The sequence below is a fragment of the Methylomagnum sp. genome (genome assembly GCF_054333355.1).
This window is the reverse complement of sequence record NZ_JBTEKS010000003.1, coordinates 1-51,661: the sequence shown is the minus strand read 5'-3', so window position 1 is coordinate 51,661 and position 51,661 is coordinate 1. Positions and strand designations below refer to the sequence as shown.

Here is a 51,661-nt window from a genome sequence, read left to right as displayed (position 1 = left end):
GCCGGCACCCGCCAGGTGACCCAGATCGACGCGCCGCTGATCCCGTCCTTCATGTAGGCCGGACGGCGCCGGGCCACCGGCGCCCCCGTCCCCGTGCCGGACCGGTCAACCCCCCGCCCCACAGGCGGGGGGTTTTTTATTGTGCAAAATATGCGAAAGTGGGCTACTAGTTTTGGAAATAACGAATAGGGAAACTGTTATGCCAAGCCTTCCTCCCCCGTTGCAGATAATGTCAGAAACCAAGGATGTGTCAGAATCCAAATTGGGAATTCACGCCGGAAAAAAACGCATATGGATATTTGTAGCAATGTTTCTATTGAGCTTGATATGCGGGATGACCTACGTATGGATTCGGCCCCCTATTTATAAGGCAACAGCATCGGTGCTAACCGTGGCTCCGCGTGACATTGACCAACAGCAAGAGGTCGGCAATCAATATTTCGAGATGGGGCGTAATGGGATTCCAATCCGCCAGCAATTACAACGTAATTTAAATGAAGGGGGCGGAACGCAACACGTTTCAATTCAAAAACAAATCTTGCTTGGAATCCCGTTGCTAGAGGAGGCCCGTCAGCGCCTTAAGCAAGACTTTGTTAATGTGGTACACCGGGAACCCGCGCTTGAGGAGTTACAATCCATGTTGTCGGTGGAGCCAATACCTGAAACAAATTTAGTGGAATTACAAGCACGGGGCCAGGATGCTCAAATACTGGCGCAAGCGGTGAATACATGGCTGGATGTTTACCAAGAAGCGAGAGAAAGTGCTGTTATAGAAAGCAAGAACAATACGACCATCGCGCTGGAAGGTGAAAATAGCCAGTTAGATAGAAAGCTTGAAGATAAACGTCGGGCGCTAGATCAGTTTCGACGGGCGCACGATATTCTTTCAAAAAATGATACCGACAACCAAGCCATGACCCGACTTAGTGGCTTAAATAATACGTTAAACAAGGCTAACGATGACGAGATAAAAGCCAAAGCTAAACTGGATGCAATAAAGGAGGCGTTGGCTAAAGGAGAGCCGGTGCTTCCGCCAGAGGAGCAGCAGGGATTGGCGAATCTGGAGCAAAGGGCGCAACAATTGCGGGAGTTGGTGAAAGACCTTGGGCAGCGGTATACGCCCCAATATATTGCGCTGCAACCAAAATTAAAATTAATACCAGAACAATTAGAGCAAATTGAAGCGGCCATACGAAAAAAGCTAGAAGAAGGAAAACGGGAGGCATTAAGCGAGGCCGAGCAGGAATATGCTTCGGCGCGCCAAACTATTCAGGAGATTCGTCGCCAAATTAGTGAGCACAAGCGTGAAGCGGCTGATTTTACGGCCAAGTTTGCGGAATATGAGGCAATGTCCGCTGATTTGGAACAATTGGAATTGTTATACCGGAAAAACCAGTCACGCCTCGCGGAGATTGGCGCTAAGCAAATAGAAAAGTATCCACAATTGGAAATAGTGGATCGCGCCTACCCGCCCACTAAGCCGGTTTCGCCAGATTATTGGAGAGATACTGGGATTGCTTTCATTGCAAGTCTCGGGGCGGCATTAACCATTACCTTGCTGTATGACTATTTAATGCGGCGGGAAGGCGAGTTGGCACCAATAAAATTGCCTGACGTGCGCGTCTTTTCTGTGACAGAAGATTTGTTATTAGGCCATCAGCGAGAAGCCGCTCAAGCCCTGCCCCAGCAGATGCTCGAACCTGCCTTCAGGCAAAAGGGAGAGCTAGCCTTAGACAGCCCATTGCCCCGCGAATTAAGCGAGCATGAAATTAGAGGGGTACTAGAATCCGCCGAGCCAATGGCTCAACAACTAATAGGGTTGATATTGTCTGGCTTTACGCTGGAGGAAGCTATGGGGCTGGACGCTAATAGCTTTGACTTGACTGATAACACCGTGAATTTGGGAGGAAACTCAAGGGGCTTGCCCTTGGCGCCTCGGCTGAGGGGCTGGCTGATACAAAATGAACCTTTGCCCCTTTGGGCTGGGGAAGCGTCTCAGGATGTTGAGGAATTATCCGGAGTCATCGCTTACGCCATGGCTGATTCTGGAATATTCCAACCTGAAACTGCTGATGCCGAAGCATTGCGGCATACTTATTTGATGTACCTAATTAGACAGGGAGTGCGACTCGCCGATTTAGAGCGAATTGTCGGTAGAATGTCGGCCAAAGTGCTGGCGCGTTACGCCAGATATTCCCCCCCAGGAGCGGGTTTAAGAGCCGAGTCAATAGCCTTGATTTATCCCACTTTAAACGGCGAATATCAGGTTTAAATCGGCTTTAACTGAGTTTTACGAGTACACCGGAATCAGATTGCTTGCTTACGATCTTCATACACACTCAACCATTTCTGATGGCCGATACACGCCGACGCAGCTTGTAGAACACGCGGTTGCGGTGGGGATAACGACGTTGGCCCTAACGGACCACGACTCAACGGCAGGGCTGGCCGAAGCGAGTGAGGCGGCGGCGCAAAATGGAATTTCGCTTGTCCCGGGCGTTGAAATTTCGACAACATGGCGGGATAAGTCGATTCATGTTGTTGGCTTGAACGTGAGTCCTGACCGTGGAGAGTTGCGAAAGGGGCTGGGGAGCCTTCAGGCATACCGCACGGATCGGGCGAGAGAAATAGGGCGACGCTTGGAGAAATTTGGAATCTCGGGCACGTTTGACGCGGTGCAGGCGAGGGCCGGGGAAGGAATGATGACCCGAACCCATTTTGCGCAATGCCTTTATGATCTAGGCATCGCCGCCAATGTGCGTGACGCCTTTGACCGTTACCTGGCGCGAGGCAAGCCCGGATATGTGGCGACGCGCTGGACCGAGATGGAGGCCGCTGTCGCCTGGATTCGGGAGGCGGGAGGGGTCGCCGTGATCGCCCATCCGCAACGCTACAAATTAACGGGCAGTTGGCTGAGGCGCTTGCTTGGGGAGTTCCGTGAAATGGGCGGCGAAGGAATGGAGGTGATTTGTGGAACCGCTCCGCCCGGCGAGGTGCAGTCCAGCACCGAATACGCTAAGCGCTTTAACCTATTGGCTTCCTGCGGATCGGATTTTCACAGCCCTGATTATGTTTGGCCCAAGTTGGGTCGACTGCCACCGCTGCCGCCGGGGCTGACGCCTGTGTGGCGTGTGTGGGAGGGGTAAATTCCTGGCGGTGGGGATAAGCCTTTGGTGGCGGGCAAGACGAAAGCGCTTGCCCGCCGAGAAAATTATGCCGGGTCCACCGTTTCTGGAAAACCCTTTCCCCAGTTCAATATCCCATTCGGGTCGAATTGCCGCTTGATGGCGTGCATCATCCCCAAGGCCCCGGCATCCAGTTCACGCCCGACATAGTCCCGCTTTTCAATGCCGACGCCGTGTTCGCCTGAGAGCGTGCCCCGCAGGCGAAGAACCAGCGTAAACATTTCATCCAAACAGGCGTGCGCCTTATCCGTTTCGCCCGGTTTGCCCGGATCGTAGAGAAGGTTGACGTGGATGTTGCCATTTCCGGCGTGGCCGAAATTGACGATGGGAAGTCCATAACGCTTCGACAACTCGTCCAGCCCAGAAATCAGCACGGGCAATTCAGTCACCGGCACCACCACGTCTTCATTGATTTTCTTCGGCGCAATCTTGCGCAGCGTGGGCGAAAGCGCCTTGCGCGTCTGCCACAGGGCTTCCACTTCCTGGGCGGTCTCCGCGACACGAAATTCAAGCAACCCCTCGTTTTGCGTGGCGGCGCGGATGCTCTCAATCTGGGTCGGCATGGCCTCGGCGAAGCCGTCCACTTCGATCATCAACAACGCCCCCGCTTGGTCCGGCAGGCTGGCCGTCGAATAACGGCGCACCATGTTGATGGCGTTGCCGTCGATAAATTCCAGCGCGCAGGGTATCGCTGGCTGGGCCATGATGCGTCCGATGGCGCGAGCGGCGGCGGTCACGTCGGCATACACGGCGCGCAGGGTCCGCACGGTTTGTGGCAGCGGGGTGAGCTTTAGGGTGGCTTCGGTGATGAGGGCGAGGGTGCCTTCGGAGCCGATCAATAAGCGGGTGAGGTCGTAGCCCACCACACCCTTGGTGGTGAAAACGCCCGTGCGAAGCTCCTCGCCCACGCCGGTGATGGCCCGGAGGCCCAGGGTGTTCTCGCGGGGCGTCCCGTACTTAACGGCGCGGGGTCCGGCGGAGTTGTAGGCGAGATTGCCACCCACGCTGCAAAACGCGGCGCTGGTGGGATCGGGAGGCCAGAAGAAGCCATGGGATTTGATGGCGTTTTGCAAGCCTTGGTTGGTCAGTCCCGGCTCCACCACGGCATAACGGTTGTCAGGGGAAAATTCCAAGACCCGGTCCATGCGCTCGAACGAGGCCACCACGCCATGCCGGAGGGGCACGGTCGCGCCGGTCGTGCCGGTGCCCCGCCCCCGTGGAGTGAGTGGCACCAAGAACTCGTTGCATAGCCGAACCAGGGCTAGCGCCTGCTCGTGGGCGGTGGGGAACACCACCGCATCGGGCAGGACTTGCCGCTTGCTGTTGTCATAGCCGTAGACCCAACAGTCGGCGGGGTCGGTGAGCAGGGCGTCGGCGGGAAAGATTTCCTTGAGCCGGGTGAGGAACGGGCCGGACAGTGGCATGGGTTTACTCGCCGAAAAGCTGGTGGTCGATGAGGTCGCAGAAGCAGTGGATGATGAGCAAATGCATTTCTTGGATGCGGGCGGTGTTTTCCCCCGGCACGCGGATTTCGAGATCGGTCTCCCGCAGCAATGGCGCCAGCGGCCCGCCATCCCGCCCGCTGAGGGCGATGATGCTCATGTCCCGGTCGTGGCCGGCGGTGGCGGCGTTCAGGATGTTGCCTGAATTGCCGCTGGTGGTGTACAGCACCAGCATGTCGTTGGGGTGGCCGAGGGCGCGAATCTGCTTGGCGAAAACCTCGTCAAAGCGATAATCGTTGGCGATGGAGGTCAACGCCGAGGTGTCGGTGGTCAAGGCGATGGCGGGCAAGCCTGGGCGGTCGCGCTCAAACCTGTTCAGCAGTTCGGAAGAAAAATGTTGGGCCTGTGCGGCGGAGCCGCCATTGCCGCAGCACAGAATCTTGCCGTCGTTGAGCAGGCATTGCGCCAAGCGCACGGCGGCGGCTTCAATAAGATCACCGAGGCGAACCAGGGTTTCCTGATTGGTTTCGGCGCTGGCGGTGAATTGGCGGATGATGCGGTCTTGTAGGCTCATGAGTGATCGGTTTCGTTTGCACGGGGCGGGGGCTTTGAAGCGGCAGATCCCGGTTAATCGGTGAAGGCTTGGCGTGGCGGGTGGACCTTAGCCCGCCCGGAAAGCGTCTTTGATCCATTCCACCGCCATGCCGCTGGCGGTGGGCGATAAAGCGGCCACATCGAACCGGGCGGGTCGGTCAAAGAGGCTCCGCTCCTTTAAAAAGCAAGTGGCGGTGGTTTTCAATTTGGCTTGCTTGCGCCAATCCACGCTTTCCAGGGCACCGCCAAAGCGGGGGTTGCTGCGGAAGCGGACTTCCACTAAGGCCAAGGTTGGGCCGTCTTCCATAATCAAGTCGATTTCCCCAAAGCGGCAGCGATAATTGCGTTCGATCAGCCGTAGACCCTGCTGTTGCAAGAACTCTAAGGCCCGGTCCTCCGCGATGCGGCCCCGGGTCGGCGCCGTGGGTTGGGACGGTGGGCGGCTCATGGGCGGGAAGCGGCGGGCGTGCCCGCCTGCGGAATGGGCGCGGTTCCCCGCAATTGCAAATGGCCGCTGTCGAACTGGGCGCATTCAAGCTGGCGTTGAATCCGATTGCCGGATTGCAGGGACAACAAACCCGTGGCCCCGGAGAAACGATAATGCGGATCGAGTTTGCCGCGGTCCAGTTCCGGCTGGAGGCGGTAAGCATCCAGACCCAAGGCGATGAGCCTGACGTAATCGCCCTGGGTTTGCTTGATCTGGGATTCCAGGGCGCGGGCCGACAGCGGACTCCCGTCGGCGACGTTTAGCAACCAGGGAATATCGCAGAAGATCAGGCCGTTCAAATCCTGGTCCGCCGGTTCGTCAGCCTTGCCGCTGTAGACGCGGGAAGTTGCGTACACCGGGATGGGGCGGGGCTGGTTGGCGGCAATCTGGGGCAGGATTAGGCGGGCGTCCCGCGTGTCGGCGATTAAGAAAATAAAGTCGTTATCCGCCGTCGAAGTTAAGGAAGCGGCGGGCTGTGACGGCAGCGTGCCGAGCAGGCTCTCGACGGCGGCGGTGAAGTCCTGGCCGTGGGGAGAGTAGGTTTTAACCGTCGCGATTTTGCCGTCCAGGCCCCGCCAATAATTAGTGAAGTGCTGGATCATGCGCTGTCCGAACGGCGTGGACGGCGCGAGGACCAGGGCGGTCTGACGGTTGTCGAACCAGGCGCTTCCGGCCGCTTGTTCCACCTCGTGTTCAGGCGTCAGGCCAAATTGATAAATCTGTGGGTTGTCCACCCCGTTTGTTTGATTCAGCGCCAGCACCGGAATTGGCAGGTCGCCACTTTTTGCTAGGACACCGACGTTTTCTTTGGTCAAAGGGCCAATGACGGAGGTCGCGCCCTGTTCCGCCAGCTTTTTGTAAAGTTGGCCCACGTCACCGGATTGGGAATCCACGAAGTGCAGGGGCGTTTTGGCCGGATTGGTGTCCGCATAGTAGGCGGCGATTAGCCCGGAGCGGATGGCTTGCGAGGCGGGGGCATAAGGGCCGGACAAGGGTAACAGGACGCCAACGAAGGGGCCGGTGGGGGGCTGTGTGTTTGTTTCCGGTGTTGCGGCGACTGGCGATTTATCCGCTTGAGGTTTGCCCAGGGGTGTCACCACCACCGTGCCGCCCGCTTCCTGAAAGGCATTGTCTAAAAAAGCACCATTCGCCGGATGGCGGGGGTAGCGGTTGCGCCATTGATTGAGGGCGGAAGATAAGCCGCCCGGCGAGGCGGTCTTGAGAATCTGAGTCAGGGACATCCAGCCACCCAGCGTGTCAGGCGGGGGCGGTTGCTTGCTGGACAGGACGCTGCTTGGCAGCCGGGCGAGGGCGTCATAAATGGCGTCGTTGTTCTTCTTGACGGCTTCCGGCTGGCTGAGCAACGGCCCGAGTTCGATCCGTTCTTTGGCGCTCGCCAGCATGTCGCCCAACTGGTTGTAGGCCGAGGCGCGCAGTGTGTGATAATTCACGGGCTGCGCGCCCTGAAGGGGCGCCGGGCCAATCGAGCTGAGCTTCGCCATCGCTTCCCTTGCCCGTCCGGCGTTCAGGTCCAACCGGCCCGCCAAGAGCAAGTATTGGTTGCGGTCCTGTCCTTCGAGTTCCTTAGGGTTAATGGCGTCGGCGATTTGCTGGGCGGAATGCCCATCCCCGGCGCGGAGTGCCGCGTCCGCCGCCTGTAGCCAATAATAATCCGGGTAGGGCGAGGTGCGGGCCAGATATTCATACCGCCGCATGGCCCCTTCGTAATCGCCCGCTCTGAATAGGCCCTCGGCTTGCGGGTCACTGGGCGGCGCGCCGCCCCAGCGGGGCATTAACCCAGCGCATCCAGCCAAGGTCGAAGCGAGCACTAAGGACAGCACGGGGCGGAGGGATTGGCGCATTCGGGAAATTCCCTTGAAGAGCGGATGAGGAGAGCAAGTGTCTGAAATCAAACCGGGCATACTATACCTAGTGGCAACGCCTATCGGCAATCTGGCGGACATGAGCTTCCGGGCCGTGGACGTGTTGAAGAAGGTCGATGTCATCGCCTGCGAAGATACCCGCCATAGCCGTCCGTTGCTGGATTACTATGGTGTTTCACGGCCCTTGATGGCCTTCCATGAACACAACGAGGATGAGGCGGCGCGGCGGGTCGTGACGCGGCTGGCACAGGGCGAATCGGTCGCCCTGGTCACGGACGCCGGGACGCCGCTTATCAACGATCCGGGTTTTCCATTGGTCCGCATGGCGCTGGAACACGACATCCAGGTGGTGCCGGTGCCTGGCCCGTGCGCCCTGATTGCCGCGTTGTGCGCGTCGGGACTGGCGTCCGCCCGATTTGCCTTCGAAGGGTTTCCGCCCAGGAAGCCCGCCGCCCGTCGAGCCTTGTTCGAGGGGTTGCGGGACGAATCGCGAACCCTGATTTTTTATGAATCCTCCCATCGCGTGCTGGAAACCCTCAAAGACATTGAGGCGGTATTTCCCGCGTTACGCCGCCTGGTGATTGCCCGTGAATTGACCAAGCGATTTGAAACCATTGTGTCCGCCACCGTGGGGCGGGCCGCCGCCTTGTTGGAGCGGGAGCCGGATATGCGGAAAGGGGAGTTCGTGCTGCTGCTTGAGGGGGCGCCCCCGCCAGTCGAATCTGATGAGTTGGAGCCAGAGCAGGAGAGGGTGCTGCGGTGGTTGCTTGAGGAGTGTTCGGTGAAAACCGCTGTCGCCTTGGCGACCAAGATCACAGGAGCGCGTCGCGAGAAACTCTATCGGACGGCGCTCCGGTTATCTAAAGGCGAAGGCGTCGAGGCGCTGGACTGACGGCGGGATTGTTATTGGGCCACCGTTGGCGCGGGCTGGGGCGGCGTGGCGCTCGAATCGGGACGCCCGGAGCGCACAGAATTACGCAACGGCTGAACCGGCTCAGTGCGGACGGACTTCCGCTTGTCGCGCTCGGCGGCATCGTTCACCAGGCTTTCCCATGATCTGAATTGTTTGAAGTCGGGATCGCCGGCGGCGATTTTGGCTTTAACTTCCTGCTCCGCCATCGCGATAATCTCATCGGCGGTTTTTCCATCCACCGCCGCCAAGAAAGCCTCGGGGCCTTCCTTCGCCTTGATGGTTCCCAAGGCCCAAAAGGCCGTTTCAAATTCGTGCTGTTGCCGCTCCGTCATGTAGCGCTTGATTTTTTTTGCGGATTTGAAAGCCGCGACTTGCGACGAGCCATTAATGGAGTCGGTTCGTTGGGTAAAGGCGGACATGAAGTAAATGACAGCGAGCAAGGCCATAACGGCGATAAGTATTTTCATGGAGTCTCTCCGCTAATTTGAATTAATGCATTATAACGTGGTTGATCCTTGAACCAGCGAAAACGGGTGACTCGACAGGTTGCCATGCTGGCGCGGGTTAAGCTGTCATTGGGCGGGGCGGGCGTGTATGCCTGAATTTAATGAAGGCGACCGCCGTTATGAGTGCCAATGATGCGGCGAGGAATCCGTGGGATGCGCCAAGTCCCAAAACCTTGTAGCGCCCTCATCACGCAGTTAGTCTTTCGGCCACATGGCAAAGTGGCGTCTCGTCTGCTTCCAGACAGTTTCAGCCCAGTTGAGTTCCTGGTCGTATGTTGATCGGTGAGGCGATCTATAGAAAAGGCCATTTTCCAGTGCGCTGAACGGCGCTGTCGTCCTGAAGCGAAGGCTTCTCCCGTGGTTGCCAATTTGCGGGTCGGCATAGAGCGCCGTCAGGTTCATGATGGCTCGCTTCCCGTTCCCCCTGCTTACTTCCTCAAGCGGCCCCGCGCCATCATCTCAAGCATTCCAAAGCGTGGCGCTTTAATTTTTCCCACAGCATTTTTATTAGGGTATCGCGCCTTGCTGCTTGGTTCTTGATCAGTCGATGCCCGCGATTTAATGAGGCGAGAGCCTGGGATTTTTTGGATAGGGCAGTTGGAGACAATTTGACACAGGGCGCTTTGAGGCTGGTTTGAGTGGATTATTATCGGGCGGTAAATTGGCTGGTATTTATGTGTATTTAATTGATTCTGCCATATTTTCCGCCTATCAAGTTGATTGTTGATGCGTCTCCCCGCCAAGTGTCGGCAATTCATAGTCCTGCATACAAACCATGCGGTTTTTATTCGCACACGATGGCGTCCCTGAAAAATAAGGAAATGGTGAAATTGCGGGGCGTGCCGCCTGAGAGCCGTATTCATCATTTGGCTGCCCGCCGTTCCTTAAACATGCCGGACCAGCTCTTCTGAGCGCTTATTGGTGTTGCACGTAGGCGTGCAACCGCATCAACATCAATAATAATTCGCGCCGCTATGGGTTTGTTCGCTACAATTGTTCGCTGAACTGGGTGGTTATATTGCCCCTATGAGCCATTTGGTCGCAACAATTCACAAATATCGTGGATTAGGATTGATTAAAACAAAACTAGACACGCTAAGGAGTTGATATATGCAGCATGAATTAACTATCACAGCACCAAATCAATCTGGATTTTTTGCCAAGATCATGATGGCTGTGCGCCGCCGTGGATGCCAGATGGTTGGGCAGCGGCGAGATGTGCAGGGAGACACGCAAATTGTGACTTTAATCATTTCGGGAGCAGACGCCCTGACAATGGCTTTGGCGGAAGATATTGAATCTATTGGAAGTGCGGTAAAAGCCACGGTTACGGCTCACCCCGAAGTTGTTCATGTTGGACGGCAAGCGCTGGAAACTGGGTTGACGACGCCTGCCGCTCCCAGGTCGGCCTTTTTAAGCAAGCTAGTTAAAGACCATCCAAATCTGGAAGATCTGGTGAAACAGGCGGAGGCCGAGCGGGACGAGGAAGCCACAGGAAATATCCTGGTCGCCATTGGTGATCGGGTGGGGCGGCGCGAGTACGCCAGGCATTACGCTCTGGGTAGCCCGTTAAAGCTGCAATCCGCCCTGCCCAGGATGGTGGTGCCGGCGATGAAGCAGTTTGTGAACGCAACCGCTGAGGACGAAATGGTGGTGATCCCGGCGTGTTCGTTCTGCAATCGTGATCCGGCACAAGGAAAAAGCTGTGGGTTTTTACAGGGCTTTATCAGTGGCTTGCTGCGCTCCGCCCCCACCACCTCGACGGTAACGGTGGTGCAATCCGGGTGTGCATTGAAGGGCCACGCTTCCTGTCGTTTTGAGATGCGTTGATTTCTTGTGGGCCATTTAGCGTTTCGCGAAGTGTGCCCGGGGGGTTAGCGGCTGCCGACCTACCTACTCGGCATCATTAATCAGCTTATTGATAGACTAAAAATCAGAGGACTTTTTTATGAATCAAATGACGGCGCATTGGAATTGGACGTTGGTCGGGCTTTCTTACTTCATCGCCGTGTTCGGCTCTTATACCGCGTTGCAACTGGCCATCCGAATTCCGTCGGCCATGGGGGTTAGCCGCTGGCTTTGGCTAATGGGCGCGGCGCTGGCTTTGGGGGGCGGCGCCATATGGTCCATGCATTTCATTGGAATGTTGGCCTACGAACCATCGGTCCCAGTCGTGTACCTTCCTGGGTTGACATTCCTCTCCCTGCTGATTGGCGTGGTGGCTAGCGGTGCGGGTTTGGCTATTGTCGGGATCGGCGAATCCAGTTGGATTAAATTGATCGGCGCGGGCATTGTCGGCGGGTTGAGTGTGGCGGCAATGCACCACACTGGCATGTCGTCCATGCGTATGGCGGGGGCGGGCATCGGCTATATTCCTTGGATTGTTGGCGCTTCCTTGGTTATCGCCGTTGTCGCCACGACCGCGGCGCTGTGGTTGGCGTTCAACTTGCGCGGCGGTTGGCAGCGGTTCGGCAGCGCTTTTGTGATGGGGGCGGCCGTATGCGGCATGCACTACACCGGCATGGCGGCGGTTACCATGCACCCCACCCAAACGCCAAGTGATCCCGTTATTGGGACGGGACTGCAAGGCTTTGACTTCGGTATGATGATTTTTGGAATAGCCTTCGTGCTGCTGGCCATCTTGCTTATTGTGGAGCAAGTGCAAGCGAGGCGCCTGCGTGAGATATAGACTTAAGGTGTTTGCCGCCGGAATGGCCGAGGGACGAAACTCTAGCTCTCGCGGCGGCGGTTCATCTTTTTGATTGGCGCTATCACGAACGTGTGTTCTCGCCCTGGATTTGCGCCGCAGGGCGCTCCAAAGGCTCGGCGATGCCGGGCCTATGCCTCTGGGTTCGTGCCCCCGCCTAAATAACCTAACAAAGTGGGAGTTTGAATGGTTGAGAAAGCAATAAAAGTGCTGGTGGTCGACGATAGCCAAACCATTCGCAAAAGTGCCGAGATATATCTTAAAAAGCATCAATATCAAGTGATGACAGCGGAAGACGGTTTCGACGCGCTGGGTAAAGTGGTTGATTTCCGTCCAGACCTGATTGTCATGGATATCATGATGCCCCGATTGGATGGTTATCAAACCTGCGCCATAATCCGCCGGAATTCCGAATTTAGAAACATGCCGATTGTCATGTTATCCGGCAAGGATGGCGTTTTCGACCGCGCCCGAGGCAGGCTGGTGGGTGCCAGCGATTACATTACGAAGCCTTTTGAAGAGCAGGCGCTTATCCAATCCGTCCAGTCCTTTACGTCATAGCAACAAGGTGAAAAAGGCCAATGTCCATTAAACACATCCTCGTCATCGAAGATTCCGCGACGCAAAGAACCTATTTGCAACAAATGTTGGTCAAGCACAATTTCGAAGTATCGTTGGCCGCCAACGGAGAAGAGGGCATTGAGAAAGCGAGAGCGGTCAAGCCCGATTTGATTCTGATCGACGTGGTCATGCCCGGCATGAACGGTTTCCAGGCGACCCGCATGTTGTCGAGGGATCCCCTGACCAAGCATGTGCCCATTATCATCTGCACCAGCAAAGATCAGGAAACCGACCGGATGTGGGGGCTTCGGCAAGGTGCCAAGGATTATCTGGTCAAGCCCGTTGACGATGGCGTCTTGTTGAGCAAAATCGCGGCCTTGGATTAAAACGATGGCAAAAATCGTAAATCTGGCCGAGTATCAGAAAACCATCGCGGCCCGAATTCAACAATCGGTCTCGGCCCCGGCGGTCGGGGCCAAGCTTGGGCTTGAGTTCGGTGGCGCCAAGTACCTCGTGGACGTGGGGGAGTTTTCCGAAGTGATACCGGACCTGGAGGTGACTCCGGTGCCGTTCACCCAGCCTTGGTTTTTGGGGGTCGCCGATATTCGTGGATTGATCCATGGCGTCGTCGACATGGGGAAATTCGCGAAAACGGGCAATGTCCGCGGTGAATTGGGCAGGCATTATGTGGTCAGCGGGCCGCAGTTCGAATTACGAAGCGCGTTGCTGGTTCAGCGCGTGCTGGGTTTGCGCCGGGTTGACGAATGGCGCCAAGTTCGGATGGTTCCGACGGGACCGGCCTGGATAAAGGGCCATTTCATCGACGAACAAGAAGAAACCTGGCAGGAAATCAGTTTAAAAGAACTTCTGGGACATCCAGACTTTTTGCAGATTGCGCAGTAAGGGGAAGAATAATGATTGATTCAGGCAGCGCGTTATCGGATACCACCAACATCATCGCTTTCCTGTTTTTTGGTTTGGGCATGGTGACCATGATTGTGGCGGTCGTCGTTTTCATCGCGGCGGGTCGCAAGCAGTCGGTACAGCTTGACGAGCAGAACCGGCAGAACCGGCAGAACCAGGAAGCCATCATGCGTTTGATGGACGAACTCGCCGTTATCGCCGAGGGCGACCTCACCAAACGCGCCGAAGTGACGGAAGATATTACCGGGGCCATCGCCGACTCGCTCAACTTCACCGTTGAGGAAATCCACACCCTGGTGCTGCGGATACACGAGGCCGCCGAACAGCTTAACGAGGCATCGCAACAAGGGCGGCAGGCCGCTGACGAGTTGCGACAAGCTTCCGAGCGCCAGTCCGAGGACGTGCGTTCCGCCACCGCCTCCATGAATGAGATGACCGAGTCCGTGGCCGAGGTGGCGAACAGCGCGGAGGCCATTTTCAAGGTGGCCGAGCAATCGCTGAACGCAGCGGAACAAGGCGCCGACGCGGTGCAAAAAACCATGTCGGGCATGAATGTGATCCGTGACAGTATCCAGGACACGTCTAAGCGCATTAAGCGATTAGGCGAAAGTTCTCAGGAAATTGGTGAAATCGTTGACCTAATCTCTGGCATCGCCGAACAGACCAACGTGTTGGCGCTTAACGCCGCTATCCAGGCGGCCTCGGCGGGCGAGGCGGGGCGCGGGTTTGCCATCGTTGCGGAAGAGGTGCAACGACTCGCTGAGCGTTCCGCGGAAGCCACCAAGCAAATCGGCGCTTTGGTGAGCGCGATTCAAAACGACGCCAAGGGCGCGGTCGCCGCTATGGAAAAGAGTACCGAGGAAGTGGTGGAGGGTGCCCGACTGTCCGACGGCGCGGGCGAAAAACTGGTGGAAATTCAGAAGGTTTCGAGGAAGCTCGCGGAATTGATCGCCAACATTACCGGCGCCGCCAAGCAGCAAGAGCAGTCCGCCACTCAAACCACTCGGCGCATGGATGACATTCTGCAAATCACCAACCTAACCAGCGAAGGAACCAGGGAAACCACGATTTCAATGCAACGATTGGCCGACCTGGCAAACGCGCTGCAATTGGCCGTGTCAGGATTCAAAGTCTAATCGGTGCGCCTAAACCATGGATAGCAACCCCGTCAGTTCTCAATATCTGAAACTTCTGGAGCCGGTGCTGGCTGGCATCGTCGCCGAGTTCCGGCAGTTCGCCACGCGCAACAATGGCAAGGGTCCAGAACCGGAAAGTTATCAAGCCTTCGAGCTGTCGTTCCGGCAGATTGAGGGGGCGCTGGAAATGGTCGGAGACAAGGCCGGTGCCCGCTTCGCGGAAGCCTTGCGACAACTGTGCGAAGCCTTGGGACGAAGCGAAATAAAAGCCACGGAGCGCATCCTCGCGGTGGCGCGAAAGGCCTCGCAAACCCTGGAGGCTTGGTTCCAAGGACTGGCTGCGGGAGAGGCGGGCCAAATCCGCACGCTAAGGGACGACTTTATCCAACTCCGCCAGTGCCTTGGCGTGCAGCCCGACCTACGAGAGTTGTTTTTCCCGGACCTGTGCGTGCGGCCACTCATGCCCACCCGCAAGACCGTGCTGTGGGGAGGCTTGATTCTGGAGTTTTATCAACACCAGTTCATGCGTTACCAAAAAGCGCTCGGGGAACTGGCGAGGAACCCCGAAGAAGCGATAAAGGCATTGCAGCGGAGCCTGACCACGGTCGAGCGGGTGCAAACCGATTCGGATGAGTGGGTTTACTGGTGGATAGGCAAGGCCGTGGCCGACGCCGTCATTGAGGGGGGCGTCGAGCCATCGCCAATGCTGACCGCGGTGTTCGAACGCTTGGGGGGGCGTCTGCAACAGGCAGCGTCGGGCGCGCCGACCCCGGACGATGAGTTGTTGCGCGACAGCCTGTTCCTGCTCGCGCAAAGTCAGCCCGCGACGAAAGACATCGGCGAGATTCAGCGCCTTTATGCGTTGGATACTGGTTTCGCGTCGTCCCAGGGCCTTGAACTACCAGCGGAGGACTTGACCAATATTCTTCGCGATGCGGCGACGGCCATCGAATCCGCCAAAACGGCATGGCTGGATTTTGGGCGCAAGGATCCGGGCTGGTATCCCCGTTTCAATGCAGGACTGAGCAAATTGAAGTTGGTGGCAATCGGCGACGCGGGCGTCAAGAGCCTCGTGCAATGGTTGATTGATTGTGCCCTCGACCTGTATTTGAAAGAAACCGCCTGTGATGATGACCTGGACCTAGAGATGGCTTCAGCCTTGTTGGTCCTGGAAAATGCCTTGGCTCATGGGTATCCGGCCGCCACCTTGGGCGAAGGCCAATTTGAAATCGTGCGCCGCCGCCTCGAACTTGTTTTGAATCCCGCCGCCCCGGAGTCTCATGCTTTGGCGGATGCTGAACACGCGCTACGGGTGGAGCTGGATGCCCGGGAACAGGAAATGTTTAGGCTGGTTTCCCACGAAGTCCTGTTGAACCTGCGTGAGGCTGAGCGGGAACTGGACTGGTTCTTTCGGAATCCCGAGCAACGAGCCGCGCTGCCAGGGCTGGATCGCATACTGAATCAGGCCCAGGGAGCCATCGCCCTCCTTGGCTTCGAGAAGCCTGCGCAATTGGCGCGGTCCATCAGGTTATTGGTCAGGGAGTTCGCCAGTTCTGAGCATCCGCCGACCCTGGGTGACGCCGATTTGCTGGCGGAAAACCTGAGCGCCCTGTCATATTTTTTCCAGGAATTACAAGGCGGCGTAACAGCGGGCCAGGAATGGTTTGACACACTGCTTGGGCGGCTTCAGTCCATGCGACCGGACATCGCCGAGCGCGCTGCCCAGCCCGAAATTCTGGCCTTGGAAGATTTTCGGCAGGAGAAGCCCGCCGCTACCGCAGGCGGGGTTGCCGTCCCGGTCGAAACCACCGCGCCGCAGGCCCCGGCTTCCGAGGTGCCCGCCCAACTCGATCAAGCCGTCGAAGCAGAGGGCTTGTCCGCGACTCCAACGGAGCCGGTCGTCCAAAGAAAAGCCGCCGATCCCGAATTGCTGGAGGTTTATCTCAGCGAGGCGCAGGAAATCCTGTCATTACTGCCGACGCAGTTGGACGCTTGCCGGGCCGAACCGGATAACCGCGAGTTGTTGACGGTCTTGCGCCGCGCCTTCCACACCCTAAAAGGCAGTGGCCGCATGGTGGGGCTGATGGAATTGGGCGAGGCAGCCTGGGCGGTGGAGCGCGTCTTAAACCATTGGCTGGAGAACAATCGCGCGTTAACCCCGGCGCTGTTGGATGTCTTGGAGGAAGCGCTGAGTTCCACCCGGTATTGGGTGAGCCAATTGGCCGAAGCGGGCCAAGTGACGGTGGATTACGAAGCGCTGGGAGCCAAAGCGCGAGCCTTGGAGTCCGGTCACGAAGCATCCCCACCCCAGCCGTCGGGGCCGGGCGCGGATGTTCCGCCAAAAACAGCGGAGCAAGGCGCCGCTGCTATAAGGCGGGAGGCTCCCTTGAAGCCGGAAAAGGCGGGCTCGTTTGCCGCTCCCACCGCGCCATCAGAAAATCCTTTATTGAGCGTGTTCATTGAGGAGGCGCAGGAATTGCTTCCGCAAATCGGCGAGGCGATCCGCGCATGGCGGGAGCATCCCCAGGAGCTTGCCCATGCGCGGTCGATGTTGCGGGTTCTGCATACCCTTAAGGGTAGTTCGCGCCTGGCGGGTGCCCTGCGTTTGGGCGAGTGCGCCCATCAAATGGAAACCGAGATCGGCGAACATAACACGCATGGTCATGCGCCGCCGTTGGAGTGGTTCGATAATTTGGAAGGGCACATGGATGTCGTTCTGGAGGAATTCGACCAATTAGCCCTGGGTTCTGATGGCGGAGCCGAAGCGGAGGGGGTCGAAACCGAAGCCCAGACCGCTTTGGGGGCGACCGAGGGTTCCGAGCGCGATGGCAATATTCTCGCGCAGGCCATCTCTTCGGTGCGCGTCCGCGCCGATCAGTTGGAGTATTTCGCCCTGCAAACCGGCGAAGTCAGCATCGCCCGTATCCGCATGGAGACGGAGCTTCAGCAACTGCGCCGGTCGCTGAAGCAATTGAGCGAAACCACCGCCATCATGCGCGATCAGTTGCGCGAGCTGGCGATTCGGGCGGAACAGCAGATGCAATCCCGCCGCTTCGAAACCACGACCGAAGAGGAGCGGTTCGATCCCTTGGAATTCGACCGCTACACCCGTCTGCAAGAGCTGACCCGCATGTTGGCCGAAAGCGCGCACGACGTGGTGCTGGTCCAGCAGGAGCTGAACAAAAACTTGGTGCGGGCGGAGCGGGTCGTGGGTTCCCAGACACGAGTGACCCGCGATCTGCAGGAGCGCTTGACCCAAATCCGCCTGGTTTCCTTCTCGCGGGTCGCGGATCGCTTCCACCGGCTGGTCCGCCAAGAATCGCGGGGTCTCGGCAAGCGGGCGGAGGCGCGGATTCATGGGGGGCACATCGAACTCGACGTGGGCTTCCTGGATCGGATCGTTCCGCCCCTCGAGCATCTGTTGCGGAACGCCGTGGCCCATGGCTTGGAATCCCCGCAGCAGCGGGTGGCTTCGGGCAAATCCGAAGTGGGTGTGGTTGATCTCCAGTTGACGCAGGAGCCGACCGGATTGGTTATCCAGATTCGGGACGATGGCGCGGGGATTGACTTCGCCAAGGTTCGAGCCAGAGCAGCGGCACTTGGTTTGATTGGAAATGAGGAAGTGCCTAAGGAGCGGTTGGCCCAATTCCTGTTCACGCCGGGCTTCACCACCAGCGAGCGGGTCAGCGATGTGGCCGGTCGGGGTGTCGGACTCGACGTGGTGCGTAACGAGGTACAGATTCTAGGCGGACGTATCGAGCTGGAAACCCGGCCCGGCCAGGGCACTACGTTCACCCTGTATGTGCCCGCGAAGCAGGCCATGAGCCGCGTGGTGCCAGTGCGGGCCGGTGGTCAGCTTTATGCCCTACCCACCACCATGGTGCAGCACGTCGGCAAGTTCGATGCCGCCGTCTTGGAAGAGGCGGCCAAGACCGGAGAAATCAAGTGGGGTGGCAAGGACTATCGGTTTTTTGAATTGCAGCGCCTTGTGGGCGACATGGACTCTCGTCCATCCCCCGCCATCAAATTCTGGCTGGTGTTCCTGGGTGGCGCGCAGGGGCGCATCGCCGTGGTGGTCGATGAGTTGCTCAACACCCAGGAAGTGGTCGTCAAAGACCCCGGCCCGCAAGTGGGCCGACTCAAGGGGATGAAGGGGGCGACCGTGTTGTCCGGCGGGCAATTGGTCCTAATCATCGACCCCGTGGAATTGGCGTTCAAAGAGGAGGTCCGTGTTAGCGCGGGTCAAGCCGCTCAGTCCTATGCGTCGGTGCCGTTGCTGATGGTGGTGGATGACTCCATTACCGTCCGCACCGTGACCGAGCGGTTCTTGGCCCGCCAAGGGTTCCAGGTCGTGACCGCCAAGGATGGCATCGACGCCTTGGAGCAAATGCAGCGGATCACGCCCGACTTGCTGCTGGTGGACATCGAAATGCCCCGCATGGACGGCTTCGATTTGTCGGAGAACGTCCGCAACAACCGGCACTTGGCCCACATCCCCATCATCATGATTTCCTCCCGTACCGCCGACAAGCATCGTCAGCAGGCTTTCGAAATTGGCGTCAACGCCTTCCTTGGCAAACCTTATCAGGACGCGGAATTGTTGGGTGAAATCAATGGATTGTTGGATTCTGGAAGAGACCGGGCGGTGGCCCATTGAGCCAACCCGCCACACTATCGGATGTGTTCCATATGATTTATCCAAGGCTCCTCAAGTCGCTGCGATGGGGCGTCTGTTGCTTGGCGCTGACCGCTTGTTCCCACGACTATTTATTGATGCGGACCGAGGAGCAACTTCACAGCTACGAGGCCGCCATCCGGTGGAGCCTGTTCAAGCGGGCGGCGGAGTATTTGGCCGATCCTTCCAAGTCAGCGCCCGATTGGAAAAAGCTGGATCGAATCAAGGTCACCGGCTATCAGGCGAAATTCAGGGATTTATTCCCGTCGGGGAAAGTGCTGACCCAGACAGTGGAAATCCGCTATCTGACCTCGAGCGGCGTCGTCGAAGACTCCCTCGTTGACGAGCAGCGCTGGCGTTTCGACGACCTGCGGGACCGCTGGCTCCTGGAAACCGGGCTGCCCAAGTTCAAGTGAAGGGGGTCGGGTTAAGCCCTAGCGCCGTAACCCATGGCATGGCGAGCCAGCAAGCGCTTGGCGGGCGGGAGGCGGTCCAGCGCGACCATGGCAAGATTCCGGGCCAAGGCCAACGGGGGGGAGTCATTGGAAAACAGCCGGACCATGCTGTCGGTGAACCGGATGACCGTGGCCAGGTCCGCCTGCCGTGACTTGGCGTAGTTGGCCAGAAAACGCGGGTCGCCGATGTCCCCTCCAAACGCCGACTGAGCCATCAGCCGATCCGCCAGCGCCGCCGCGTCCCGTATCCCCAGGTTGAAGCCTTGGCCCGCCACCGGGTGGATTTGATGCATGGCGTTGCCGATCAATGCGACCCGCTCGGCCACCATTCTTTCGGCCCGGATGAGCTTAAGCGGAAAGCCCTGCCGCCGGGACGCCAATTCGATCCTCCCCAGCCAATAGCCGAAAGCGGCCTGCAGCCGGGCGGTGAACTCGGCTTCGGACAGATTCAGCAATTCAGCCACATCCTCGTGCCTCAACGTCCAGACCACCGAGTATTCCTTGCGTCCCAAGGGCAGGAAAGCCAACGGGCCGGATGAGGTGAAGCGTTCGTAGGCGGTGAAGTCGGCGTCCTTTTCCGTGCGGACCTCGGTGACGATGGCGGTCTGGCCGTAATCCCGCACGGCCTGCTCGATGTCCAACAGCTTCCGCACGGTGGAAGTGCCGCCATCCGCCGCGACCACCAAGCGGGCGGTCAGGTTCACGGATTCGTCGTTCCGCTTGAGAGTGACACAAATGCCGTCCCGTCCGCTCTTGATTCCGATGACGCGGGCGGGGCAGAGCCGGGTGATAGGGGGTTCCCCCAGGGTCCGCTCAATGGCGTCCTCCAGCACCCGGGCGAGGGCCACATAACCCAGTGCGTCCACGCCTTTGTTGGCCGCGTGCAAGCGGGTCTTGCCGAAATGCCCCCGGTCGGAAACGTGGATATGCCGGATCGGCGCGGCTTCCGGCATCACCGCCCGCCAGACGCCGAGTTCATCCAAGATTTGCGCGGTGCCCCGCGACAGGGCCAGGGCACGTTCGCCCGCCGGGGAGGCTTGGCGTTCCGCTTCGGTTTGGGCCTCCACCACGCCAATGCGCAGGGGCGCATCCCGCAGGGCGAGGGCCAAGCTGCCGCCCACCAGCCCGCCGCCGACGATCAATAGGTCGTAGTCGTAATTCATGCCGAATCCCCCATGAAGGCTTCAATTTCCGCCACGGTCTTGGGCAGGCCAGCGGTGAGAATTTCGCAGCCGTCCTTGGTGACTAGCGCATCGTCCTCGATGCGCACCCCGATGCCGCGCCATTTGGGGTCCACGTCCGTGCAATCGGGGGCGATATACAGCCCCGGTTCCACGGTCAGCACCATGCCCGGCTCCAATTCACGCCATTTGCCGTTAAGTTTGTACTGGCCGACGTCATGCACATCCATGCCCAGCCAATGGCCGGTGCGGTGCATGTAGAACTTCTTGTAAGCCTCGTCCTTGATGAGCTTCGAGACCTTGCCTTCCAGCAGTCCCAGCTTGACCAAGCCCTTGACCAGCGTTTTCACCGCCGCTGCGTGGGGCTCGATCCAGCGGCGACCGGGGCGGACCTCCTCAATGGCGGCGTATTGCGCGTCCAACACCAATTCATAGATGAGCCGCTGGGCCTCGCTGAATGTGCCATTCACCGGGAAGGTCCGGGTGATGTCGGCGGCGTAGTTCTCGTACTCGGCCCCGGCGTCAATCAACAGCAAATCGCCGTCATGGAGTCGCTCGTTGTTCTCCGTGTAATGCAGCACGCAGGCGTTTTTCCCGCCCGCCACGATGCTCGGGTAGGCGGGCGAACGCATCCCGTGCCGGGTGAATTCGTGGAGTAGCTCCGCCTCAATCTCGTATTCATATTTGCCTGGCTGGCAGACGCGCATGGCCCGCTGGTGGGCCGCCACCGAAGCCTCGGTGGCCCGCCGCATCACGCCGATTTCGGCGGGCGATTTGAAGAGCCGTTGCTCATGGAGAACATGCTCCAGAGCCACGAACTCGTAAGGCGCCCGGACACCCGTGCGGGCACGGCCCCGAACCACGTTGACCGCCGCCATCACCCGTTGATCCAGCTCGGCATCGTGGCCGATGGGGAAATAAACCCGGTCCCGATTTTCCAGGAGGCCGGGAAGCTGCTGGTCCAGTTCCGCGATGGGCAAGGCTTCGTCGGCACCGAACGCTTCGCGGGCGCCTTCGAGTCCGGCGTGCTTGCCGGTCCAGATGGCTTTTTCCGGGTCGAACTCCCGGCAGAACAAGACGAATTCACCCTGTTTCCGGCCCGGCATGAACACCGCCAGGGATTCCGGCTCGTGGAAGCCGGTCAGGTAGAAGAAATCGCTGTGCTGGCGGTAGGGATATTCCGTGTCGCGGTTGCGGGTTCGGGCGGGGGCGGCGGCGATGAGGGCGACGCTGTTCTTTGTCATGCGCTGCATTAAGTGCTTGCGGCGCGTCTTGAAGTCGCTGGGCGAAAGCATGGCGTTTGGGTTTAGTGTAATTGTCTGGGCGTGCCCGACTGCAATTCGCTATGGATGACCTGCACGCCGACGCGGACGTATTCGGCGAGTTCGGTATAGGCGGCTTCATCGGCTTCGTCCGAGGCGTCGGAATCCAGCCGGGCGATTTCCATGAAGTCCTTGAGAATCTCGGTGCATTCGCCCGGCCAATCGGAGCCGTTGGTTTTGGCGGCGTAGCCAAGACCCGCGAGAAAGCCTTGGCACCACTCGCTGAGGGCGGTAGCCTTTTCTTCCAAGGGGGATTCGTCGTCCGGGAGCAGGAGTTCGAAGGAGAAATCGAAGTCATCCAACTGACGGCGGGTGCCTTCGAATAGCTGGGTCAGGAGCGCCTTATCCCGGCCTTGCGGCGGGGATTCCTCGGCGTTGATCAGGTTCTCCAGCCAGGTGCCAGGGTCAATGCCGATGTCCATGCACAGCATCCCGGACAGGAGTCCGTGAGCTTCTGCCGCGCCGCCGGATTCGGTGTAATCCAGCACGATGTCCTGGATGTCCCGGTAGGAAATTTGGTGCTTCATGGCGGCCTTGTGGACCCTTTGGTAATTCTTTATCCTACCATCCGCGAGTGCCGCATCGAAAGCCACCCCCCTATCTAAATTACCTCGACCCGCACAGCCAGGGCATGGCGGCGGGTATGCTTAATTCAGCACCTGATTTCATGGGACGTACCGCATGAGTGAGATAAACCCGCCAATCAAAGTCCAAATCCTCGGTAAGGAATACCCCATTTCCTGCCCGCCGGAAGAACAGCATGATCTCCTCATGGCCGCCCGCTATCTCGACGAGAAAATGCGCCAGATTCGTGGCACGGGCCGGGTGATTGGCTCCGAACGCATCGCGGTCATGGCGGCGCTGAATATCGCCCATGAATTGCTGCTGGCGAATCAACGCAACAAGTCAGCCTCTCAGGATGTCCCTTCCCGCTATAACGGCGACCCCATCTCTGGCGCGGAATAATTCCCTCGCCCGGCCACCTTCATCTATCTGTTGCAGTTATCCGCCAAGCCGGTAAAATTCTGACCGGGTATTCCCTGCGGCGTTCGAAGTCCGCTGGGTTACTTCTTGAGCCTAATCTAAAACCCCGGGGATTTTTGAGCACACGATGTGCGCAGGTCCGCCCCGAGCGGAAAGCCTAATTCGGTGTTCTTAGTCCCCACCTGAACCGTTCGGTTCAAGGGCGAAAGCGGACTACGGCGCAGGCGGGGAATACTTTTTCACCTACGGGCGGGTTCCGCATCTTGGAGCCGCCAAATTCCTCTCACCATATCCAGTTTCCCCGTTTGCTTAAAGCCACCCGGCGGCGTTGCGCCGTGCCCGGTTGGGGCGGATTTTGCTTGCGGGTCAAGTGTCCATCGAAGGCGTTCCATATTTTCCGACAGGGCGAAATCTGCATGAACTACTGGCTGATGAAATCCGAACCCGGCGAATTCGGCATCGACGACTTGGCGGCGCGTACCGCCCAGATCGAGCCATGGGATGGCGTGCGCAACTATCAGGCGCGGAACATGATGCGGGATCAAATGAAGCTGGGCGACCAGGTGTTTTTCTACCATTCCAACTGCGATGCCCCCGGCATCGTCGGCCTGGCTGAAATCGCCCGGGAAGCCTATCCCGATCCCACCGCCTTCGATCCCGATCACAAGCATTATGATCCCAAAAGCCGGGTGGACCAGCCCGCTTGGCTCATGGTGGACGTGCGGTTCGTCCGCAAGCTGCGGCGCGTTATCACGCTCACGGAACTGAAGGACCGCCCCGAACTCGACGGTTTGGCCCTGATACGGCGCGGCAACCGTTTGTCCGTCATGCCGGTGGACGAGCGGCAGTGGGAGTTCGTGCTTTCACTAGAATAGCGGGAGGGACGTCGGGGGGTGAGCCGGTGTCTCTGACACTTCAAGCGGCCAGAACAAGCCCGCTGCCGTCCTTCGGGTAAAATGCCCGCTTTTCCCTGACCCTTTTCCGTTCCCATGAAAACACCCCGCATCGGATTCGTCAGCCTGGGCTGTCCCAAAGCCTTGGTGGACAGCGAACGCATCCTCACCAAGCTGCGCGCCGAAGGCTACGACCTGTCGCCCACCTATCAGGACGCCGACCTTGTCGTGGTCAACACCTGTGGCTTCATCGACGCCGCCGTCGAGGAATCGTTGGACGCCATCGGCGAGGCGCTGGAGGAAAACGGCAAGGTCATCGTGACCGGCTGTCTCGGCGTGCGCGAGGCGGAAATCCGGGCGCGGCATCCGGCGGTGCTGAAAATCACGGGCGCTCATGCCTACGAGGAGGTGATCGAGGCGGTGCATGAGAACCTGCCGCCGCTCCACGATCCCTTCGTCGATCTGGTGCCGCCGGAAGGCATCAAGCTCACCCCGCGCCATTACGCCTACCTCAAGATTTCCGAGGGCTGCAACCATCGCTGCACCTTCTGCATCATCCCGTCCATGCGGGGCGATTTGGTGAGTCGGCCCATCGGCGAAGTGATGACCGAAGCGGAGCGCTTGGTCGAGGCGGGGGTGAAGGAGTTGCTGGTGGTATCCCAAGACACCAGCGCCTACGGCGTCGATTTGAAATACCGCACCGGGTTCTGGAATGGCCGTCCAGTGAAGACCAAGTTCTACGACTTGGCGAAAGCCTTGGGCGACCTGGGCGTGTGGGTGCGGCTGCATTACGTCTATCCCTATCCCCATGTGGACGAGGTCATTCCGCTGATGGCGGAGGGGAAAATCCTGCCGTACCTGGACATCCCCTTTCAGCATTCCAGCGAGCGCATCCTCAAGCTGATGAAACGGCCCGCCGCCACGGAGGACGTGCTGGCCCGAATCGCCCGCTGGCGGAGTACCTGCCCAGACCTGACCCTGCGCAGTACCTTCATTGTCGGGTTCCCCGGCGAAACCGAGGCGGATTTCGAGCATCTGCTGGGATTTTTGGAGGAGGCGCAACTGGACCGGGTGGGCTGTTTCGCTTACTCCCCGGTGGAAGGCGCGGCGGCCAACGGCTTGCCCGATGCGGTGCCGGAAGCCGTGAAGGAGGAGCGGCTGGCGCGGTTCATGGAGGTTCAGGCCCGCATCAGCGCCGAGCGCCTAGAGGCGAGGGTCGGCGGGCGGGAAATGGTGTTGGTGGACGAGGTGGTGGAAGAAGGCACCGTGGCTCGCAGCCGGGCCGACGCGCCGGAAATCGACGGGCAGGTCTTTATCGACGGGGCGACGCATCTGGAAGTCGGCCAGTTTGTCGAGGTGGTGGTCGAAGAGGCGGATGAACACGATATGTGGGCGTTTATCGACGCTTGAAGCCGGACGCCGCGTCGGGATGAACGGCGGCCCTCTGCCTGGGGCCGCCGACGGAGAATCGCTGGGCTTAGTGATGATGGCCGTGGGAGCCGTGGACATGGCCGTGGTCCAGCTCCTCGGCAGTGGCGTCACGCACCTCGGCGACTTCCACATCGAAATTCAGCGTCATGCCGGCCATGGGATGGTTGCCGTCGAGGATGACGTTATCGCCGTCCACGTCGATGACTGTCACCAACTGGATGCCTTCCGGGGATTCGGCGTGGAATTGCATTCCCGGCAGCACTTCAGGCACCCCCTGGAAGGCGCTTTTCGGCGCGGCTTGCACCATGTCGTCATCGCGTAGACCGTAGGCTTCCTCCGGCGGGATCGTTACCTGAAACTTGTCGCCAACCACGCGCCCGGCCAAGGCGTTCTCCAGGCCCGGAATGATATTGCCGAAGCCGTGAAGATAAGCCAAAGGTTCTTGGTCCCGTGAGCTATCGAGGGTTTCGCCTTCGTCATTGGTGAGGGTGTAGTGGATTTGTACTACCTTGTCGTCCGCGATTTGCATGGAGGGTGCCTTGGGTGGGAGTGAATAAATAAAGGGCGGGCATGATACCCAGTTTTTTGGGTGCCACACAGTTTTTTCCAATGACTCGACGTGCCGGATTCAAGCCGTTGGAGCGTGTCGGCGCTCAGGAGCTTTGGCGTCTCGCATAAGTTTAGGCCCGGAAATAAGCCTTGGTCTTGTAGTTTTTCTCGACGGCGGTTTTACCACGTTGTTCCCTGTAAATCAGGAATAGGAAATATCCCATCAACAAGGCCAGCAGCCAGCTTTTGATGCGCAGCAAAAAAGCCAATTGCGCGAGCCAGTAGGGATGGGTTTGTAGGAAATGGTTGATTTGATCGAACCCGCTCTCAAGCATGGCGGCACTCCCGTGGAACTGAACCGGCTGATTCCGGTCTTTAGCTTTAGAGCGTACACCCCGCGAAGTTATCCCGCTGCCCGCTGATTTTTCAATGGAAAATTCCAGGCTAGAAATGGCGCGGCGCGGGTGGCGCGCCGTGAAAGACGCATTGAGCGGGCTGGCGGCGTAGGTTAATATTCGCGTCATTCAAAAGCCCACCCGTGCGTAACTCCTCTGCCTATCATTAACTTCGTCAAAAAGCTGTTCAATATCTCGCACCCCGAACCCGAGCCGGTGATAGCCCCCCCCTCACAAACATTGCCCAGGGTTTTTCCGCGATCCGAACACATGATCTCGCGTTCGCTCATCAACGATAACGCGCTTAGGGTGCTGTATCGTTTGAAGAAAGCGGGGTATGAGGCTTATTTGGTGGGTGGCTGTGTGCGCGATTTGTTGCTGGGGCGGGAGCCGAAGGATTTTGACGTGGTGACGGACGCCCATCCCGAACAGGTCCGCGATGTATTCCGCAATTGCCGCTTGATTGGTCGGCGGTTTCGCCTAGCCCATGTGTATTTCGGCGATGAGATCGTCGAGGTCGCCACCTTCCGGGGCTTGGCGGGCGAGGAGGAGCAACACACCGAGCGGGTGCTGGAAAATGGCCGCATCCTGCGCGACAACGTGTACGGCACCATCGAAGAGGATGCGTTCCGGCGGGACTTCACGGTCAATGCCCTCTATTACAACATCAGCGATTTCTCCGTGGTCGATTATGTCGGCGGCATGGAGGACCACAAGGCCAGCACCCTGCGGCTGATCGGCGACCCCGACAAGCGCTACCGCGAAGACCCGGTGCGGATGCTCCGGGCGGTGCGGTTCGCGGTCAAGCTGGGGTTCACGATTCACCCCGATTGCGCCGAGCCGATTCCACGCCTGGCCCGCCAACTCGGCGAGATTCCCGCCGCCCGGCTGTACGACGAAGTGGCGAAGCTGTTCCTCTCCGGCTATGCCGTGCAGACCTTTGAGCAGCTTCGCCATTTCGGATTATTCGGCGTCCTGTTCCCCGATACCGAGCAAAGCCTCGCCCGCGAGCAGCAGGGATTCCCGCTCACCTTTCTGGCCAAAGCCTTGGAGCGCACCGATCAACGGGTGCAGGATGACAAGCCGGTGGCGCCATATTTCCTATTCGCCGCCTTGCTGTGGGAGCCGGTGCGGGCGCGTGCCCAGGCGCGGATTGAGGCGGGCGAGAACGAAATCCTGGCTTACCAAGAGGCGTCCGGTGAAGTAATTGGGCGGCAGATTCGCCGCATCGCCATTCCCCGCAGCGTGGGTTTGCCTGTGCGCGAATTGTGGTCGTTACAGCCGCGTTTCGAGCGGACTCAGGGCGGGCGGGCGTTTCGTTTGCTGGAGCATCCCCGGTTCCGGGCGGCTTATGACTTTTTGGTGCTGCGGGCGGAAACCGGCGAGGCCGATCTTTCCCTCGCGGAGTGGTGGACACGCTTCTTGGACGCTTCGGAGGCGGAACAAAAAGCCATGACGCGCAGCGGCAACAAGCGTCAGTCCGGGCGCTTACGGACGCGCAAACGCAAACCCCGCTCGGCCAAGGCACCCAAGGATGTCACGGCTTCCTGACCCGGCGGCGGTGGTCGCTTATATTGGCTTGGGTGGCAACCTCGATGATCCCGCTGGGCGTATCAGCGCCGCCCGGACTCAAATCAGCGCCACCCACGGCATCCGGGAGGCCGCTTTCTCCAGCCTTTATCGCAGTGCCCCCCTGGGGCCAGCGGGTCAGCCGGATTACGTCAACGCGGCCATGGCCGTTGAAACCACGCTGGCACCACTCGATCTATTACGGGAACTGCAAGCCATCGAAACCGCTTTTGGTCGGGTGCGCCTCGGCGAGCGCTGGGGTCCACGCACGCTGGATTTGGATGTTTTGCTGTATGGCACGGAAATCATCGCCTCCGAGCGGCTGACCGTTCCCCATCCAGGCTTGAGTGAGCGCGAATTCGTGCTGTATCCCCTGCTGGAAATCGCCCCGGATTTGGCTGTTCCCGGCCAGGGTTCTTTGGCGGAACTGGCGCGGCGCTGCCCGCGCCGGGGACTTTCGATCATTGGAGCCGCCTGACATGGACAAATCGCTAACCATCCCCGCCTTGCAAGGCATGAAGGCGCGTGGCGAGAAGATCGCCATGCTGACCGCCTATGACGCCAGCTTCGCGGCGACCATGGATGAGGCGGGCATCGACGTGATTCTGGTCGGTGATTCATTGGGCATGGTCGTGCAGGGCCATGCCAGCACCTTGCCCGTCACTTTGGATCACATGGCCTACCACGCGGCCTGCGTGGCGCGTGGGGCAAGGCGGGCGATGGTGGTGGCGGACTTGCCCTTCATGAGTTACCCGGATGCGGTTCGGGCCTTGGACAGCGCCGCCCGACTGGTCCGCGAGACCGGCGTCCAGATGGTCAAGCTGGAAGGCGGGCGTAAACGGGAAGACGTGATCCGCGCCTTGGTGGATCAGGACATTCCGGTGTGTGCCCATCTGGGATTGCTGCCCCAATCAGTGCATCGAATGGGGGGATATTTGGTGCAGGGGCGGGATGAGCACTCTGCCCAAACCATCCTGGAAGACGCAATCTTGTTGCAAGAGGCCGGAGCCAGCTTGCTGGTGTTGGAATGCGTCCCCGCTCCCCTGGCTGGCGAAATCACCGCCGCCCTGAAAATTCCCACCATCGGCATCGGTGCCGGGCCTGATTGCGACGGGCAGGTGTTGGTGTGTCACGACATGCTGGGAATCACGCCGGGCAAGCGCCCCAAGTTTTCCAAGAATTTTCTTGAAGGCACCGGGAATATCCGGGAAGCCTTCCGGCGCTATGCGCTGGAGGTGCGGGAAGGCCATTTTCCTGGGCCGGAGCATAGCTTTTGATGCGCACCGCCGAATCAATTCCCGAATTGCGCGAGATCGTGCGCGCTTGGCGGGCACAAGGGCTGTCGGTGGCTTTCGTGCCCACCATGGGCAATCTGCATGACGGCCACATCCGCCTAGTTGAAGAGGCGAAACGGCAGGGCGACCGGGTGGTTGTCAGTATCTTCGTCAATCCCACTCAGTTCGGCCCCTGCGAAGACTTCGCGGCCTACCCGCGTACCCCGGAGCAAGACGCCGAAAAGCTTTTGGCCGCTGGGACCGACCTGCTGTTTTTGCCCGGTGCCACCGAGCTTTACCCGCAAGAAGCCACCGGCATGGCCTTCGTCGAAGTGCCGGGGCTGTCGAGCGACTTGTGTGGCCGGTTTCGTCCGGGGCATTTTCGCGGCGTCGCCACCGTGGTGTGCAAGTTGTTGAATCAGGTTCAGCCCGACGCGGCTCTGTTTGGCGAGAAGGACTACCAACAGTTGACGGTTATCCGCCGCCTGGTGGCCGACCTCGATTTGCCGGTGCGCATTCATGGCGTGCCCACGGCGCGCGAGCCAAATGGTTTGGCGATGAGTTCGCGGAATGCCTATCTCTCCGATCAGGAGAAAACTCAAGCGGGACTGCTTTATGCTTCCTTGCGCGAGGCTGCCGAGGAGATTCACCGGGGCGAGCGGGATTTTGGACGCATCGAGAAGGAAAAGACCGAAGCCTTATCGGCCCATGGATTCCTGCCGGATTATTTCGCCATCCGCCGCCAGGACGGCCTCGATCCACCGGGAGCGGATGACTCGCGGCTGGTGATCCTGGTTGCCGCTAGGCTGGGGCAGGCGCGATTGATCGACAATCTTCAAGTGGTCGTTTAACTATTTGAGGCGGTTTTCGCTGGGCGTTGGGATTTGTTTTTCGCGGGGCAGGGTGGGACGTACGTGCCCACGTTTCCTTCTTGTCATGCGATGTATTCCAATTGGCGAAGTGCCCCCTTATACTACTCGGAGAGGTCGGCCAGGCAGCCCAGAGGCCGTGCTCTTTATCAATTCCTACGACTCAGAGGGAAGCGACGTGACAAAAAAAAATTTGACGAAAGGCCTATGCGTGGCGTTGCTATTAGCCAGCCCCATGGTCGGGGCAGACCCGCAATACCCTGCGGCGGACTTTCAGCCGGTGATCATTTCCCAGGATGCCGATTTAATCGCTAAGCATAGCCAAGCCGCAAGTGCGCGGGCAAGCGAAAGCCCTAAATCCACCCAAGCAGCGACGTCAGTCGTCTCGGCGAATCAATCAAATCCAAGTGCTGCGGAAACCAAACCCGAACAGCCTATAAACAACAAAGAGGAAGCTTCAATGGAGAACTATCCAATCGCCTTAGTCATTCTTGCCCTAGCCGGATTCATATTTTGGAGCACCAAGCGTTCCGGCTCGGCTTCCCAATCAGTCAAGGAAGAGGCTTCGGCATTGCTTTCGGGAACCGTGGGCGGTGAGACAGGCGTTGCGAAGTACCTGAGAAGCGTCAGTGAGTCTGCCATAAAAGTGACGGGAGTTTCGAAATACCTCACCATTTTGGAAGCAGAAGCCAAAGAAAAGGCGGTGGTCGCTAAAGAGGCTTCGAAAACTGGTGTTGAAAAATATCTGGATAGTGTAGGACATTGACATTAGTTTCTGTCCTGGCTTAAATTCAGCAATTCTTGCGCTTCTGAATTGGCGCATATGTGTTATTAGCCATAAAGCATTTGGAGCATGTATCATGGCAGAGCAGACCGGAGTTGCCAGATATCTGGAAAACTTGGTATCACTTGAGACAAAGTCGTCCACCGAGACGGGGGTTGCTAGGTACATAAAAAACCTAGAAATATCTGAAAAGAAGTCCCCGGAGACCGGGGTCGCTAGGTATCTGAAAAATAAGGGGCGCTGACACTTTTGTCTCGTTCCTTTTTTGCAGTCGAAGTATTGCATTTTAATGAATGCAGTAAGCGCCTTTAACCAAACCATAAATAATCTTGGAGTATTCATCATGGCAAGACCATTGATCCAATTGGCATTAGATTCTCTGGACAACAATGTCACTTTTAAGCTCGCCGAGCTTGCGGCCCCCTACATCGACATCATCGAAATCGGAACCCCCAACATCAAGCACAACGGCGTGGGCTTGGTTAAAGAGCTGAGAAAAAGATTCCCCAACAAGCTGCTGTTGGTCGACCTCAAGACCATGGATGCTGGCGAATACGAAGCCACCCCGTTCTACGCCGCTGGTGCCGACATCTGCACCGTTCTGGGCGTATCCGGTCTCCCGACCATCGCTGGCGTTATCAAAGCCGCCAACGCGCATGGCGCCGAAGTGCAGGTTGACCTCATCAATGTGCCCGACAAGGCTGCTTGCGCCAAGGCATCCGCCGAAGCGGGCGCTCAGATCATCGGCGTCCACACCGGTCTCGACGCTCAGGCCGCCGGTCAAACCCCCTTCGCTGACTTGAGCTTGGTTGCCAAACTGGGTCTGCCGGTCAGAATCTCTGTTGCTGGCGGCATCAAGCACTCCACCGCACAGCAGGTTGCACAATCTGGCGCGAACATCATCGTGGTTGGCGCGGCCATCTACGGTGCGGCTTCTCCGGCTGACGCGGCTCGTGAAATTCGCGAGCTGATCGAGGCCGCCTAAATGGGCCAGCATCGTCAACTTATCATAGAGAAGATCACGAGCATCCTCGCGGCTACCGATTCTGGCTATGATGAGAAATTGACTGCCATGCTCGACAAGGCTTCCCGCATTTTCATTGCGGGTGCCGGGCGTTCGGCTTTGGTCGCAAGATTCTTTGCGATGCGGCTGATGCATGGTGGCTACGAGGTGTTTGTTGTCGGCGAAATCGTCACCCCCAGTATTAGGGCTGGCGATTTGTTGATCGTTATCTCGGGTTCGGGAGAAACCGAGACGATGATCGCTTACACCAAGCGGGCCAAGGAACAGGGGGCGGAAATCGCCTTGATCTCTGCGAAGGGCAGCTCCACCATCGGCGATATGGCTAATATCATCTTACCGATTGGCGCACCTGATCTGTACGGAAAAGTGGTCGGCATGCCGATGGGCACCACTTTCGAATTGTCCACCTTGATTTTCTTGGAAGCCACCATTTCGCACATCATTCACGAAAAGGGCATCCCGGAAGAAGAAATGCGGACGAGGCACGCTAACTTGGAATGATGTCCAAGGTCGCGTAACAAGGAGTAGTTTGCAGCGGGCGGGAGGTTTCTCCCGCCCGTTTTGCGTTTATGGCATTGTTAATCACGCCTCTCCCGTTAACGCAAAGATACCCACCGCCTGGGTTTTCCCTTTCACTACCACCTGCCCCAAGGCCCGCGTCCGATAAGCCCCCCTCGCTTTTCCCAAGGTCGCCTCGCCGACGATGATCTTGGTGCCGTAAGCTTTTTCCTTCGTGAGTGACTCCAGTCGCGCCGCCAGATTCACCGGGTCGCCGATGACGGTGTAGTTCAGCCGGTCGCGGGAACCCATGTTGCCCGCCACCATGCGCCCGCTGTTCACGCCGATGCCGATATTCAGCGGCGGCAAGCCTTGTGCTTGAAAATCCCGGTTTAGCCGCTCGGACGCCGACACCATGTCCAGCGCCGCCAGCAGGGCGCGGTCGGCGTGGCCTGCGTCGGGCAACGGGGCACCGAACAAGGCCATCACCGCGTCGCCGATGTATTTGTCCACCACGCCGCCATGCTTCTCCACGACGGCGCTCATTGCGGTGAGATAGATATTGAGCAAATCCAGCAGTACCTTGGGCGACACGGATTCACTCAACGTGGTGAAGCCCCGAATGTCAGAAAACAGGATGGTGGCCTCGATTTCCTCCCCGCCCAGTTGAATGTCCCGCGCCAGTAGCTCCTGCGCGATGGCGGGCGACACCACCTTGCCCAATAAGTCCCGCATCCGGTCCCGCTCCGCGAGTCCCTGGGACATGTGGTTGAAGGCGCCAGCCAGTTGGCCCACTTCATCGCGGTAGGGCAGGGTGATGACATAACCGTATTCACCCCGCTCAATCCGGCGCACGCCCTCCGCGAGCGCCGACACCGGACGGGTGACGGAATGAGCAATCCAAACGCTACCCGTCACGGCGAACAATAACCCCGTGAGCCCCAAGGCCAGGAGTGCCTCGTTCAGCCGGTGAAAGGGCCGCAGTTTTTCTTCGATGGGCTGTTGCAGGACGGCGAACACCGCCGGGGTGCCATGGCCGAGCGGCGTGATGAGGGCAACATACTCGGCGTCCAGCCCGAGTACGAGGGCAAAGCTCTTGTCCGGTTGCCAGTTCGCGCCGGACAGCGCCCCCGGCAAGGCCGCTTGCAATCCACCCGGCAGGGTGGACGCTAGTTGCGACCAGGATTGGTCCGCCGCCCGCGTTAAGAGGGATACGTCGGCCTGGGTCAGCGCCTTGAATTCCCCGGCCAGCCGGTCGTCGATAACAAAGCCGGTGACGATCCAGGCTACGGGATTCGGCGCCAGCAGTGGCGTGACCACCCATTGGTAGGCTTGCCGATCAATGAATGCCAACGCGGCGGACTCGCCGCTCTCGGTGTTTTCGGCCAGGCGGATGACCGGCGCTAGCTCCGCCGCCGGATTGGTGGTTTGAGGGTGCAGCGTGTCGGCCAATAATTCACCCTCCATGGAGACAATCATGATGGCGTCGGCTTGGCCGCGTTGCCGGTAGCTGTCCAGGGCGGACAGGAGGCTGGCGCGGTCGCGGGTGGCGACGATTTTCTTGAAGGCATAATCAGTGGCCAGCAACCGGACGTTATCCGCCAGATGGCCGGTGCGGTTCTCCAATAAACGGTTGAAGACGCGGGCGCCTGTCTCCAGCGCCTCGCCGATTTGCTGGTGAGCGTTGCGCAGGTTGGCGGTTTCAACCGCGTAGAAAGTCGCCACCTGAACCAAGCCGAACAAGCCCAGGAAGAGGCACAGAATCCGGCTGCGGAAACGCTTGAAGCGGAGCATCAATAACGGGGGCCGCCGTCCGACCCGCCGGGAGCGCGGCGGACTTTCCAGACGTGTTTCAAGTCGAGGCTGAAACCGAGCTTGACGGTGTCGGTGACGCTGACCCGCTGGCCGGTCTGCTCGGTCTTGCCCCGCATTTCCGGGTGCCAGATTCGCACGTCGTACTCGCCCGGTGGCAGTTCAAGCTTGCCCCGGCCATCGGCGCCGGTTTTGGTGAAAAAAGGCGTCTCGACCACATAGATGTAGCCCAGCATCCAGTCATGGATATTGCAGCCCAGGGCCACCGCGCCCGGCTTGTCGAACACCACCGGCTTGGCGGGCGTGCCCACGTACAGCGGCAGTTCGAAGGTTTTCGCCGGGGAGAAGGAATAGACGTGGTGGCGGACGTCGTCGCTGTTGGGGAAGCTCACTGGCGTGCCCATCTGCACGGGCGTGACGTGATTAACGAACTCCTTGTCGATTTGGTCAACCACCAGGACAGGCACGGACTTCGGTGGCTTATAGCTTTTTGGCAGGGCATAGACGACCGTGTTTTCCACCGGCTTGCCAGTTTTGTCGGTGACGGTGGCCTCCAGCGGGGCGGCGGGGAGGACGTGAGGCAACAGGGTGAGCGCGGCCAGGAAGCCTGGAAATCGGATGAATCGAGGAATAGGCATGGTTGGTTCCATCCTCAAAAGCTGTAATCAAAGCTGATGCGCGGCGCATGGTTCGCATAGCTCAGCCCGCCCCCATAAGCCACTTGGAATTCATACCGCACCGCGAGGGAAGCGTGGCCGCTCAGGGCGTAGCTCGCTTCCAGGCTGAAATCGTGGGTGGTGGCGTGGTCGATCCGATAGGCGATGTAACCGGGAAAAGCGTCGTCCCGCACCGCCGCCGGGGCCGGAGGCAACGGCCTACCGCTACCAAGCCGGTAATCGGAATAAATGCCGCCGAAGCGGACGCCATAGCCAAGGGACAGGTTCACATCGTCCGTCAGCAGAAAATCGGAATGCACCGACACCCGGTGGCCTGACAGGGTGAACACATTGCCCGGCTTGCCCCACCAACCCGTGCGGGAGTCGCGACCGTCCCGGTAGTCGAAGCCATAGCCTATCCACAGCCCGAAGCGCGGATCAAACCGCCGCCCCAATTGCACGCCGCCCTGAAACAGCCCGCTGTCGCGCCACCGGCTGTCGTATTCGGTATAGCCCGCCGAGCCATGAACCCGCAGCCATGGGGCGTAGGCGCCCAGGCCGAATTTGTGTTTCAGGCCGAACGCGCCGCCGCCGTGGATAGAATTCAGTCCGCTGTATTGCCCGAATACCGCGCCCTTGGCGTTGGCGGTGAGGGTCAGCCCGTCGGCGTCGGCGAGTTGGAAATACCGGCCCAGCGCGACTTGCGGCGCGAACGCGAAATCGTCCAGCACCGCCGCGCCATAAGCGGCGTGGTTGATGTTGCTCTCATAGAGCAGCCGGGCGCTGGCGTCGGCGATCCACTCGTCGGCGTGGACCGGGGCGATAAGGCCGGGCAGCGCCGCCAGGAACGCGCCCGATATGGCGTGGCGATGGGACGGGGTTCGGAGCCTTTCCCCCGATACCGGAAGTTCTGACATGACGGGCATGGTGGCCTCTTGTTGTTGAACTGTCGGAACCCGGGAGGGTAGGACAGGCGTGGGCGGGCGTCAATTATTGGCGGTTAAGCGGCTTTCCGTTTGTGCTGAGAGGGGGCGTGCCTCGGAACCCAGGGGTAGCGCAAAACTCTGGGGTAAAGTTTGCATTCCAATGTTTTCGCGTCGCGGCGGGTTCTGGAATCCAAAGCTTGCTTTGGATTCCAGTTCCACACCCGCGCTCAGGTAAAAGCGAAACCACGAGCGTTTAGCTATTTCCGGCAGTCGGACAGGGATTCGCTTTCGATCTCTTCCACCCGGCCATTCTCATACTCCACCTCGGCGCATTTCCCCACCGCGAGGGGACCGTCATCCTCCTCGATTTTGGTCTTGTCGGTCACGGCGACTTCCTGGCCACCAATGATCCAGGTGCCCGTGTTTCCCTCCGGGCGCTGTTCGATGATGCCGTGGAAATCTTCATCCGCGAGGGCTTGCGCCGGGGTCAGCGATCCGGCGACGAACAATAATCCAAGGACTTTGAGTGGGTTCATGGCGTTCTCCTTGACGGTGTTAATGGATGCGCTTGTATCGACCCATCCGCCGGAGGCTTCTATCCGGGCATCCTAAATTTCAGCATGGACACCGCCTCAATGCCAACGAACCGCATCCTCCGCCAGATTTCCCGCCAAGCCTGCCCGCACCTCGTCTGCGAGCGCGGTGACGGGTCCGGTGGTGATGAACACCAGTCGACTCCGGGCATCGTCGGCGGCGCGGGTCGATAGATCGACCGGCGGATAGAGTCGGCCTGCCGCGCCATGCACCGCGACGGGGCTGAACACGTTCGGCAACTGGACGACGCCCTTCACCCGCACCAGGGATGGATGACGCGCCAGTAAATCCTCTAGGAACATCCGCAGCCTCACCCAAGGCACAGGCGTTTCAAAATGCACCGAGACGCTACGAAAGCCATGATCGGGCCGGTCGGTGTCGTCGGGCACGCGGCGATAGCGGGTGTCGATGCGGGTCAACAGCGCGGCTGGGTCGAGTTCGCCGCGCACCGCCCGGAGACGCGGCGTGGCTGGTGCCAGCGCGTCCAGCCGGGTTTCGAGGCGGGCGAGCGTGGCGGTATCCGCCAGATCGGCTTGAGTCAGCACCAGCGCGTCGGCCCAGGCCACTTGCGCCATGGCTTCGGGAAACCGCTCGATGTGTTCCGCCGCCGATGGCACAGCCAGCGTGGCGACCACGCCCAAAAGTTGGTAATTACGCGCCAGCCAGCGGTCCCGCAGCAGGGTATCCAGCACCGGCTCGGGACTGGCGACGCCGCTGGTTTCGAGGATCACCCGGTCGAACTTCGGGGCACCGGGTTTGCCCCAGCCCAGCCGGATGTTCCTCAGCACCGGTGCCAACGCCCCCCGCACCTGGCAGCACAGGCAGCCGCCGGAGAGGGTCATGAGCGGAATGCCTTCCTGCTCGATCAATTGCGGGTCCACCGGGGCTTCGCCGAATTCGTTGATAAGGACCGCCGAGCTAGGCCAGTCGCGCAGCAGCCGGTTGAGCAGGGTGGTCTTGCCGCTGCCGAGGAAGCCGGTGAGGATTAGGATGGGGAGGCGGGTGAGGTTCGAATTCATTTGCCGAAACTGGGTAGGCCATGCGGGCCATGGGCTGGGTTGGGGGACGAAACCCGGCGTCAGAGGATTAGCTGGCTGGGCTTCCGCAAAGCTCCAACCCAGCCCACGCGGGCTTTAGAGGCTCAATAACTCACCCGCAACCCCACCTCCGCCCCCCGCCCCGGCTCCGGCGCGAAGTTCCGCAGGTACGACGTCGAGTTGCGGATGTTCTCGTCCAGCAAGTTGTTGGCCTTGGCGAAGACCAGCACGTCGGCCTGTTCCCAAGCCTTGGCCTGATATTGCACGCCCAGATTGAGCAGCACATAGGCGGGCGTTTCCGATTCGTTGGCGCCGGGGTTGTCCTGCCGTTCGCCACGGGTCAGCCGCAGGTTGGAGGACCAGTGGTCGTCGAAGGCGTAGTCCAGTTGCAAGCCATACCGCAGCGGCGGCATCCGGGGCACATCGCCGCCGTTGACGAATTCGCCCCGCGTGTAGTCGCTGAACAGGGTGACATCCAGCACGCCGTACTTGTTCTCCATCAGCGGGAACAGCAGCTTGGCCTCGAAGCCCTTGAAGATGGCGTCGGCCTGGCTGGCCTGGAGGATCGGCAGCCCCTCGCCGTGATGATGCTCCTCCTCGCCCGCGTGATCCTCTTCGTGGTCCTCGCCTGCGTACAACTGGCCGGTGTTGCGCTGGTAGATGTAGTTGTTCACCCAGTTGTGGAACAGGTTGAGCTCGGCCCGTAGCCAGTCCCGCTTGAAGCGGTAGCCCAGGTCGAGGTTGTAGGATACTTCCTTGCCCAGCGTGGCATCGCCGATCTCGAAGCTGCGGGTGGCGTGATGCACGCCGTTGGTGAAAAGCTCCTGCACCGACGGTGCCCGTTGCGACTGGGTGAAGGCCAGGCTGAGTTGGTTGCTGTCGTCCACTTTCCACAGCGCCGAGGCCGAGCCGCTGACCGGCAGGAAATCGCGGGCGGGTCGGCCTTGCGGCGTGATGGATTGATGCTCGACCCGCGCCCCCAATTCATAAGTGACGGGGCCGAAATCCATGGACTCGACGGCGAACAAGCCGTAGGTGTCGATGGCGGATTGCGGCACCACGGCTTCTTCGCCGAATGCGCCGAAGTCGCTGTTGATGGATTGAAAGCCCACCACGCCGCGCACCGGCCCCAGCGGTTGATGCTTGAGTTCCAGCCGGGTTTCGTAGGATTCGTTCAGCCACGTCGTGCCGACCGCGCCCCCTTCCAGCTCGGAATGCTTGTAATCGGTGTAGCCGAACTTCAGTTTCAGTGACTCGGCGAATTCAAACGGATTATTCAGCCCGGCCCGGAAGTCGTATTTGGTTTGCTGGAGATCAACCCGGATGCGTTCGCCGCCCGCCCCGTCCGGGGGAATGCCGTAGTTGTTTTCCAGTCGATTGATCGAGGCACCGACGAAGCCGTCATCGCCCACCCAGGACAGGCCCACCGTGCCGCCCTTGGCGCGGGCATTGGTGTTCGGCACATAGTTCTTGGTGTTTTGAATCACCGGGGTTTCCGCCAGGGCCGGATCGGTGGCGCGGGCGGCGGCTTCGTCGATGGCCCAGCCGCCGATTTGCATATTGCCGCTCTCCCGGAAAAAGCCATCAATATGCAGGGCCAGATTGCCCTGTCCGCCCTCCAGCTTGAAGGCGCTGGACGTGAGGTCCAAGGCCGAGTCGTAGCGCTGCTCGAACGCGCCGCCCAAGGGCTTTTCGACCCGTTTTTCGGGAATGCGGTTGTCGATGACGTTCACCACGCCGCCGATGGCCCCGCTCCCGTAGAGCAGGGTGGCCGGGCCGCGCAACACCTCGATGCGCTCCGCCTGCACCGGCTCCACGCTGTTGGCGTGGTCGGGGCTGAAATTGGACACGTCGCCATTGCCGACGCCGTTCTGCATCACCCGCACCCGTGGCCCGGTCTGGCCCCGGATCACCGGCATTCCCACGCCCGGCCCGAAGGATTGGCTGTTGACGCCGGGTGACTGCTGCAAGGTCGCGCCGATGGTGGGACCGACTTGCTCGCGCAATTCCTCGCCCTTCAACACCGTGACGGGCCGGGCGAACGCGTCCGTGGCCCGATCCAGCGGGGCGCTGACCACGATTTCGTCGAGTTGTTGGGTGAGGGATTCATCGGCGTCGGCCAGGGTGGCCCACGCGAGCAAGGGAAGGGCGTGGAAAGAGCGATACATAGTCAGCCTCCATGTGAGTTCGCATAATGTTATAACATAACAATTCGCGACATTCCGTTAAATTTCGATTTTTCGCTGTCGCGCCGCCCCATCCCGGCGGGCATCATGGCGCTACGTCTTTCGAGGTAGGGGGGAAGTTTGACATCGCGCCGCTCTGGATGCGAGAGAAAGGTGGGAGCAAGACAATCTCACTGTGTCGAAGGCGACTATTTTTCCCTCTCGCCTTTGGGAGAGGGCTAGGGTGAGGGTATCCAAATCAAGGGATTTATCGCTCTCCCGGTCCTGATCACAGGGTTGCGACTTCGGCTTTTTGGTAGGAGAAATCCCATTTTTGACACCCTCACCCCAACCCCGTCCCAAAGGCGAGAGGGAGAAAATCCGTCCACGAATTTACGAATCCTCAGCGCATTCGGCGCAAAGGCCATGCACTTCAAACGCCTGCCGCTTGGCCGTGAATCCGGCGGACTGGATGGCCTGATTCACTGCTTCCATCACCGCCGGGACCGGAAGCTCCTCGACCGTATGGCAGCATTCGCAGATCAGCAGCAGCAGTTCGTGGCGCTGTTCCGGCTTGGGGCAGCCGATGAAGGCGTTCAGGCTTTCCACCCGATGGATGAAGCCTTGTTCCAACAGAAAATCCAGCGCCCGGTAGACGGTGGCGGGCTTGGCGGCGGGATCGGAGGCTTTGAGGGCCTCCAGCAAGTCGTAAGCCTTGACGGATTCGTGGTTGGACCAGATGAGTTCAAGCACCCGCCGCCGCTGTGGGGTGAAGCGCACGCCCCGCTCTTCGCAAAGGCGCTCGGCGCATTCCAACGCCTTGGCGATGCAGCATTGGTGGTCGTGGCTGGGATGCTCGTAGGGGGGCATGGCGGTGTTCCGGGTGGTGCGACGCCCGAAATTGTACGACGGTGGGCCGCTTGGCGTCGGCTCTTTCAGCGGTCGGGTTTAAGGACGTCGATATGCGGGCCGAGCATGGCGCGCCAGCTCTGCTCGATCTCCGGGCGCCAGTGGGCGTGGAATTCCTTCACGGTTTGAATCAGGCAGTCCAGCCACAGATCGTACATATAGGCCGGGATGTTCAGGCCGTCCGGGCCGTGGCTCTTGCTCAGCCGGACGAGTTCGTCGCGGCCCTCGCTCGTCCCCACCGAGGCCATGGTCAGGAGGCAGAGCGATTTTTTGAGTATCCGGGTTTGCCGGTGAATGTCGGTGTTACTGAAGCGCGCCCTGACTTCCGGTGAGGATGCCATGAGCCGTTCGTAGAAGCGAGTCAGAAACCGCGGCTTGGAAAGGCAATATTCAAAGCTGTCGTTGTAGATTTCCAGGGTTCTTTCGTCCAATTTGACTACCAGTTGTCCTGGCCGGAAGGGAAGGCCGCCCCTCCCAAATGCCGGTCCATGTACATTGTTTGGTGGCTAAATGGCTCGAAAGTCTAGCAGCCCCTTGTGATTCTGGTTGGTTAGGACTTACTCAGCCTTGCCATTCAATCACTTAAGGAGTTCGTAGTCCCGCCGTCAGGCGGTTTTTTGCCGCCTGAAGGCGGGACGACAAGCCAAAAGCTGCGTAAGTCCTATTGGTAAAGGGTCAACGCCACGCCATTGAACGGGGCGGCGTGTTAAAGCGGCGAGGCGGGAAAGGGAGGGGGTGTAGCCGACGCCGGGTTTCCGGCTAATCAGGATCGGCGATGGACTTGGGGAAGCTCACGACAAAGGCGGTGCCTTGGCCGGGTTCGGAACTGGCGGAGATGCGGCCTTGCAGCGCCGAGGTCACGATGTTGTGGACGATGGCCAGCCCTAGCCCCGAGCCGCCCTGGCCGCGCCCGGTGGTGAAGAAGGGATCGAATATCTTGGCGAGATGGCCGGGGCCAATGCCAGCGCCATAGTCCCGCACGGTGAGGGTGAACCGGGCGTCATCCGCCTCGCCCTGGTCGGCGACGATGATGCCCACCTTGCCGCCCTGGCCGTCGGGGTAGGCGTAGCGCTCGATGTTTTGCAGGAAATTCATGACGACCTGGGTCAGCAGGCCCGGATGGCCGAGCCATTGGGGATCGCCGGTCAGCCCGGCGCAATCCACGTTAATGGACAGCTTGGCCCGCCGGGCATTGATCCTGAACAGGTCCACGGCGTCCGTCACCAGTTCGGGCAGATTGGCTGGCTCCTTGGCTTCGTTGGCTTGGCTGACGGAGATTTTCTTGAACGTCTCCACCAGCTTATGCGCCCGGATCACGTTGTTCTTCAGCAGCGCCGCCGAATCCAGGATGTCCGCCAGCAGTTCTTCGCCCGCTTCGTCCGATCCGGCGAAAGCGCGGAGCTTGGGGTTGGACAGCCGGTTCTCGATCACGCTGAGCGCGGTGCAGGCAATCCCCAGGGGCGTGTTGATCTCGTGGGCCACCCCCGCCACCATCTGGGCCAGGGCGCGGTGCCTTTCGAGGGCCGCTTCCGAGCGCAGGGCTTGCTCGCGGTGGGCTTGCTCTTGCTCCCGCAGGCGCTTTTTCTCCAGTGACGCGCCCACCCTCGCCCGCAGCAGGACGGGGTTGAACGGCTTGGGCAGGTAGTCCTCCGCGCCCAACTCGATGCAGCGCACCACGCTGTCCAGTTCGGTCTGGGCGGAAATCATGATGACCGGGATGTCCCGCAGGCGCGGGTCCGCCTTGAGGCGGGCCAGGGTTTCGCAGCCATCCATCACCGGCATCATCACGTCCAGCAACACGAGGTCGAAGGCTTCCTGGGCGAGCAAAGTCAGCGCCGCCCGCCCATTTTCCGCCAGCGCCGTGATGTGGCCCTGCCGTTCCAGCCGCCGGGACAGCATGTCCCGGTTGGACTCGCTGTCGTCCACCACCAACAGTTTGCCGGGCCGAAGCCCCGCGTCGGGTAAGGCGGTTCGAGCCGTGGCGCTAGGCTCAAGCGGCGGCGGGGATTCCAACGGCGGCGGGGCGGGCCAAGGCGTGTCAGTGACCGGCGCGAAGGCCCGATCCACCCGGTCAACCATGCCTTTCGCGGCTTGGACGATGCGCCTGAGGTCGCGCAGCCAATCCTTCCGGCCCGCGCTGGCCGCTTCCTCCGCCAGCATTTCGCCGTAGCCGATGATTTGGTTCAGGGGCGTCCGCAAGTCATGGCGCAGGGACGAACTCACCGGGGAGCCGACCGGCTCGGGGGGCGGGCTGTCCACCATGTCATTCCCCCAGGAAGCTGCACATTTTTCGCAGCAGCCGGGTGAATTCGATGGGCTTGGTATCGTAATCATCGCAGCCCGCGTCCAGCGCCCGTTGCCGGTCCTCCCCCATGGCGTGGGCGGTCAGGGCGATGACGGGTATTTCCTTGGTGTCCGGGTGGTCCTTGATGCGCCGCGCCGCCGCCCAGCCATCCATGATGGGCAGGCTCATGTCCATCAGGATCACATCGGGGCGCAGCGCCAGGGCCATTTCGACGCCGTCCTCGCCATCCACCGCCATGGCGACTTCGAAGCCCTTCTTTTCCAAGCGGCGCGACAGCATGTCCCGGTTCAGTTCGTTGTCTTCGACCAGCAGTATCTTGGGCATGGTTGGTTCCGTGGGGTGGGTGAATGTGGCTATGGGCCGGTATCGACCGGCATGGCGGGAATCTCCGGCGGGGCATCCCCCGTCACTTGGGCGGGGAGCCGCATGGTGAACGTGGAGCCGACGCCCGGCTCGCTGCCCACCGACACGTCGCCGCCCATCATCTGGCAAAATTTTTTAGTGATGGTCAACCCCAGGCCCGTGCCGCCATATTTGCGGGTGGTGGAGTCATCCGCCTGGGTGAACGCCTCGAACACCTTGTCCGCCTGTTCCTGGGTCATGCCGATGCCGGTGTCGGCCACCTGGAAGGACACCCAGTCCCGGTCCTCCACGGTTTCCGCGCTCACCGTGAAAGCAATCCTGCCCCGCTCGGTGAATTTGGCGGCGTTCCCCAGCAGATTGTACAAACCTTGCCGCAGCTTGGTGAGGTCGGTGCGCATGGCGGGCGGGTGGGGCGGGTATTCCACGATAAGCGTGTTGCCGGTCCGGTCCACCAGGGGCTGGATGGTGTTCACCACCTCCCGGAGGGCGGACAGCAAATCGAAATCCTCCAGGTAAAGCTCCATCTTGCCCGCCTCGATCTTGGAGAGGTCGAGGATTTCGTTGATGAGCGACAGCAGATGCCGACCGGCGGAATGGATTTTCTCCAGGTCGCGAACCACCTCCGTTTGCCCCGCTTCCTGGGCGTCTTCCAGCAGCATCTCGCTGTAGCCGAGAATGGCGTTCATGGGGGTGCGGAGTTCGTGGGACATGTTGGCGAGGAAGGCGCTCTTGGCGCGGCTGGCCGCTTCGGCGGCGGCGCGGGCCTGATGGGCCGCGTCCATGGCCTTGGAGAGTTCGATTTCGGTGTGCTTCAGCTCGGTGATGTCGGTGCGGATGGCGACGGTGCCGGTGTGCCAGACCCGCCGCTCGCTGACCCTGATCCAGCGGTCGCCCCGGAAATGCTCGACGAAATGCCCCCGGGGCGAGCGGTGCCGCTCCAGCCGCTCCGCCAGCCACTCGTCGATGCGGCCCACGGCGTCCAGAATCAGGCCCGCCTCGGCGGCGCGGCGGATCACTTGCTCGAAGCTCATGCCGGGCACGATCCCCGAGCCGGTGTCCATGGGTTCGTGGTAGCGCACCGGGTCCATGAGCTCGCGGTAGCGCTGGTTGCATTCCACCAGGCGGTCGTCCATGTCGTACAGCGAGAAGCCGTCGGAAATGCTCTCGATGGCCTCGCGCATCCGTGAGCGGCTCACCGCCTCCTCGCGGGCCATCTGTTGCAGCCGGCTGTCCACCATGGCGATGAAGATCGCCAGCGACGTGACCAGGACCGAGGCGAACGAAACCCACAAGGCCAGCGAGGCGGGGTCCAGGGTGTTCTCGATCCCGACCGCGCCGGACACCGCCTCGCCGGGGAAGAAATAGGTGGCGGACATGGCCGTGTAGTGCGTGCCCGCCACCGCGAAGCCCATCACCACGGCGGACTCCAGCTTGGTCCATAGGGACGGGCCATCCCCCTTGCGGCGCCCGAATAGGAAATTGATCCGCAAGGCGATGTTGGCCAGCACGATGGCGACGATGATCGACACGCTGAACAGCCGGGGCACGAACATCATCATGATCTGCCGGCCCACGCCGGTCATGGCCTCCATCCCGATATAGTGCATCGCCCCGATGCCCAGCCCCATGAACGTCCCGCTCCCGAAGAGCTGGACTCCTTTGATCTTGGGGCGGCTGATGACGTAGAGCATGACCCCGCTGGCGAGGATGGCGGGCAGGATGGAGAAGGCGGTGACTAGCACGTCATAGCTGATCGGGATGGGCAGCTTGAAGGCCAGCATGGCGATGAAGTGCATGGCCCAGACGCCCAGGCCCATGGTCACGGACCCGGCGGCCAGCCAACTCCGCCGCGCCCTGGCCTTGTCGGAGGCGCTGATGCGTCCCGCCACGTTCAGGGCGGCGAAGGAGGCCAGGCAGGCCACGACGATGGAGAGAGCGACTAGCCCCTGGTGGTGATGGGCTTCCAGGGCGTATTGCGGGTCTCTTCCGTCGTAGAAGAAATGTTGCATGGGCGGGTTTGGTCGGCGGGATGGGGGCAGGGATAACATCCTTTCAAGGGATGTTGTCCCTCAGGGCGGCGCGTTATGCCCGCGCCGCCCGGGACGTCATCGCCAATCCGTAGGTCGGGCATGTATTCATGCCCGACGCCATGAACCGAATCAAGCAATGTCGGGCATGGGAATACATGCTCGACCTACTTCTAATCGTCTTCCTGGCTGTGATGCCAAGCGATGGCGAGCTGGTTCACGAAGCTGTGCATCAGGCTGACCACGATGTCCGGCGGCGCGAAGCGGCTCTTGAACAGGAACATGGCCTCGGCGCGGTGGGGCGTCCGGGCGACGTGGATGAGCTGATGGCCCTCGTCGTCACGCACGTAGCGGTCGCCGGCGGGGTCCAGGGGCACGCCCTCTTCCTGACGGAACTGTTCCAGCACCCGGAACGCCTGCTCCGCGTCCACCTCGTCCGAGAACAGCAATTGGTCATCGACGAACAGCCAGCGCGGGGTGTCGGCCTGCTCGGGACTCAGGATGCCCACCGGCGACAGGGCGTACAGAATCTTGCGCCGCGAGCCGCCCGCCGCCATGAGGTTGTTGGACAGATCCACCGTCGCCAAGGCCGTGCCGTAGGCGAGGTACTGGCGGACGCTGCTCTTCACCAGGGAATAGAGCTTGTCCTCCGTCGCCTCCACCTTGCTGAAATAGCCGTTGATGTCGTACTGGTCGATGACCTGCCGCTCCGGCGCCAAGCCCGGCTGGCCGGTGCGCACGAACAACTGGGTCAGCTTGTTGCCCATCTCGTTGCGGATGTAGTCGCACAGTTGCAGGCCGGCGTCGTCGGTCTCCATCACCACGTCCAGGAACGCCACCGCCAGATTGCAGCCCACCTCCACGTTGTCTTGCATGAGCCGGATCGCCTCGGCCTTGCTGTCCGCCGTGTAGATTTTCAGCGGCAGGCCGTAGACATCGAAGTTCTTCATGGCGAGCCGGGAAATGCTCAACACGTCCGGTTCGTCGTCCACCAAAAGCACGGGCCAATGTTTGAAAAACATGGGTTTTCTCCTCTCAGTACGCCAGGGGTTGCCGCAGTTCGTTGAATCTCGCCATGTCCAGCCGCATGTGCTTGGCGAGGTACGCGGCGGTTTCCTTCGGCCTGATCTTGTGGACGAAGTTGTAGCGGGCTTCGTGGTAATTCACCTCGCCGCCGTAGAACTTGCCCGCGAAGTTCATCTTCATGTGCTGTAGCTCGGACGCCCGGTAGGCCGACAAGGGCTTGGCCTGCTCGTCCCGCTTCCGTTGCTCCCGCTTGTCCGCCAGCAGCTTGAAATAGTCCGGGCTGGACGCCAAGGCTTCGGCTTTTTCCCGCAGCGCGGCGTGATAGTCCTCGTAGGTGTCGGGCAGCAGCTCATCCACATAGCCGATGGCCTTGGCCTTTTTCATCCCTAAGGGCAACGGCGTTTCGGTCAGTTCCAGCGCCTTCACAGGTCCCACCCGCTTGGGCAGGAGGTAGGTCCAGTATTCCGAGCCGTACAGGCCCATGGTCTTGTAATGGGGGTTGAAGACCACGCCCTCCCGCACCCACACCTTGTCCGCCGCCAGCGGCATGATGGCACCGCCGGCCCCGGCGCTGCCCCACACGGCGGAGACCGTCAGCTTGCTCTCGCTGTTGACGATCTCCAGCACCACGTCGTCGATGGCGTTGATGTTGCGCCAGGATTCGTTGGCCGGATTGTCCGACGCCTCGATGACGTTGAGGTGAATGCCATTCGACCAGAAGTCGGTCCCGCCCATCAGCACCAGCACCTTGGTGGGGCGTTGCAGGGCCAGCCGGTAGGATTCCAGCATCCGCTTGCACTGCTCCGTGTCCATCGCGCCGTTGTGGAAGTCGAAATGCAGGTAGCCGACCTGATTCTTTTCCTCGTACCAGATTTCCTTGAAGGTCTTGTCGGTGCCCGTGTACAGGGGATCAATCGGCGACTCGGGCACGTCCGCCAGCGCCTCGCCCAGCATCCGCGCCGCCCTCAGCTTGAAGTCCAGGGAGACGTGACGACCCACGAGGCGCTTGTAGAAGGGGACTTTTTCGAGATTCTTCTTTTTCAGGTGGGAAATCCACACCGCCCCGTCGATGGCCGCCCGGCAAATCGCCCCATCCCGCTGCGCGATGATGGCGCCGGGTTGCCAGCCTCGCAGGTTGGCCTCCTCGTGGGCGCCGTACAGGTAGTATTCCTCGCCGTTGATGGTGTCCAAGACACCCGGCGCGCTGTCCCCCGCCTGGATTTTCTTGAGGATGGTCTCCACGCTATCGACCTCCCAGTCGATTTTGCGGTCCGCCTGCTTCATCAGCGGGCGGAGTTGGCCGCGCACGGCGGGCTTCGAGTAATCCAAGGGTTCCGGCGCGAAGCCGCGGCTCTCGACCCGCGCCACGGTTTCCAGCACGGTCTTGGTGGCGGCGCGGGTCACTTCCCGGCGGTAGAGGCTGGCCTTGCTGCCGGGCCGCATCTTGAAGGTGGCGGTGGACCAGATGTCCCCGGCGTCCATCTCCTCCGCCGCTTGCAGGGCGGTCACGCCCCACTCCGCCTCGCCGTTGGTGATGGCCCAATCCAGGGACGACGGTCCCCGGTCGCCCTTGATGCCCGGATGCACGATGATGCAGAGGTGCCGACTCCACACGTCCTCGGGGATTTTTTCCTTCAGGAACGGGCAGATGATGAGGTCGGGCTGGAACAGGGCGACGGCCTTCCTGACATCATCGGGGCTGAGCGCCAGGGTGATGGAGATGTCGTGGCCCAAATAATCCAGTTCCACATGAACACGCTGGCAAAGGCCGTTGTATGACGACGAGATGAGCAATATCCGCATATTTACTCTCCGCTGGGTGCGTAGATACACCGTTGTTGATTATTGCAGAAATGGTCGGCCAGCTTTTTCAAGCCATTGATTTTTAGTGGGGTCGTTAGAATCCCAGGGTATGGGGATTCAAAAAACTTCTTATAAGCCAATGTGTTGACCGTGACCGCGATGATTGCCAAATATTGAGTGCCCGGAGAAATCGGCAGGGTATATGGCGAGAAGGCCCAGGGGTTTCTTGATGTCAGCGGGACGGGGTAAACCCAGGCTGCCCCCCATATTTTTGGAGTTTTTCGGGCACGCGGTTGGGATTATTAACAATTCGCCTCGTTGAAGCAATGGTTTTGCAACATTTTAGGACATTGGACGGCGGCAAAAGAGAGGGCAAGAATCGGCAGGCGGACTTAATCCGGCCTCAAAGGCAAGCTGCCGTGATGGCTAGTCACAACAATCATCATGCTGGCTGGGTGGGCTTCCCGTAAGGTGGACATAGGCCCATGTCCACCTTACATCCAGGTTGGTTCCCGCTGTCTCTATGCCGCCCGCCGCGCAAGGTTCGGCGCGGATGTAGGTCGGGCTTTAGCCCGGCAGGTCGGACTGAAGTCCGACCTACAAATTCCGGGAAGTTATTTTTTGCCGAGTGCTAAGCCACCGCGGACCACCCAATGGATGGAAACACGCAGCGGTTCCGTCCGGTGCGGATGACCTCGGTGCAGTGGGGATTGGCGCAGGCGGCTTCCAAGGCCGTGACGCATTTCAGGATGCCGGGCCGGGGCGTCTTGTGGACGAAGGCCGAGCGGGCGATGTGATAGCTCCGGTCCTCGCCCCAGAAATTCCGCTTCATCTCCTCCAGCTCCTCGTGCCGGTAGCTTTCCAGCGACTTGCTGTGCTCGTCGGCCTTGCGGTTGGCCCGCTTCTCCAGCAGCCAGGTGTAATACCGTTCGCTGTGGGCCAGCTTCTCGGCGACGCGGGCGATTTGTTCCCGGAACTGGCTGAATTGGCTGCCACCCAGGTGGTCCTGGACGATGATGTCGTCGATCAGCCCGATGGCCTTGGCTTCCCGCACGCCCAGCGGCAGGCAGCGCTCGGTCAGTTCCAGCGCCTTGGCCTGGCCGACCCGCTTGGGCAGGGTATAGGTCCAGTATTCCGAGCCGTACAGCCCGCCCATGCCCTTGTAGTGGGGATTGAAGACGATGCCGTCGCGGGCGAACACCCGGTCCGCCGCCAGCGCCAGCATCACGCCGCCCGCCCCGGCGCTGCCGTACAGGGCGGCGATGGTGATGTGGTCGGAGGCGGTGAGGATGGCCCGCACCAGATCGTCCATGGCGTTGATGTTGCGCCAGGATTCCTCGGCGGGGTCGGCGGCGGCCTCGATCAGATTGAGATGGATGCCGTTGGACCAGAAATCACGCCCGCCCTGCAAGACGATCACCCGGGTGCCCCGGTGGCGGGCGTACATCACGGCCTCCGCCAGCCGCTTGCAATGGTCGGTGCCCATGGCGCCGTTGTAGAAGCGGAAATTGACGTAGCCGACCCCGTTGCGCTCCTCGTACCAGATGTCCCGGAAAGTCCGGCTGGGGCTGGCGCATTCGACGGGCATGGGCACTTCCGGCACATCCCCCAGAATCGCTTCGCCCAACACCATCGTGGCGGGCAGCTTGTAGCGCCGGTCCTCGGGTCCGTCCTTGGGCTTGAGGTGGGAAATCCACACCGCGCCGTCCACCGCTGCCCGGCAAATCGCGCCGTGCCGCTGGCCGATGATGTCGCCGGGCTTGCCGACCAGGCTGCCTTCCTCATGCACACCGAACAGGTACACGGCCCGCCCGGCGATGTCGTCCAGCACGCCCGGCGCGCCGTCGGCGGAGCGGATTTTGCGGAGGATGTCCGCCACGGGGTCGGAATTCCAGTCGATGCGCCGCCGTTCCTGCTTGACCGCCGGGCGGTAGAAGCCCCGCACGTCGGGCCGCGAGTAATCCAGCGGGGCGGGCACGAACAGGCCGCTCTCGAAGCGTTGCACGGCCACCTTCATGGCTTGCAGGGCGCAATGGCTGATTTCGTCCCGGTACAGGCTGCTCTTGCTGGCGTCCCGCGTGTCGGCCTGATAGGTGGCCCAGATGGGGCCGGAGTCCATATGCTCCGCCGCCTGCACCACGGTGACGCCCCACCGCGGCTCCCGGTTCAGGATGGCCCAATCCAGGGAGTTGGGGCCACGGTCGCCGACGATGCCGGGATGGACGATGAGGCAGGGGGTGGCTTCCCAGATGTCGTTGGGAATCACCTGGGCCAGCATGGGGCAGAGGATCAGATCGGGCTTGAACTGTTCCACCGCGTCGCGCATGGTGTCGGCGGTGGTGGCGGCGGCGACGCCGACCTGATGGCGGTCCTTGAACAGCACATAGGCTTGCTGGGTGAGGCTGTTGAAGCTGCTGGACAAGAGCAATAAGCGCATGAGGGTGTCTCCATATCCTTGTGAGTTGTGAAATGCCTTTTCTGAGGCGATGCCTAATTCGGTGCCGCCGGGCGCTCGTTCGCCGCTGGCCCATGCCCGCCGAAGCGGAACCTGGCCCGGTAATCCAGCGGGCTGACCTTCAGCGTGCGCTGGAAGGTCCGGCGCATCTGCTCCGGCGTGCCGAAGCCGCATTGCCGGGAAATGGTTTCCACCGGCAGCCGGGTTTGTTCCAGTTGGGCGCGGGCTCGTTCGAGGCGGATCATTTCCACGAACTTGGCGGGCGTGAGGCCCACCTCCCGCTCGAAGGTCCGGGCGAAATGACGCGGGCTCATGTTCATGCGATCGGCCATGGCTTCGACGCTCAGGTCCGCGTTGGGATGGGCGAGCATCCAGTCCTGCAATTCCCGAAAGTCTCGCCGGGAGGCGGCGGCCTTGAGCAGGTCCGCGCTGAATTGTGATTGCCCACCGGGGCGGTTCGGGAACACCAGCATGCCGCGTCCGACCATGGCGGTGGTTTCCGGTCCCCAGTCCTCCTCCACCAGCGACATGGCCAGGTCGATGCCGGCGGTGACGCCGCCGGAGGTGTAGACGGCGCCGTCGCGCACGGCGATGCGATCCGGTTCCACCCGGATATGCGGGTACTCCTCGGCCAGTTGGGCGCAGTATTTCCAATGGGTGGTGGCCCGGCGGCCATCGAGCAGGCCGCATTCGGCCAGAAGGAAGGCGCCGGTGCAGATGGAGCCCAGCCGCCGGACCCGGCCCGCCATCCGGCTCAGCCAGGCCAACAGGGACGGATTCCTGCGGGCCTGTTCGATGAGGCCGCCGGCCACCAGCAATGTGTCGATATCACCCTCGAAATCGCCGATGGCCTGATCGGCCATGATGCGCACCCCGGACATGGTGGTGACGGGGCCGGCCCGTTCGGCGAGTACCGTCAGGATATAGTTCGGGGCCACGGCTTGGCCGCTCATGCGCAGCCAATAATCGACAAAGCCGAACACTTCCAGCGGGCCGCAAATGTCGAGCATTTGCGAATCCTCGAAGGCCAGCATGGCGATGCGCCGGGGCTGGCCGGGTTGCGTCTTGGTTTTTTCGTTCATATCCATCTCCTCCTGTGGCCTAAATCTTCCGCTCTGGGCGATGTGTCCGCAATGACGAAATTCCCACCTTTTCTGCCATGGGCGCGTGGAAGCCCACTCATTTTGCTGGTTCCCAAGCTCCCGCTTGGGAACCAGCAAAATGAGTGGGCTTCCACGCCCCCATGGCAGAAAAGGTGGGAATTTCGTCATTGCGGACACATCGCCCGGAGCGGAAGATTTAGGCCACAGGAGGAGATGGATATGAACGAAAAAACCAAGAC

Annotated in this window: 48 protein-coding genes and 1 other RNA gene; 24 read left to right on the top strand and 25 right to left on the bottom strand. The window is 60.4% G+C overall.

Annotated features, from left to right (window positions below):
• The first annotated feature begins 229 nt into the window (after positions 1-229).
• A complete protein-coding gene (locus ACXWUF_RS00830; RefSeq protein WP_458492745.1) occupies positions 230-2,272 on the top strand; it encodes a GumC family protein in 2,043 nt (680 codons plus the stop codon).
• Positions 2,273-2,312: 40 nt separating this feature from the next.
• Positions 2,313-3,146, top strand: coding sequence for a PHP domain-containing protein (locus ACXWUF_RS00825; RefSeq protein ID WP_458492744.1), 834 nt, complete (start codon positions 2,313-2,315; stop codon positions 3,144-3,146).
• A 65-nt stretch (positions 3,147-3,211) separates the two neighbouring features.
• Here ACXWUF_RS00825 and ACXWUF_RS00820 read toward each other — a convergent pair whose 3' ends face one another.
• The 4 genes from ACXWUF_RS00820 to ACXWUF_RS00805 form a co-directional block, all read right to left on the bottom strand.
• Positions 3,212-4,609 (bottom strand): FAD-binding oxidoreductase, encoded by a 1,398-nt coding sequence (locus ACXWUF_RS00820; protein WP_458492743.1) that lies wholly within the window; start codon positions 4,607-4,609, stop codon positions 3,212-3,214.
• A gap of 4 nt (positions 4,610-4,613) precedes the next feature.
• Positions 4,614-5,201, bottom strand: a complete 588-nt coding sequence (locus ACXWUF_RS00815) for a phosphoheptose isomerase (protein ID WP_458492742.1) — start codon at positions 5,199-5,201, stop codon at positions 4,614-4,616.
• An 87-nt stretch (positions 5,202-5,288) separates the two neighbouring features.
• Positions 5,289-5,669, bottom strand: a complete 381-nt coding sequence (locus tag ACXWUF_RS00810) for a YraN family protein (protein ID WP_458492741.1) — start codon at positions 5,667-5,669, stop codon at positions 5,289-5,291.
• Positions 5,666-7,570 carry a penicillin-binding protein activator gene (locus tag ACXWUF_RS00805; protein WP_458492740.1) on the bottom strand — a complete coding sequence of 635 codons (1,905 nt, stop codon included), beginning with the start codon at positions 7,568-7,570 and terminating at the stop codon, positions 5,666-5,668. Before ACXWUF_RS00805 ends, ACXWUF_RS00810 begins: the two co-directional genes overlap by 4 nt.
• Positions 7,571-7,607: 37 nt before the next feature.
• Here ACXWUF_RS00805 and rsmI point away from each other — a divergent pair, with 37 nt between their 5' ends.
• Entirely contained in the window at positions 7,608-8,483 is an 876-nt protein-coding gene (gene rsmI, locus ACXWUF_RS00800) for a 16S rRNA (cytidine(1402)-2'-O)-methyltransferase (RefSeq protein WP_458492739.1), read from the top strand.
• A gap of 11 nt (positions 8,484-8,494) precedes the next feature.
• Here rsmI and ACXWUF_RS00795 read toward each other — a convergent pair whose 3' ends face one another.
• Positions 8,495-8,971, bottom strand: coding sequence for a hypothetical protein (locus ACXWUF_RS00795; protein WP_458492738.1), 477 nt, complete (start codon positions 8,969-8,971; stop codon positions 8,495-8,497).
• A gap of 396 nt (positions 8,972-9,367) precedes the next feature.
• On the opposite strand from ACXWUF_RS00795, the gene ACXWUF_RS00790 reads away from it, so the two are divergent.
• The 9 genes from ACXWUF_RS00790 (at position 9,368) to ACXWUF_RS00750 (ending at position 19,429) form a co-directional block, all read left to right on the top strand.
• Positions 9,368-9,550: a hypothetical protein gene (locus ACXWUF_RS00790; protein ID WP_458503268.1), complete on the top strand. Its 183-nt coding sequence runs from the start codon at positions 9,368-9,370 to the stop codon at positions 9,548-9,550.
• 570 nt (positions 9,551-10,120) lie between these two features.
• Positions 10,121-10,840, top strand: a complete 720-nt coding sequence (locus ACXWUF_RS00785; protein ID WP_458492737.1) for a hypothetical protein — start codon at positions 10,121-10,123, stop codon at positions 10,838-10,840.
• Between the two features lie 118 nt (positions 10,841-10,958).
• A complete protein-coding gene (locus ACXWUF_RS00780; RefSeq protein ID WP_458492736.1) occupies positions 10,959-11,699 on the top strand; it encodes an MHYT domain-containing protein in 741 nt (246 codons plus the stop codon).
• Positions 11,700-11,903: 204 nt separating this feature from the next.
• Positions 11,904-12,278 carry a response regulator gene (locus tag ACXWUF_RS00775; protein ID WP_458492735.1) on the top strand — a complete coding sequence of 125 codons (375 nt, stop codon included), beginning with the start codon at positions 11,904-11,906 and terminating at the stop codon, positions 12,276-12,278.
• 20 nt (positions 12,279-12,298) lie between these two features.
• A complete protein-coding gene (locus ACXWUF_RS00770; protein ID WP_458492734.1) occupies positions 12,299-12,664 on the top strand; it encodes a response regulator in 366 nt (121 codons plus the stop codon).
• A gap of 4 nt (positions 12,665-12,668) precedes the next feature.
• On the top strand, positions 12,669-13,181 hold the full coding sequence (locus tag ACXWUF_RS00765) for a chemotaxis protein CheW (protein WP_458492733.1): 513 nt from the start codon (positions 12,669-12,671) through the stop codon (positions 13,179-13,181).
• Between the two features lie 11 nt (positions 13,182-13,192).
• Positions 13,193-14,338, top strand: a complete 1,146-nt coding sequence (locus tag ACXWUF_RS00760; RefSeq protein ID WP_458492732.1) for a methyl-accepting chemotaxis protein — start codon at positions 13,193-13,195, stop codon at positions 14,336-14,338.
• Positions 14,339-14,354: 16 nt separating this feature from the next.
• Positions 14,355-18,995, top strand: coding sequence for an Hpt domain-containing protein (locus ACXWUF_RS00755; RefSeq protein WP_458492731.1), 4,641 nt, complete (start codon positions 14,355-14,357; stop codon positions 18,993-18,995).
• Positions 18,996-19,027: 32 nt separating this feature from the next.
• Positions 19,028-19,429 carry a hypothetical protein gene (locus tag ACXWUF_RS00750; protein ID WP_458492730.1) on the top strand — a complete coding sequence of 134 codons (402 nt, stop codon included), beginning with the start codon at positions 19,028-19,030 and terminating at the stop codon, positions 19,427-19,429.
• Positions 19,430-19,440: 11 nt separating this feature from the next.
• Here the strand turns inward: ACXWUF_RS00750 and ubiH are convergent, their stop codons facing one another.
• From ubiH to ACXWUF_RS00735, 3 genes are read right to left on the bottom strand one after another with little or no spacing between them, the layout of a single operon-like run.
• A complete protein-coding gene (gene ubiH, locus ACXWUF_RS00745; RefSeq protein WP_458492729.1) occupies positions 19,441-20,631 on the bottom strand; it encodes a 2-octaprenyl-6-methoxyphenyl hydroxylase in 1,191 nt (396 codons plus the stop codon).
• Positions 20,628-21,944, bottom strand: a complete 1,317-nt coding sequence (gene pepP / locus ACXWUF_RS00740; RefSeq protein WP_458492728.1) for a Xaa-Pro aminopeptidase — start codon at positions 21,942-21,944, stop codon at positions 20,628-20,630. The genes ubiH and pepP overlap by 4 nt, the downstream gene beginning before the upstream one ends.
• Positions 21,945-21,955: 11 nt before the next feature.
• Entirely contained in the window at positions 21,956-22,498 is a 543-nt protein-coding gene (locus ACXWUF_RS00735; protein WP_458492727.1) for a UPF0149 family protein, read from the bottom strand.
• Positions 22,499-22,652: 154 nt separating this feature from the next.
• On the opposite strand from ACXWUF_RS00735, the gene ACXWUF_RS00730 reads away from it, so the two are divergent.
• The 4 genes from ACXWUF_RS00730 (at position 22,653) to rimO (ending at position 25,258) form a co-directional block, all read left to right on the top strand.
• The gene (locus ACXWUF_RS00730; protein ID WP_458492726.1) at positions 22,653-22,937 is read left to right on the top strand and encodes a cell division protein ZapA; all 285 of its coding nucleotides are present in this window, start codon (positions 22,653-22,655) and stop codon (positions 22,935-22,937) included.
• Between the two features lie 68 nt (positions 22,938-23,005).
• Positions 23,006-23,190, top strand: a non-coding RNA gene (gene ssrS / locus ACXWUF_RS00725) — 6S RNA.
• A gap of 181 nt (positions 23,191-23,371) precedes the next feature.
• Entirely contained in the window at positions 23,372-23,830 is a 459-nt protein-coding gene (locus ACXWUF_RS00720; protein ID WP_458492747.1) for an EVE domain-containing protein, read from the top strand.
• Between the two features lie 114 nt (positions 23,831-23,944).
• Positions 23,945-25,258, top strand: coding sequence for a 30S ribosomal protein S12 methylthiotransferase RimO (rimO, locus tag ACXWUF_RS00715; RefSeq protein ID WP_458492725.1), 1,314 nt, complete (start codon positions 23,945-23,947; stop codon positions 25,256-25,258).
• Between the two features lie 67 nt (positions 25,259-25,325).
• Here the strand turns inward: rimO and ACXWUF_RS00710 are convergent, their stop codons facing one another.
• Complete coding sequence (locus ACXWUF_RS00710) at positions 25,326-25,808, bottom strand: FKBP-type peptidyl-prolyl cis-trans isomerase (protein WP_458492724.1); 483 nt, start codon at positions 25,806-25,808, stop codon at positions 25,326-25,328.
• A 151-nt stretch (positions 25,809-25,959) separates the two neighbouring features.
• Positions 25,960-26,352, bottom strand: a complete 393-nt coding sequence (locus ACXWUF_RS00705) for a hypothetical protein (RefSeq protein WP_458492723.1) — start codon at positions 26,350-26,352, stop codon at positions 25,960-25,962.
• 63 nt (positions 26,353-26,415) lie between these two features.
• On the opposite strand from ACXWUF_RS00705, the gene pcnB reads away from it, so the two are divergent.
• From pcnB to hxlB, 8 genes are all read left to right on the top strand, one after another.
• Positions 26,416-27,774: a polynucleotide adenylyltransferase PcnB gene (pcnB, locus tag ACXWUF_RS00700; RefSeq protein ID WP_458492746.1), complete on the top strand. Its 1,359-nt coding sequence runs from the start codon at positions 26,416-26,418 to the stop codon at positions 27,772-27,774.
• On the top strand, positions 27,758-28,270 hold the full coding sequence (folK, locus tag ACXWUF_RS00695; protein WP_458492722.1) for a 2-amino-4-hydroxy-6-hydroxymethyldihydropteridine diphosphokinase: 513 nt from the start codon (positions 27,758-27,760) through the stop codon (positions 28,268-28,270). The genes pcnB and folK overlap by 17 nt, the downstream gene beginning before the upstream one ends.
• 1 nt (position 28,271) lies before the next feature.
• The gene (gene panB, locus ACXWUF_RS00690; RefSeq protein WP_458492721.1) at positions 28,272-29,069 is read left to right on the top strand and encodes a 3-methyl-2-oxobutanoate hydroxymethyltransferase; all 798 of its coding nucleotides are present in this window, start codon (positions 28,272-28,274) and stop codon (positions 29,067-29,069) included.
• Complete coding sequence (gene panC, locus ACXWUF_RS00685) at positions 29,069-29,917, top strand: pantoate--beta-alanine ligase (RefSeq protein ID WP_458492720.1); 849 nt, start codon at positions 29,069-29,071, stop codon at positions 29,915-29,917. The genes panB and panC overlap by 1 nt, the downstream gene beginning before the upstream one ends.
• 157 nt (positions 29,918-30,074) lie before the next feature.
• Positions 30,075-30,701 carry a hypothetical protein gene (locus ACXWUF_RS00680; protein WP_458492719.1) on the top strand — a complete coding sequence of 209 codons (627 nt, stop codon included), beginning with the start codon at positions 30,075-30,077 and terminating at the stop codon, positions 30,699-30,701.
• Positions 30,702-30,795: 94 nt separating this feature from the next.
• On the top strand, positions 30,796-30,963 hold the full coding sequence (locus ACXWUF_RS00675; RefSeq protein WP_458492718.1) for a hypothetical protein: 168 nt from the start codon (positions 30,796-30,798) through the stop codon (positions 30,961-30,963).
• A gap of 99 nt (positions 30,964-31,062) precedes the next feature.
• Positions 31,063-31,704 carry a 3-hexulose-6-phosphate synthase gene (gene hxlA / locus ACXWUF_RS00670; RefSeq protein ID WP_458492717.1) on the top strand — a complete coding sequence of 214 codons (642 nt, stop codon included), beginning with the start codon at positions 31,063-31,065 and terminating at the stop codon, positions 31,702-31,704.
• A complete protein-coding gene (hxlB, locus tag ACXWUF_RS00665) occupies positions 31,705-32,244 on the top strand; it encodes a 6-phospho-3-hexuloisomerase (RefSeq protein ID WP_458492716.1) in 540 nt (179 codons plus the stop codon).
• Positions 32,245-32,325: 81 nt separating this feature from the next.
• Here the strand turns inward: hxlB and ACXWUF_RS00660 are convergent, their stop codons facing one another.
• The 15 genes from ACXWUF_RS00660 to ACXWUF_RS00590 all read right to left on the bottom strand — a co-directional run bounded on the left by ACXWUF_RS00660 (position 32,326) and on the right by ACXWUF_RS00590 (position 51,401).
• Complete coding sequence (locus ACXWUF_RS00660) at positions 32,326-34,035, bottom strand: adenylate/guanylate cyclase domain-containing protein (protein WP_458492715.1); 1,710 nt, start codon at positions 34,033-34,035, stop codon at positions 32,326-32,328.
• Entirely contained in the window at positions 34,035-34,691 is a 657-nt protein-coding gene (locus ACXWUF_RS00655) for a methylamine utilization protein (RefSeq protein WP_458492714.1), read from the bottom strand. The genes ACXWUF_RS00660 and ACXWUF_RS00655 overlap by 1 nt, the downstream gene beginning before the upstream one ends.
• Before the next feature lie 14 nt (positions 34,692-34,705).
• A complete protein-coding gene (locus tag ACXWUF_RS00650; protein WP_458492713.1) occupies positions 34,706-35,626 on the bottom strand; it encodes a hypothetical protein in 921 nt (306 codons plus the stop codon).
• Positions 35,627-35,892: 266 nt separating this feature from the next.
• Positions 35,893-36,171, bottom strand: coding sequence for a DUF5666 domain-containing protein (locus tag ACXWUF_RS00645; protein ID WP_458492712.1), 279 nt, complete (start codon positions 36,169-36,171; stop codon positions 35,893-35,895).
• A 96-nt stretch (positions 36,172-36,267) separates the two neighbouring features.
• Positions 36,268-37,248 (bottom strand): CobW family GTP-binding protein, encoded by a 981-nt coding sequence (locus tag ACXWUF_RS00640; protein ID WP_458492711.1) that lies wholly within the window; start codon positions 37,246-37,248, stop codon positions 36,268-36,270.
• Positions 37,249-37,370: 122 nt separating this feature from the next.
• Complete coding sequence (locus tag ACXWUF_RS00635; protein WP_458492710.1) at positions 37,371-39,434, bottom strand: TonB-dependent receptor; 2,064 nt, start codon at positions 39,432-39,434, stop codon at positions 37,371-37,373.
• A 390-nt stretch (positions 39,435-39,824) separates the two neighbouring features.
• The gene (locus ACXWUF_RS00630; RefSeq protein WP_458492709.1) at positions 39,825-40,301 is read right to left on the bottom strand and encodes a transcriptional repressor; all 477 of its coding nucleotides are present in this window, start codon (positions 40,299-40,301) and stop codon (positions 39,825-39,827) included.
• Positions 40,302-40,366: 65 nt separating this feature from the next.
• Positions 40,367-40,771: a globin gene (locus ACXWUF_RS00625; protein ID WP_458492708.1), complete on the bottom strand. Its 405-nt coding sequence runs from the start codon at positions 40,769-40,771 to the stop codon at positions 40,367-40,369.
• Positions 40,772-41,099: 328 nt separating this feature from the next.
• Positions 41,100-42,602 carry a response regulator gene (locus tag ACXWUF_RS00620; protein WP_458492707.1) on the bottom strand — a complete coding sequence of 501 codons (1,503 nt, stop codon included), beginning with the start codon at positions 42,600-42,602 and terminating at the stop codon, positions 41,100-41,102.
• A gap of 1 nt (position 42,603) precedes the next feature.
• Entirely contained in the window at positions 42,604-42,969 is a 366-nt protein-coding gene (locus ACXWUF_RS00615; protein WP_458492706.1) for a response regulator, read from the bottom strand.
• Positions 42,970-42,998: 29 nt separating this feature from the next.
• On the bottom strand, positions 42,999-45,017 hold the full coding sequence (locus ACXWUF_RS00610; protein WP_458492705.1) for a sensor histidine kinase: 2,019 nt from the start codon (positions 45,015-45,017) through the stop codon (positions 42,999-43,001).
• Between the two features lie 191 nt (positions 45,018-45,208).
• Positions 45,209-46,057 carry a response regulator gene (locus ACXWUF_RS00605; protein WP_458492704.1) on the bottom strand — a complete coding sequence of 283 codons (849 nt, stop codon included), beginning with the start codon at positions 46,055-46,057 and terminating at the stop codon, positions 45,209-45,211.
• Between the two features lie 13 nt (positions 46,058-46,070).
• Complete coding sequence (locus ACXWUF_RS00600) at positions 46,071-47,864, bottom strand: hydrogenase maturation protein (RefSeq protein WP_458492703.1); 1,794 nt, start codon at positions 47,862-47,864, stop codon at positions 46,071-46,073.
• A gap of 631 nt (positions 47,865-48,495) precedes the next feature.
• The gene (locus tag ACXWUF_RS00595) at positions 48,496-50,301 is read right to left on the bottom strand and encodes a hydrogenase maturation protein (RefSeq protein ID WP_458492702.1); all 1,806 of its coding nucleotides are present in this window, start codon (positions 50,299-50,301) and stop codon (positions 48,496-48,498) included.
• Positions 50,302-50,354: 53 nt separating this feature from the next.
• Entirely contained in the window at positions 50,355-51,401 is a 1,047-nt protein-coding gene (locus ACXWUF_RS00590) for a GlxA family transcriptional regulator (RefSeq protein ID WP_458492701.1), read from the bottom strand.
• Between the last annotated feature and the right edge of the window lie 260 nt (positions 51,402-51,661).

What these genes read in the sequence shown, in the direction of transcription:
- ACXWUF_RS00780 (WP_458492736.1), top strand. Translation starts at nt 10,959, where the DNA reads ATGAATCAAATGACGGCGCATTGGAATTGGACGTTGGTCGGGCTTTCT.
- pepP (WP_458492728.1), bottom strand. Translation starts at nt 21,944, where the DNA reads ATGCTTTCGCCCAGCGACTTCAAGACGCGCCGCAAGCACTTAATGCAG.
- ACXWUF_RS00590 (WP_458492701.1), bottom strand. Translation starts at nt 51,401, where the DNA reads ATGAACGAAAAAACCAAGACGCAACCCGGCCAGCCCCGGCGCATCGCC.
- ACXWUF_RS00610 (WP_458492705.1), bottom strand. Translation starts at nt 45,017, where the DNA reads ATGCAACATTTCTTCTACGACGGAAGAGACCCGCAATACGCCCTGGAA.
- ACXWUF_RS00810 (WP_458492741.1), bottom strand. Translation starts at nt 5,669, where the DNA reads ATGAGCCGCCCACCGTCCCAACCCACGGCGCCGACCCGGGGCCGCATC.
- ACXWUF_RS00645 (WP_458492712.1), bottom strand. Translation starts at nt 36,171, where the DNA reads ATGAACCCACTCAAAGTCCTTGGATTATTGTTCGTCGCCGGATCGCTG.
- ACXWUF_RS00785 (WP_458492737.1), top strand. Translation starts at nt 10,121, where the DNA reads ATGCAGCATGAATTAACTATCACAGCACCAAATCAATCTGGATTTTTT.
- ACXWUF_RS00760 (WP_458492732.1), top strand. Translation starts at nt 13,193, where the DNA reads ATGATTGATTCAGGCAGCGCGTTATCGGATACCACCAACATCATCGCT.
- ACXWUF_RS00750 (WP_458492730.1), top strand. Translation starts at nt 19,028, where the DNA reads ATGATTTATCCAAGGCTCCTCAAGTCGCTGCGATGGGGCGTCTGTTGC.
- ACXWUF_RS00805 (WP_458492740.1), bottom strand. Translation starts at nt 7,570, where the DNA reads ATGCGCCAATCCCTCCGCCCCGTGCTGTCCTTAGTGCTCGCTTCGACC.
- ACXWUF_RS00705 (WP_458492723.1), bottom strand. Translation starts at nt 26,352, where the DNA reads ATGACGCGAATATTAACCTACGCCGCCAGCCCGCTCAATGCGTCTTTC.
- folK (WP_458492722.1), top strand. Translation starts at nt 27,758, where the DNA reads ATGTCACGGCTTCCTGACCCGGCGGCGGTGGTCGCTTATATTGGCTTG.
- ACXWUF_RS00605 (WP_458492704.1), bottom strand. Translation starts at nt 46,057, where the DNA reads ATGTTTTTCAAACATTGGCCCGTGCTTTTGGTGGACGACGAACCGGAC.
- panB (WP_458492721.1), top strand. Translation starts at nt 28,272, where the DNA reads ATGGACAAATCGCTAACCATCCCCGCCTTGCAAGGCATGAAGGCGCGT.
- ubiH (WP_458492729.1), bottom strand. Translation starts at nt 20,631, where the DNA reads ATGAATTACGACTACGACCTATTGATCGTCGGCGGCGGGCTGGTGGGC.
- ACXWUF_RS00710 (WP_458492724.1), bottom strand. Translation starts at nt 25,808, where the DNA reads ATGCAAATCGCGGACGACAAGGTAGTACAAATCCACTACACCCTCACC.
- hxlB (WP_458492716.1), top strand. Translation starts at nt 31,705, where the DNA reads ATGGGCCAGCATCGTCAACTTATCATAGAGAAGATCACGAGCATCCTC.
- ACXWUF_RS00655 (WP_458492714.1), bottom strand. Translation starts at nt 34,691, where the DNA reads ATGCCTATTCCTCGATTCATCCGATTTCCAGGCTTCCTGGCCGCGCTC.
- ACXWUF_RS00730 (WP_458492726.1), top strand. Translation starts at nt 22,653, where the DNA reads ATGAGTGAGATAAACCCGCCAATCAAAGTCCAAATCCTCGGTAAGGAA.
- ACXWUF_RS00600 (WP_458492703.1), bottom strand. Translation starts at nt 47,864, where the DNA reads ATGCGGATATTGCTCATCTCGTCGTCATACAACGGCCTTTGCCAGCGT.
- ACXWUF_RS00830 (WP_458492745.1), top strand. Translation starts at nt 230, where the DNA reads ATGTCAGAAACCAAGGATGTGTCAGAATCCAAATTGGGAATTCACGCC.
- ACXWUF_RS00755 (WP_458492731.1), top strand. Translation starts at nt 14,355, where the DNA reads ATGGATAGCAACCCCGTCAGTTCTCAATATCTGAAACTTCTGGAGCCG.
- ACXWUF_RS00615 (WP_458492706.1), bottom strand. Translation starts at nt 42,969, where the DNA reads ATGCCCAAGATACTGCTGGTCGAAGACAACGAACTGAACCGGGACATG.
- ACXWUF_RS00595 (WP_458492702.1), bottom strand. Translation starts at nt 50,301, where the DNA reads ATGCGCTTATTGCTCTTGTCCAGCAGCTTCAACAGCCTCACCCAGCAA.
- ACXWUF_RS00720 (WP_458492747.1), top strand. Translation starts at nt 23,372, where the DNA reads ATGAACTACTGGCTGATGAAATCCGAACCCGGCGAATTCGGCATCGAC.
- ACXWUF_RS00650 (WP_458492713.1), bottom strand. Translation starts at nt 35,626, where the DNA reads ATGTCAGAACTTCCGGTATCGGGGGAAAGGCTCCGAACCCCGTCCCAT.
- hxlA (WP_458492717.1), top strand. Translation starts at nt 31,063, where the DNA reads ATGGCAAGACCATTGATCCAATTGGCATTAGATTCTCTGGACAACAAT.
- ACXWUF_RS00775 (WP_458492735.1), top strand. Translation starts at nt 11,904, where the DNA reads ATGGTTGAGAAAGCAATAAAAGTGCTGGTGGTCGACGATAGCCAAACC.
- ACXWUF_RS00820 (WP_458492743.1), bottom strand. Translation starts at nt 4,609, where the DNA reads ATGCCACTGTCCGGCCCGTTCCTCACCCGGCTCAAGGAAATCTTTCCC.
- ACXWUF_RS00660 (WP_458492715.1), bottom strand. Translation starts at nt 34,035, where the DNA reads ATGCTCCGCTTCAAGCGTTTCCGCAGCCGGATTCTGTGCCTCTTCCTG.
- ACXWUF_RS00765 (WP_458492733.1), top strand. Translation starts at nt 12,669, where the DNA reads ATGGCAAAAATCGTAAATCTGGCCGAGTATCAGAAAACCATCGCGGCC.
- ACXWUF_RS00735 (WP_458492727.1), bottom strand. Translation starts at nt 22,498, where the DNA reads ATGAAGCACCAAATTTCCTACCGGGACATCCAGGACATCGTGCTGGAT.
- ACXWUF_RS00635 (WP_458492710.1), bottom strand. Translation starts at nt 39,434, where the DNA reads ATGTATCGCTCTTTCCACGCCCTTCCCTTGCTCGCGTGGGCCACCCTG.
- rimO (WP_458492725.1), top strand. Translation starts at nt 23,945, where the DNA reads ATGAAAACACCCCGCATCGGATTCGTCAGCCTGGGCTGTCCCAAAGCC.
- ACXWUF_RS00630 (WP_458492709.1), bottom strand. Translation starts at nt 40,301, where the DNA reads ATGCCCCCCTACGAGCATCCCAGCCACGACCACCAATGCTGCATCGCC.
- ACXWUF_RS00795 (WP_458492738.1), bottom strand. Translation starts at nt 8,971, where the DNA reads ATGAAAATACTTATCGCCGTTATGGCCTTGCTCGCTGTCATTTACTTC.
- panC (WP_458492720.1), top strand. Translation starts at nt 29,069, where the DNA reads ATGCGCACCGCCGAATCAATTCCCGAATTGCGCGAGATCGTGCGCGCT.
- ACXWUF_RS00640 (WP_458492711.1), bottom strand. Translation starts at nt 37,248, where the DNA reads ATGAATTCGAACCTCACCCGCCTCCCCATCCTAATCCTCACCGGCTTC.
- ACXWUF_RS00815 (WP_458492742.1), bottom strand. Translation starts at nt 5,201, where the DNA reads ATGAGCCTACAAGACCGCATCATCCGCCAATTCACCGCCAGCGCCGAA.
- ACXWUF_RS00675 (WP_458492718.1), top strand. Translation starts at nt 30,796, where the DNA reads ATGGCAGAGCAGACCGGAGTTGCCAGATATCTGGAAAACTTGGTATCA.
- ACXWUF_RS00770 (WP_458492734.1), top strand. Translation starts at nt 12,299, where the DNA reads ATGTCCATTAAACACATCCTCGTCATCGAAGATTCCGCGACGCAAAGA.
- ACXWUF_RS00620 (WP_458492707.1), bottom strand. Translation starts at nt 42,602, where the DNA reads ATGGTGGACAGCCCGCCCCCCGAGCCGGTCGGCTCCCCGGTGAGTTCG.